The 57671-nt window shown below is 44.6% G+C and carries 50 protein-coding genes and 4 pseudogenes (2 of these 54 cut by a window edge); 51 read left to right on the top strand and 3 right to left on the bottom strand.

Annotated features, from left to right (window positions below; genetic code table 11):
- The 4 genes from ACTQWB_RS12400 to ACTQWB_RS12385 all read left to right on the top strand — a co-directional run.
- Positions 1 to 1108: the 3' portion of a V-type ATP synthase subunit B gene (locus tag ACTQWB_RS12400; RefSeq protein WP_441501930.1), read on the top strand. Its footprint begins 275 nt before the window's first position; 1108 of the gene's 1383 nt are visible here — the last part of the coding sequence; its start codon lies off the left edge, out of view; it ends in the stop codon at positions 1106 to 1108.
- 17 nt (positions 1109 to 1125) lie between these two features.
- Positions 1126 to 1746, top strand: coding sequence for a V-type ATP synthase subunit D (locus ACTQWB_RS12395; protein WP_441501929.1), 621 nt, complete (start codon positions 1126 to 1128; stop codon positions 1744 to 1746).
- 811 nt (positions 1747 to 2557) lie between these two features.
- Positions 2558 to 4573: a hypothetical protein gene (locus ACTQWB_RS12390; protein WP_441501928.1), complete on the top strand. Its 2016-nt coding sequence runs from the start codon at positions 2558 to 2560 to the stop codon at positions 4571 to 4573.
- A gap of 519 nt (positions 4574 to 5092) precedes the next feature.
- Complete coding sequence (locus tag ACTQWB_RS12385) at positions 5093 to 6634, top strand: alanine/glycine:cation symporter family protein (protein WP_441501927.1); 1542 nt, start codon at positions 5093 to 5095, stop codon at positions 6632 to 6634.
- Here the strand turns inward: ACTQWB_RS12385 and ACTQWB_RS12380 are convergent, their stop codons facing one another.
- Positions 6635 to 8380: an ABC transporter ATP-binding protein gene (locus tag ACTQWB_RS12380; RefSeq protein WP_441501926.1), complete on the bottom strand. Its 1746-nt coding sequence runs from the start codon at positions 8378 to 8380 to the stop codon at positions 6635 to 6637.
- Entirely contained in the window at positions 8377 to 10164 is a 1788-nt protein-coding gene (locus tag ACTQWB_RS12375; RefSeq protein WP_441501925.1) for an ABC transporter ATP-binding protein, read from the bottom strand. Before ACTQWB_RS12375 ends, ACTQWB_RS12380 begins: the two co-directional genes overlap by 4 nt.
- Before the next feature lie 609 nt (positions 10165 to 10773).
- On the opposite strand from ACTQWB_RS12375, the gene guaA reads away from it, so the two are divergent.
- Complete coding sequence (gene guaA, locus ACTQWB_RS12370; RefSeq protein ID WP_441501924.1) at positions 10774 to 12351, top strand: glutamine-hydrolyzing GMP synthase; 1578 nt, start codon at positions 10774 to 10776, stop codon at positions 12349 to 12351.
- Between the two features lie 203 nt (positions 12352 to 12554).
- Here the strand turns inward: guaA and ACTQWB_RS12365 are convergent.
- Positions 12555 to 13001 (bottom strand): annotated as a pseudogene (locus ACTQWB_RS12365) (helix-turn-helix domain-containing protein); the annotation flags it as partial.
- Positions 13002 to 13184: 183 nt separating this feature from the next.
- Here ACTQWB_RS12365 and ACTQWB_RS12360 point away from each other — a divergent pair.
- From ACTQWB_RS12360 to ACTQWB_RS12135, 46 genes and pseudogenes are all read left to right on the top strand, one after another.
- Positions 13185 to 13379 (top strand): hypothetical protein, encoded by a 195-nt coding sequence (locus ACTQWB_RS12360; RefSeq protein WP_005611072.1) that lies wholly within the window; start codon positions 13185 to 13187, stop codon positions 13377 to 13379.
- A 2-nt stretch (positions 13380 to 13381) separates the two neighbouring features.
- Positions 13382 to 14497: a site-specific integrase gene (locus tag ACTQWB_RS12355; RefSeq protein WP_055261453.1), complete on the top strand. Its 1116-nt coding sequence runs from the start codon at positions 13382 to 13384 to the stop codon at positions 14495 to 14497.
- A complete protein-coding gene (locus tag ACTQWB_RS12350) occupies positions 14487 to 14807 on the top strand; it encodes a plasmid mobilization protein (protein WP_022092899.1) in 321 nt (106 codons plus the stop codon). Before ACTQWB_RS12355 ends, ACTQWB_RS12350 begins: the two co-directional genes overlap by 11 nt.
- A 124-nt stretch (positions 14808 to 14931) precedes the next feature.
- Positions 14932 to 15999 carry an AAA family ATPase gene (locus tag ACTQWB_RS12345; protein ID WP_022092900.1) on the top strand — a complete coding sequence of 356 codons (1068 nt, stop codon included), beginning with the start codon at positions 14932 to 14934 and terminating at the stop codon, positions 15997 to 15999.
- Between the two features lie 71 nt (positions 16000 to 16070).
- The gene (locus ACTQWB_RS12340) at positions 16071 to 16304 is read left to right on the top strand and encodes a complexin-2 (RefSeq protein ID WP_427786934.1); all 234 of its coding nucleotides are present in this window, start codon (positions 16071 to 16073) and stop codon (positions 16302 to 16304) included.
- A 191-nt stretch (positions 16305 to 16495) separates the two neighbouring features.
- Positions 16496 to 16723 carry a DUF5348 domain-containing protein gene (locus ACTQWB_RS12335; RefSeq protein ID WP_022092901.1) on the top strand — a complete coding sequence of 76 codons (228 nt, stop codon included), beginning with the start codon at positions 16496 to 16498 and terminating at the stop codon, positions 16721 to 16723.
- Positions 16724 to 17014: 291 nt separating this feature from the next.
- Entirely contained in the window at positions 17015 to 18430 is a 1416-nt protein-coding gene (locus tag ACTQWB_RS12330) for a plasmid recombination protein (protein WP_305144651.1), read from the top strand.
- Between the two features lie 4 nt (positions 18431 to 18434).
- Positions 18435 to 18809 carry a TnpV protein gene (locus ACTQWB_RS12325; protein WP_055261448.1) on the top strand — a complete coding sequence of 125 codons (375 nt, stop codon included), beginning with the start codon at positions 18435 to 18437 and terminating at the stop codon, positions 18807 to 18809.
- A 253-nt stretch (positions 18810 to 19062) separates the two neighbouring features.
- Entirely contained in the window at positions 19063 to 19725 is a 663-nt protein-coding gene (locus ACTQWB_RS12320) for a phosphatase PAP2 family protein (protein ID WP_055261446.1), read from the top strand.
- Positions 19726 to 19746: 21 nt separating this feature from the next.
- Complete coding sequence (locus tag ACTQWB_RS12315; protein ID WP_055261444.1) at positions 19747 to 20361, top strand: helix-turn-helix domain-containing protein; 615 nt, start codon at positions 19747 to 19749, stop codon at positions 20359 to 20361.
- Between the two features lie 155 nt (positions 20362 to 20516).
- The gene (locus ACTQWB_RS12310) at positions 20517 to 20765 is read left to right on the top strand and encodes a type II toxin-antitoxin system prevent-host-death family antitoxin (protein WP_055262131.1); all 249 of its coding nucleotides are present in this window, start codon (positions 20517 to 20519) and stop codon (positions 20763 to 20765) included.
- Position 20766: 1 nt separating this feature from the next.
- A complete protein-coding gene (locus ACTQWB_RS12305) occupies positions 20767 to 21066 on the top strand; it encodes a type II toxin-antitoxin system RelE/ParE family toxin (RefSeq protein WP_055262129.1) in 300 nt (99 codons plus the stop codon).
- 501 nt (positions 21067 to 21567) lie between these two features.
- Positions 21568 to 21795: a MarR family transcriptional regulator gene (locus tag ACTQWB_RS12300; RefSeq protein WP_087315811.1), complete on the top strand. Its 228-nt coding sequence runs from the start codon at positions 21568 to 21570 to the stop codon at positions 21793 to 21795.
- Positions 21788 to 22006 carry a hypothetical protein gene (locus ACTQWB_RS12295; RefSeq protein ID WP_087315809.1) on the top strand — a complete coding sequence of 73 codons (219 nt, stop codon included), beginning with the start codon at positions 21788 to 21790 and terminating at the stop codon, positions 22004 to 22006. The genes ACTQWB_RS12300 and ACTQWB_RS12295 overlap by 8 nt, the downstream gene beginning before the upstream one ends.
- The gene (locus ACTQWB_RS12290) at positions 22003 to 22200 is read left to right on the top strand and encodes a DNA-binding protein (protein ID WP_115623697.1); all 198 of its coding nucleotides are present in this window, start codon (positions 22003 to 22005) and stop codon (positions 22198 to 22200) included. Before ACTQWB_RS12295 ends, ACTQWB_RS12290 begins: the two co-directional genes overlap by 4 nt.
- A 2-nt stretch (positions 22201 to 22202) precedes the next feature.
- Entirely contained in the window at positions 22203 to 23285 is a 1083-nt protein-coding gene (locus ACTQWB_RS12285; protein WP_441501923.1) for a tyrosine-type recombinase/integrase, read from the top strand.
- 40 nt (positions 23286 to 23325) lie between these two features.
- Positions 23326 to 23922, top strand: a complete 597-nt coding sequence (locus ACTQWB_RS12280; RefSeq protein ID WP_441501922.1) for a tyrosine-type recombinase/integrase — start codon at positions 23326 to 23328, stop codon at positions 23920 to 23922.
- Entirely contained in the window at positions 23912 to 24295 is a 384-nt protein-coding gene (locus ACTQWB_RS12275) for a plasmid mobilization protein (RefSeq protein ID WP_441501921.1), read from the top strand. The genes ACTQWB_RS12280 and ACTQWB_RS12275 overlap by 11 nt, the downstream gene beginning before the upstream one ends.
- A pseudogene (locus ACTQWB_RS12270) lies at positions 24276 to 24443 on the top strand (ParA family protein); the annotation flags it as partial. The gene ACTQWB_RS12275 and the pseudogene ACTQWB_RS12270, both read left to right, overlap by 20 nt.
- Positions 24440 to 25579 (top strand): annotated as a pseudogene (locus tag ACTQWB_RS12265) (SpaA isopeptide-forming pilin-related protein); the annotation flags it as partial. The pseudogenes ACTQWB_RS12270 and ACTQWB_RS12265, both read left to right, overlap by 4 nt.
- 79 nt (positions 25580 to 25658) lie before the next feature.
- Entirely contained in the window at positions 25659 to 25799 is a 141-nt protein-coding gene (locus ACTQWB_RS12260) for a hypothetical protein (RefSeq protein WP_002585002.1), read from the top strand.
- Positions 25800 to 25805: 6 nt separating this feature from the next.
- A complete protein-coding gene (locus tag ACTQWB_RS12255) occupies positions 25806 to 26894 on the top strand; it encodes a DUF5688 family protein (RefSeq protein ID WP_441501920.1) in 1089 nt (362 codons plus the stop codon).
- Between the two features lie 66 nt (positions 26895 to 26960).
- Positions 26961 to 27257 carry an HrcA family transcriptional regulator gene (locus ACTQWB_RS12250; RefSeq protein ID WP_441501919.1) on the top strand — a complete coding sequence of 99 codons (297 nt, stop codon included), beginning with the start codon at positions 26961 to 26963 and terminating at the stop codon, positions 27255 to 27257.
- Between the two features lie 39 nt (positions 27258 to 27296).
- Positions 27297 to 34052, top strand: coding sequence for a DEAD/DEAH box helicase family protein (locus tag ACTQWB_RS12245; RefSeq protein WP_441501918.1), 6756 nt, complete (start codon positions 27297 to 27299; stop codon positions 34050 to 34052).
- Positions 34033 to 34407 (top strand): TnpV protein, encoded by a 375-nt coding sequence (locus ACTQWB_RS12240; protein ID WP_001140406.1) that lies wholly within the window; start codon positions 34033 to 34035, stop codon positions 34405 to 34407. The genes ACTQWB_RS12245 and ACTQWB_RS12240 overlap by 20 nt, the downstream gene beginning before the upstream one ends.
- Positions 34408 to 34773: 366 nt before the next feature.
- Complete coding sequence (gene tet(O), locus ACTQWB_RS12235) at positions 34774 to 36693, top strand: tetracycline resistance ribosomal protection protein Tet(O) (protein ID WP_195249628.1); 1920 nt, start codon at positions 34774 to 34776, stop codon at positions 36691 to 36693.
- Between the two features lie 50 nt (positions 36694 to 36743).
- Positions 36744 to 37964, top strand: a complete 1221-nt coding sequence (tet(40), locus tag ACTQWB_RS12230; RefSeq protein WP_024407615.1) for a tetracycline efflux MFS transporter Tet(40) — start codon at positions 36744 to 36746, stop codon at positions 37962 to 37964.
- A gap of 599 nt (positions 37965 to 38563) precedes the next feature.
- Positions 38564 to 39073 (top strand): sigma-70 family RNA polymerase sigma factor, encoded by a 510-nt coding sequence (locus tag ACTQWB_RS12225; RefSeq protein WP_105116765.1) that lies wholly within the window; start codon positions 38564 to 38566, stop codon positions 39071 to 39073.
- Positions 39074 to 39167: 94 nt separating this feature from the next.
- Entirely contained in the window at positions 39168 to 39593 is a 426-nt protein-coding gene (locus ACTQWB_RS12220; protein WP_000323895.1) for a sigma-70 family RNA polymerase sigma factor, read from the top strand.
- Between the two features lie 83 nt (positions 39594 to 39676).
- On the top strand, positions 39677 to 40150 hold the full coding sequence (locus ACTQWB_RS12215; RefSeq protein WP_000323521.1) for a sigma factor-like helix-turn-helix DNA-binding protein: 474 nt from the start codon (positions 39677 to 39679) through the stop codon (positions 40148 to 40150).
- Between the two features lie 153 nt (positions 40151 to 40303).
- Complete coding sequence (locus ACTQWB_RS12210; RefSeq protein WP_001170965.1) at positions 40304 to 41335, top strand: AAA family ATPase; 1032 nt, start codon at positions 40304 to 40306, stop codon at positions 41333 to 41335.
- A 518-nt stretch (positions 41336 to 41853) separates the two neighbouring features.
- Complete coding sequence (mobV, locus tag ACTQWB_RS12205) at positions 41854 to 42819, top strand: MobV family relaxase (RefSeq protein WP_001145977.1); 966 nt, start codon at positions 41854 to 41856, stop codon at positions 42817 to 42819.
- A gap of 7 nt (positions 42820 to 42826) precedes the next feature.
- Positions 42827 to 43681, top strand: a complete 855-nt coding sequence (locus ACTQWB_RS12200; protein ID WP_000743701.1) for a ParB/RepB/Spo0J family partition protein — start codon at positions 42827 to 42829, stop codon at positions 43679 to 43681.
- A 76-nt stretch (positions 43682 to 43757) separates the two neighbouring features.
- On the top strand, positions 43758 to 43988 hold the full coding sequence (locus ACTQWB_RS12195; RefSeq protein ID WP_000659121.1) for a YdbC family protein: 231 nt from the start codon (positions 43758 to 43760) through the stop codon (positions 43986 to 43988).
- A gap of 70 nt (positions 43989 to 44058) precedes the next feature.
- The gene (locus ACTQWB_RS12190) at positions 44059 to 44250 is read left to right on the top strand and encodes a hypothetical protein (RefSeq protein WP_000503424.1); all 192 of its coding nucleotides are present in this window, start codon (positions 44059 to 44061) and stop codon (positions 44248 to 44250) included.
- 53 nt (positions 44251 to 44303) lie between these two features.
- The gene (locus ACTQWB_RS12185) at positions 44304 to 46205 is read left to right on the top strand and encodes a recombinase family protein (RefSeq protein WP_441501917.1); all 1902 of its coding nucleotides are present in this window, start codon (positions 44304 to 44306) and stop codon (positions 46203 to 46205) included.
- Positions 46154 to 47173 (top strand): annotated as a pseudogene (locus ACTQWB_RS12180) (helicase); the annotation flags it as partial. The gene ACTQWB_RS12185 and the pseudogene ACTQWB_RS12180, both read left to right, overlap by 52 nt.
- A 174-nt stretch (positions 47174 to 47347) precedes the next feature.
- Entirely contained in the window at positions 47348 to 48262 is a 915-nt protein-coding gene (locus ACTQWB_RS12175) for an ORF6N domain-containing protein (RefSeq protein ID WP_441501915.1), read from the top strand.
- A gap of 37 nt (positions 48263 to 48299) precedes the next feature.
- Positions 48300 to 49034 (top strand): 8-oxo-dGTP diphosphatase, encoded by a 735-nt coding sequence (locus ACTQWB_RS12170; RefSeq protein WP_441501914.1) that lies wholly within the window; start codon positions 48300 to 48302, stop codon positions 49032 to 49034.
- Positions 49035 to 49097: 63 nt separating this feature from the next.
- The gene (gene srtB / locus ACTQWB_RS12165) at positions 49098 to 49862 is read left to right on the top strand and encodes a class B sortase (protein ID WP_441501913.1); all 765 of its coding nucleotides are present in this window, start codon (positions 49098 to 49100) and stop codon (positions 49860 to 49862) included.
- Between the two features lie 13 nt (positions 49863 to 49875).
- Positions 49876 to 53001: a YodL domain-containing protein gene (locus ACTQWB_RS12160; protein ID WP_441501912.1), complete on the top strand. Its 3126-nt coding sequence runs from the start codon at positions 49876 to 49878 to the stop codon at positions 52999 to 53001.
- Positions 53002 to 53617: 616 nt separating this feature from the next.
- Entirely contained in the window at positions 53618 to 54523 is a 906-nt protein-coding gene (locus ACTQWB_RS12155; RefSeq protein WP_441501911.1) for a LysR family transcriptional regulator, read from the top strand.
- A gap of 96 nt (positions 54524 to 54619) precedes the next feature.
- On the top strand, positions 54620 to 54814 hold the full coding sequence (locus ACTQWB_RS12150; RefSeq protein WP_441501965.1) for a hypothetical protein: 195 nt from the start codon (positions 54620 to 54622) through the stop codon (positions 54812 to 54814).
- Positions 54815 to 54931: 117 nt separating this feature from the next.
- The gene (locus ACTQWB_RS12145; RefSeq protein WP_441501910.1) at positions 54932 to 55312 is read left to right on the top strand and encodes a hypothetical protein; all 381 of its coding nucleotides are present in this window, start codon (positions 54932 to 54934) and stop codon (positions 55310 to 55312) included.
- Complete coding sequence (locus ACTQWB_RS12140; RefSeq protein ID WP_441501909.1) at positions 55305 to 56579, top strand: TniB family NTP-binding protein; 1275 nt, start codon at positions 55305 to 55307, stop codon at positions 56577 to 56579. The genes ACTQWB_RS12145 and ACTQWB_RS12140 overlap by 8 nt, the downstream gene beginning before the upstream one ends.
- Positions 56576 to 57671: the 5' portion of a TniQ family protein gene (locus ACTQWB_RS12135; RefSeq protein ID WP_441501908.1), read on the top strand. Its footprint extends 314 nt past the window's final position; the window shows 1096 of its 1410 coding nt (coding positions 1-1096); its start codon is at positions 56576 to 56578; its stop codon lies off the right edge, out of view. Before ACTQWB_RS12140 ends, ACTQWB_RS12135 begins: the two co-directional genes overlap by 4 nt.

The following is a 57671-nucleotide window of genomic DNA, read 5'->3' as shown; positions in this document are numbered from 1 at the left end:
TATCGGACAGCCAATCGATGGTCTTGGAGAGATTACCCCTGAGGTAAGCCTGAACATCAATGGTCTGCCGCTGAACCCGGTTACCCGTGAGTACCCGCGAAACTATATTAATACCGGTATTTCCGCAATTGATGGTCTGACCACACTGATCCGTGGACAGAAGCTTCCGATTTTCTCCGGAAATGGTCTTCCCCATGACAAGCTGGCTGCACAGATCGTGCGTCAGGCTTCTCTGGGTGCTGATTCTGATGAGAATTTCGCTATCGTATTTGCTGCAATGGGTGTTAAATACGATGTCGCAGAGTTCTTCCGCAGAACCTTCGAAGAGAGTGGAGCTTCCGATCACGTTGTTATGTTCCTGAACCTGGCAAATGATCCGACAGTAGAGCGTCTTCTGACTCCGAAGATCGCCCTGACTGCAGCTGAGTATCTTGCTTTTGAAAAGGGTATGCATATCCTGGTTATCCTTACAGATATCACTTCTTTCTGTGAGGCTATGCGTGAGGTTTCTTCCTCTAAAGGTGAGATTCCTTCCCGTAAAGGTTATCCTGGATACCTTTACAGTGAACTTGCTACTTTGTATGAGCGTGCAGGTATTGTGGCTGGCGGTACCGGTTCTGTTACCCAGATCCCGATCCTGACCATGCCAAATGATGATATTACCCATCCGATCCCTGACCTTACCGGTTATATTACTGAGGGTCAGATCGTTCTGGACAGACAGCTTCATGGACAGGGTATTTACCCGCCGATCAATGTTCTGCCGTCTCTTTCCCGTCTGATGAAGGATGGTATCGGTGAAGGCTTTACAAGAGCGGATCACCAGGATGTTGCCAACCAGCTTTTCTCCTGCTATGCGAAGGTGGGAGATGCCAGAGCCCTTGCTTCTGTTATCGGTGAGGATGAGCTTTCACCTCTGGATAAGAAGTATCTGGAATTTGGTAAAGCATTTGAGTCTGAGTTTGTAGGTCAGACAGATACAGAGAACAGAAGTATCATTGATACCCTGAATAAGGGCTGGGAGCTTCTGGGTATGCTTCCGAAGGAAGAACTTGACCGTATTGATACAAAGATCCTGGATCAGTATTATCACGAAACGACCAAATAAAGAGTGAGGTGACGTAAATGGATCCGAATACCTTTCCGACCAAAGGTAATTTAATTCTGGCTAAAAATTCACTTGCTCTTTCCCGTCAGGGTTATGAACTGATGGATAAAAAGCGTAATATTCTGATTCGTGAGATGATGAATCTGGTTGATCAGGCGAAGGATATCCAGGGACAGATCGATGAGACGTTCCGTACTGCGTATGAGGCCCTTCAGAAGGCGAATATGGAGATGGGTATCGCGTTTGTGTATCAGATTTCCCATACGGTGCCGGTGGAGAATTCTATCCGTATCAAGACACGTAGTGTTATGGGTACGGAGATCCCGCTGGTGGAGTATGATAAGTCGGGGAATACGCCCACATATGCTTATTATAGTACGAAGATGTCTCTGGATGAGGCGAAGGCGGCTTTTGAGAAGGTGAAGGAGCTTTCTATCAGGTTGTCTATGATTGAGAATTCGGCGATTCGTCTGGCCAGCAATATTAAGAAGACGCAGAAGAGGGCGAATGCGCTTAAGAATATTACGATTCCGAAGTTTGAGGCTCTTACCAAGGATATTTCGAATGCTTTGGAGGAGAAGGAGCGTGAGGAATTTACACGTTTGAAGGTTATTAAGAGGATGAAGCAGGGTGCTTGAGGCGCCCTGTTTTTTTGTGTGTATAGGGGACGTGAGAGGAAGTGGGGGCCGCCTGGGGGCGGTGGCGAAATGGGGCGTCTGGCTGCGCCGCCTAGTGACATAAACAATTGCAAACTCGCCCTTGGCAGGGCTCAGACAGTGCAATTGTTTATGTCGCTATGCTCGCCAGACGTCCCATTTCGCCAATGCCCCCAGGCGGCCCCCACTTCCTCTCACTGGTTATTGGCGGAGGGGGAAAACAGGACGGCGGCTGCGGGGGGAGGTAGTGGGAGATGGGAAGGGTGTGACGCAGCGCCTGGGCTGGGAGGGGGAAGGGGCAGTGTATTTCGGAAAAGTCGCAGGTGATACTTGGTTTTGAGGATTGTTATTGACGGAGGGGAAACAGGACGGCGGCTGCGGGGGGGGGAGGTAGTGGGAGATGGGGAGGTTGTGACGCAGCGCCTGGGCTGGGAGGGGGAAGGGGCAGTGTATTTCGGAAAAGTCGCAGGTGATACTTGGTTTTGAGGATTGTTATTGACGGAGGGGGAAACAGGACGGCGGCTGCGGGGGGAGGTAGTGGGAGATGGGGAGGTTGTGACGCAGCGCCTGGGCTGGGAGGGGGGAAGGAAAGGAAGGGATTGCGCCTGTGGACGGGAGTTCACAGTTTGTTACGAGGGTGCGCACGGAATGAACACAGTTTTCCCATTAATTGAACACATTTTGTCTGTATATTAGTTGTCATAAGGAACACAACAAAATGACTCGGGCGGAGCGGTAATGAGGGGCTTCGCTGGAGCGTGTGAATATGATTACAGAAAGGATATGAATGGGTATGAAACGTAGATATTTAGCGGTTTTGATGGGGATTATGGTAGCAACGACTTCTGTTCCGGCTATGGTTTATGCGGAGGATAGTAAGGAGGCAGCTGTGGATGAGACAGGGAAAAATGGTGAGGATGCAGAAGTTTCGGATGGGAATGATGCGGATAGTCAGGAGAATGTGGTGCTTGGAGAGGTTAAGTCGGTTTCTGATTCGGGGATTACCATTGCGGTTGGGACTATGAAGGAAATGGGACAGCCTGGAGAGGCACCGGAGAAGCCGGATGGAGATGAAGCGGATGGCGAGAGTGAAGAGAATGGGGCAAATCAGGAGGAAAAAGATGATGGTAATGGTAGTGCGGCGCCTTCTATGTTGGATCTGACCGGTGAGGAGCAGACGATTGCCGTTACTGAGGATACTGTGATCACAAAGCAGTCTGGCGGTATGGGACAACCGGGAGGAGAGGCACCGGAGAAGCCAGATGGAGACAATCAGGATGGGGAAACACCTGAGGAGCCAGAGGGTGACAGCCAGGATGCAGAGGGTACAGAAATCTCACTTTCCGATATTCAGGAGGGCGATATTGTTTCCATTACTTTGGATGAGGATGGAGATGCAGCCACGATTACGGTTATGTCCATAGAAACGGGTGCGCAGGGAGTCCCTGGTGGGGATGGTCAGGGTGCACCAGGACAGAGTGGTCCTGGGGGCCAGTCCCGGGGTGTGGACAGCTATACGGCTGTAAATGAATATACAGAAGATACAACCGTATCAAATGAAACAATTGAGTCAACTGGTACGGATGAGAATGGCGCGTTGATCTCTTCTGGCGCAACTGTTACGCTGGATAATGATACGGTCACAAGAACCTCCGGGGAAAGTACTGGAGGGGATAATTCCAGCTTTTATGGTGTGGGTGCAGCGGTTCTGGCAACAGATGGTACTGCTTATGTGAAAGACGGCAGTGTGACCACAGATGCAGCTGGTGGAGCAGGCCTTTTTGCGTATGGTGACGGAACGGTATATGCTTCAGGTACAACTGTGAAGACAACACAGGATACCTCAGGCGGTATTCATGTGGCTGGTGGTGGAACCTTGTATGGATGGGATCTGAATGTGGAGACGGATGGAGAGTCTTCCGCAGCAATCCGAAGCGACAGAGGCGGTGGAACCATGGTTGTAGATGGTGGAACTTATGTATCGAATGGTGTTGGTTCTCCTGCCATTTACAGTACAGCCGATATTGCAGTCAGCAATGCAAGTCTGACAGCCAACGGTTCAGAAGCAGTCTGCATAGAAGGACTGAATTCCATTCATCTTTATGACTGTAACTTAACGGGAAACATGAGTGATCTGGACCAGAATGACAATACCTGGACGGTAATTCTTTATCAGAGAATGTCTGGGGATTCGGAGGTTGGAAATAGTACCTTCCAGATGGATGGCGGAAGTCTGACATCTGAGAATGGTGGTGTATTTTATACAACCAATACAGAAAGCACCATTACTTTAAATAACGTGGATATTAACTATAACGATGACAACGAATTTTTCCTGCAGTGTACAGGAAATACCAACCAGAGAGGCTGGGGACAGTCTGGAGCTAATGGAGCGGACTGCCATTTTACTGGTATCAGCCAGGATATGCAGGGAAATGTGATATGGGATTCTATCAGTGACCTGGATTTTTATCTTACAGATGGCAGCAGCCTGACAGGTGCTGTTGTGAATGATGAGAGCTATGCTGGTGAAGGTGGAGACGGATATTGCAATGTTTATGTAAGCGCAGATTCCACCTGGACAGTTACTGGAGACAGTACAGTTTCGTCCCTGGAAAATGCGGGAACAATTGTAGATAATGATGGAAAAACGGTAACTATTCAGGGAACTGATGGAACTGTTTATGTAGAAGGTGACAGTGGGTATACCATTACCACTGGTTCCTACAGTGATTCCGTTGATCTGTCAGGTGCAACTTCCATTCAGGATCAGAGTGCTTATACAGTGGAGAAACCTGAGCAATTGTAATCTTTTATAAACTGCGTAAGCATCAAAACGCTGGCTGCGCCGACTGAACGAGGGCAAAATATACTGAAACAACCACATTCTTGTCCGAAAAGGATTTGGATGTGGTTGTTTTTATATGCCACAAAAATATGTATAATCAAAAAAATCCTTCTAAAAAGAAGGAGGGCCGGACCAAAAGGCCCGGCAAGTATGAAAAAGAAAAAGTTGATTGTTAATCTATGTAAAAAAGCTTTCGCTTTATTTGTTTATTAATATACGCGGAATTTGTGATGAATCTGTGAGTAGGAATTGAAAAAAGTATGATTAAAATCTAAAGAACTTCTAAACTAAACACTTTTTGCAATATATTTCCCTAAAAATACAATGGACTATGCCGGAAAAATCTGTATAATAAAAAGAAATAATGCAAAATGCGTACGAAATTGTAAGAAGATGTCCGAAAATTCCAGGAGCGGATGCATTCAGAAATGAGTTTCGGCGCAAAGAAGCATGATCAAATGAAAAAGGGGAGGTATGAGTATGCAGGGTGTTTTTGAGGCAATTAACGGTGTATTTGGGTTTATAGGTCCGTTATCGGATCTGTTGTGGGATTTTCCTACCAATTTTGAGTGGTACCGGAATATTCCGATTCTGGGAAATATCTCACTGGCGATCATTGTGTTGTTGGGATCTGGTATTTTTTTCACTATTAAGCTGGGCTTCATCCAGGTGACGCATTTTAAAAAGGGAATCTGCCTTCTTACAGAGAAACGTTCTGTTAAGACGGGAATTACTCCACTGGCAGCATTCCTGCTAAGTGCAGCCATGCGAGTTGGACCGGGAAATATTATCGGTGTAACTGGTGCTATTGCAGTTGGTGGACCCGGAGCGCTTTTCTGGATGTGGATTTCCGCATTTTTTGGAATGGCAGTGGCCTATATGGAGGCTGTTCTGGCGCAGATTTTTAAAGAGAAAAAAGACAATGAGTTCGTTGGTGGACTTCCGTTTTATGGAAGAAAATTACTTGGAAATAGTGTAGGAATTGGTATATTTTTATCCGTTCTGTACATTCTTTATGCGCTGTGCTGTCTGCCAGCCCAGGGCTTTAATGTGGTTTCTTCTGTTGGAAGAATGGCAGAAATCCTTACCGGAAAAACAATTGCAGTGGACTCACTTTTTTACTATATAGCAGGTGCTGCGATTATAATTCTTACAGCAGTTATTGCATTTGGCGGTATTAAAAAAGTATCAAAATGGACAGATATGATGGTGCCTGTGATGGCGGTACTTTATATTCTGGTTGTATTAGTGCTGATCATTTTGAATGTTGGACAGATTCCATATTTCTTTACTTCTGTATTTGGTGGAGCATTTAAACCGCAGGCATTTTTCGGCGGTGCGATGGGAACGGTTCTTGCACAGGGTGTAAAGCGTGGATTGATGTCAAACGAGGCTGGACAGGGAACGATCACCATGTCAGCGGCAGCAGCAGATGCGAACCATCCCTGTGAGCAGGGAATCCTTGCGTCTCTTGGCGTTTTTCTGGATACCATCGTAATCTGTACACTTACCGGTTTTGTTGTGGTTATGGCACACTGTTGGACTGGAGAAGGTGCCCAGGCATGGGCGGCACTTGATAAACTGCCGAAATTTACAGAGTCTATCGCCGCACTTACACCTGGTACATCTATGAATGCCATTATGACATTTCTGGTAACATTATGTTTTGGACTGTTTGCATTTACCTGCCTTCTCGGCATGATCAGCTTCTCCGAAATCGCAGCAAACCGTATCCGTAAAGACAAGGTATGCATCAATATCGTACGCTGTATCGCATTGTTTGTGGCTGCATTCGGAATCCTGTGCAACCTTGCAGGACTGGAGCTTGGAAACCTGTGGGCATTCTCTGATCTGGGAAATATCCTGATCGTGTACTTCAACGTTCCTATTGTTTTCGTAGGGGCAAAATGTGTGTTCAAGGCAACGAAGCATTATAAGAAAAATGACGGAACACCATTTGACTCCAGTGTAGTTGGAAGAAATGACTGCGTATACTGGGATGAAAAGAAGAAAGAAAAATAATTACGCATTCTTGTACTTCCAGTTTTCAGCCTGAAGCTGCAGATCAATCATATGCTTGTAGATTCCGTTCTGCATTTTTAATTCTTCCGGGGTGCCGTTTTCTGCGACAACACCGTCTTTCAATACGATGATCTGGTCGACACCATCGACGGTCCGCATTCTGTGGGCAATGATCAAAACGGTTTTATTTTTGATCAGTTTGGACAGGGATTCCTGGATCAGGGATTCGTTATCAACATCCAGGGAGGCTGTGGCTTCATCCATGAGAATGATCGGTGCATCTTTCAAAAAGGCTCTGGCAATGGAAATTCTCTGGCGCTCGCCGCCGGAGAGCTCAGAGCCATTTTCTCCGATCATGCTGTCCCATTTATCTGGCATTTTTTCCACAAAATCGTCACAGTGGGCCAGTCGGGCAGCCGTCATAACCTCCTCATCTGTGGCATCCTTTTTGCCAATCCGGATATTTTCCATAATCGTATTATTAAACAAAGTTACATCCTGAAAAACGATGGAATACAGGGAAAGAAGGGTCTCGGGATCAATATCGGAAACATCCATTTGTCCTACTGTGATGTGTCCTTTATCAGCATCCCAGAAGCGGGCGGCCAGTCTGGAAATTGTTGTTTTGCCTCCTCCGGAAGGACCGATAAGAGCAGTAACTTCCCCTTGTTTCGCGGTAAAGGTGACATTTTTCAGAACCTGTTCGCCGTCTTCGTAGGAGAAAGCAACGTGGTCAAAATGAATGTCATAGCCCTTGTTGTCCATAGAGGATTTACCAGTCTGCTCTTTGTAGCTAAGGATCTCATCCATACGTTTACACTGTGTATCAGTGGAGATAACTGCGGAAAGATTCTGCAGGGCTACCTGGAAAGGATCATACATTCTGGAGACGACCAGCAGATACATGAAAAAGGTGAGGGCGTCGATTTTTCCTTTTGTAAAGAGGATACCACCGGTAGGACCTACAGTTCCGATGCCTAGTTTCAGGATCATCTGGGCAGAGCAGACAAATAATGCATTAATAAATTCTGTTGTGACGGCATGTTTTTCTACTGCCTGGATTTTTTTATTCAGGCCTGACATGTAAGTGGCTGTTGCGTTATAGGATTTCAGATCCCGCATGGTTTCCAGGCCTTCCTGGATTCCATCCATGCAATCCAGCTTATATTTCATGGCAGCAGCATTTAGCCTGCGGGAAATTGGTCTTGCAGCAAATACCACAAAAAAGGCAACGGGCATAACCCATATGGCGGCGATTGTCATAGGGACATTGAAGAAAAACAGGCTGATCACCACCAGTGTGGTGGAAATCATGGAACCGATCAGTTCAGGAATAAAATGGGAGGAAGCAGTCTCCAGCCAGGCGCAGTCACCCATGATCGTATTGGTAAGGTCAGAAAGATCCTTTTTTCCGAAGAAAGACAGCGGGATTTTGCGAAGCTTTTCGGCAAGAGTACGTCTTCTTACGCCGCTTTCCACGTAGGTGGAGAGAAACGTGGAAGTGTATTGAAAATAAGTGGTAAGGATAATGCAAAAAAGGATGGCGAGAATTCCTCCGATATAAAGGGGAAATCTGGAACGGTCAAAAGAGCCGCTTAAAATATCCTCGGATAGCAGATAAAGAAGTCCAACCGGGAACATAAAGGTAAGATTGGAAAGGGTTACGGCTATGATCGCCTTTATCATATCGTGTGCACCCTGCTCAGAAAGGGCGTATTTATGCTTTACTTTTTCAATGAGATTCATAATGCACTACCTACCTTCCAGTTTACTGATTTGTTGTATTCTTCCCACATGTGGGCATAAACACCATGGTTTTTAAGAAGCTGGTCATGGCGCCCGTCTTCTGCGATTTTTCCGTTTTCCAATACATAAATATGGTCTGCATTTGTGATGGTGGAAAGTCTGTGGGCGATCATGATCACGGTTTTATCTTTGGAAAGATTGTCAAAAGCAGCCTGTACTTTCTGCTCGTTATCCGGATCTGCGAAGGCAGTTGCCTCGTCCAGGATCAGCACAGGAGCGTTCTTCAGAAACGCCCTTGCAATGGAAAGGCGCTGGGCTTCGCCGCCAGATACATAGATGCCTTTTGCACCGATCATGGTATGGATTCCTTCCGGAAATTTTTCGATAATATACATGCACTGGGCGTCTTTTAATGCTTTCATAACTTCGGCTTCAGAGGCATCAGGCTTACCAATCCGAACGTTATCTAAAATAGACATTTTTAACAGCTTACTGTCCTGGAAAACATAGGAAATCTGATTCATCAGCTCTCTGCTGGTGATATCTTTTACGTTTACGTTACCGATTTTTATGCTGCCTTCCTTTACATCCCAGAACCTGGCAATCAGAGAAGCAAGGGTGGTTTTTCCCCCTCCTGAGGGGCCTACAAATGCAATGTGCTCGCCTGGTTTTACGTTTAGGGAAATATGATCGATGGCATTTCTGGAAGCTCCTTCATAGGTAAAGGTAATGTTATCAATTGTAATGGAGCTATCTGCGGGAACCTGTCCATCTGTGGTCTCGGGAAGGGGCTCTTTTTCCATCAGTTGCCTCATGCGCATAAGGGCATCTTTTACCTGAAGCTGAGCCTCACCTGCGTAGGCAAGTTTCATTAAAGTGGTGGTAAGAACCGGTGTGATGATAATGTAAAAGAAGAGATTCAGGCCAAAATCTGGTGTGATCTCACTGCCACTGAGAAGGTATGCTGCAACAATAATAAAGGCAAAAGTAGAGTTGACAGCTGTAGTGAAACCAATCATTGGTTTCATCATTTTTTTTGTATAATCAATGGTCCATTTCTCATAGTCGTCAATGGCCGCTTTGAAGCGTTTGAATGAGAAAATGGACTGTCCGAATGTTTTTACAACTGGAATTCCACGTACATATTCCACTGCTTCTGCAGACATGGTTTCCAGGGAATTCTGGTATTCTTTCATGCTTTTTTCCATTTCTTTTCCCATCATGGACCCCATGAAAAGGAAGCCAAGGGCAGCTGGAATCAGGCAGATCAGACCAAGTCTCCAGTCAAAAACAAACATCATAATAAGCAATCCCACAGGTGTGGCAGCGGAAACTGCTTTGTCAGGAAGATTGTGGGCCAGACAGGTCTCTGTGGCAGCACTGGAATCAGTAACGATCTTGCGGATTTTTCCGCTTCCTTCAATTTCTATGTAGCCAAGAGGCAGCGTCATAATGTGTTCCATCATAATGGTCCGCATGGAAGCCTGTACGCGGAAAGCACAAATGTGGGAGCACATAAGGGCTGCGATGTACAGGAGCATGCCAAGAAGGGCAAAGCCAACCGCATGCCAGCCATAGGAGGAGATTCCCTGTGCCTGGGAAAAATCCAGCTTTACCCGGAGTACTTCCTGCATGATCTGCCAGATATAATAAAATGGCACAAGGGCGATCAAGGCGCTGATTCCTGCAAAAATCACGGAAAGGATGCTTAGATACTTGTAGCTGCCTGCAAAAACAAATAGCTGCTTTAGCAGGCCTGGTTGTTTTTCATTTTTCTTTTCCATTTGCTTCTCCTTTTGAAATGATACAAAATACGTAACTGTTCAGAGCCAACCTCCAAAATGCTTCGCATTTCGTCGGTGTGGCGTATCCGCCAAATGGATTTATGTGTAAAAGTGTTCATTCATGCAAGCATGATTCACACTTTTACACATAAATCCGCTTGGCTCTGAACAGTTACCAAAATACATTTGTGCACGGGTATTTGTGCCGCTGTGAATTATGACTGCGTGTTAGAAAAGACTAACATGTAGCATAATTGAATCATAACATAATGGGGCTTTTTCGCAAGAGTATTAATGGATAAAATTTATCAACAAATATAGCGCGCATGTGTCGGGAAAATTATTCCTGCAATCTGTCTGTATTATCTTACTGGAGATTTCGGAGAAAGTTTTTTGTGCACATTCTGGGAGAGAACATATTGGAAGAAAGGCGTTATTACAGCAGAAATGGGGTTCTTGTATCTGAAAATATTCAAGAGGGAAGAAATTAGCCGTTGTAAAAGTTGGCCGGCTCATTTATAATGGAAAGAAGATTCCAGATTTCTGTGCATTGCGGTGCTGTGTGCAGGAAACGAAAGAGAGTTTATAGGGAAAAACAGGAGGAAAACCTTGAAGAAAGAATTAGTTATTGTCATTGATTTTGGTGGTCAGTACAATCAGCTGGTTGCAAGACGTGTCAGAGAATGTAACGTATACTGCGAAATCTATTCTTATAAGACCGATCTTGAGAAGATCAAAGCCATGAATCCCAAGGGAATTATTCTTACTGGTGGACCGAACAGCTGTTATGAGGCTGATTCACCTACTTATCAGAAGGAATTGTTTGAGCTTGGTATTCCGGTACTGGGACTTTGCTATGGTGCGCAGCTTATGATGCATGTCCTCGGCGGTAAGGTTGAGAAAGCAGATGTCAGCGAGTATGGTAAGACAGAGGTTCTGATCGATAAGAAGGATTCTAAGATCTTTAAAAACGTATCCGAAAAAACAATCTGCTGGATGAGTCACACTGACTACATTTCCCAGGTTGCACCTGGATTTGAGATTGCTGCACATACAGCAGATTGTCCGGTTGCTGTTGCACAGAATGAAGAGAAGAAGCTGTATGCGATCCAGTTCCATCCGGAGGTACTGCACACAGTAGAAGGAAAGACCATGCTGTCCAATTTCGTACTTGGCGTATGCGAATGTGCCGGGGACTGGAAGATGGATGCTTTTGTTGAGCATACGATTAAAGAGATCCGCGAGAAAGTAGGAGACGGTAAAGTTCTTCTGGCTCTGTCCGGTGGTGTTGATTCTTCCGTGGCAGCAGGACTTCTTTCCAGAGCAATCGGAAAGCAGCTGACCTGTGTATTTGTAGATCATGGCCTTCTCCGTAAGGATGAAGGAGACGAGGTTGAGGGTGTATTTGGCCCGAATGGACAGTTTGACCTGAATTTCATCCGTGTCAATGCACAGCAGAGATATTACGATAAGCTTGCCGGAGTTACCGAGCCGGAAGCCAAGCGTAAGATCATCGGTGAGGAATTTATCCGTATTTTCGAAGAAGAAGCGAAGAAAATCGGAGCTGTGGATTTCCTGGCACAGGGAACTATTTATCCTGACGTAGTAGAGAGTGGACTGGGCGGAGAATCCGCTGTGATCAAATCCCACCACAATGTAGGCGGTCTTCCTGATTTCGTGGATTTCAAAGAGATCATTGAGCCGCTTCGCGATCTTTTCAAAGACGAAGTCCGTAAAGCAGGCCTTGAGCTTGGAATTCCGGAGAAATTGGTATTCCGTCAGCCATTCCCTGGCCCGGGACTTGGAATCCGTATCATCGGAGAGGTTACCGCAGAGAAGGTCAGAATTGTGCAGGATGCAGATTTCATCTACCGTGAAGAAATCGACAAAGCCGTAGAAGCTTACAAAGCCGAAAACGGCAAAGAGCCGTCCTGGATGCCGAACCAGTACTTCGCAGCCCTTACCAACATGCGAAGCGTTGGTGTAATGGGCGATTTCAGAACATATGACTACGCCGTAGCACTTCGTGCTGTAAAGACCATTGACTTCATGACAGCGGAAGCATCTGAAGTACCGTATGAGGTACTGAACAGAGTGATGAACCGTATCATCAATGAGGTCAAGGGGGTTAACAGGGTATTTTATGATCTGACTAGTAAGCCACCGGGAACGATTGAGTTTGAATAATGAAAAAATTCTGGAAACCCTTATAAACAGGGCATTTCCGGGCACAAGAAGTTCTATTTGATAACAAAATGATAACACCGGATATTTAGGTAGTATTTATCAGCAATCCGGTGGTTGTCAGGTAATATGTGTGAAACCAACAAAAAAGGTCTTACTGAATTGAGTGAAATCAATTTGGTAAGGCCTTTTTTCGTTGGTTTTTATGTTGTTTTTTTCGGGTAATTGTACCGCCACTGGTCATATTCTTCTTTGGTGATCTCCCCGGATTTTAGTTTTTCTGCCTGTTCCTGCCATGCGTAGAACATATCAAACATAGAAAGGTAGGTGGTTCCTTTGGACTTATCCAGCCGGAGACAGAGTTCTCCGTCAATTTCTCCAATATGAAGTCCGTAAAGGTCTTCTAATGTAAATAAGGTGTGCATCAGCCCAACATAACTGTCAATGTCCGGTACAGCGAGTGCATGAGGGGAGACCTCAAAAATGTCAGCCAGTGCATTCAGATAGTTTTCCTTTGGACTGCGAGAGCCTTTTTCGTACTGTGCAATGCGGACATCAGCCTGTGATTCGCTGAATCCCAGCTGTTGACCTAAATATTTCTGCGTGAATCCACGCAGAAGTCGAAAATGATGAATTCTTTCTCCTATTGCCATGCTCATATCTCCTGTCTTTTACTTGATAAATTGAGTATAGCATATATGTATAGTACAGACAAGGAGAAACCATACAAAAAAGTATAGAATTTTTGTTTTGAAACACTTGACCAATACAAAAAAGTATAGTATCATACGGACTATACAGAAATGTATAGTGAGAAACGAAGGAGGGATTTTACAATGAGTAAAATGTTTATGAATGTAAAAGAGGTCATGGAAGTTCTGGAAGTATCGGAATCCTACGCTTATAAGCTGATGAAAAGGCTGAACAGGGAATTACAGGCGATGGGATGCCAGACAATTGCAGGAAAAGTTGACCGGAAGTATTTTTACGAACAGTTCTACGGAACGAGATCAAACGATGGGAGGAATTAAGAATGGCAATTTACAAGACTGAAAGCAATAACACATGGTACGTTATGGTACGGTATCAGGACTGGACCGGCGAACGTAAGCAGAAATGCAAAAGAGGATTTGCAACAAAAAGAGAAGCTGCACAGTGGGAGCAGCAGTTCATACTCCAGAAGAAAGCCAGTATGGATATGGAACTGGAGAGCTTCTGCAAATTATATGAGGAAGATGTGAGACCAAGGCTGAAAAAGAGTACCTGGCTTACAAAGGAAAATATTATCAAGTCCAAGATTTTACCCTATCTGGGAAAAAGAAAGGTGTCAGAAATCACCGCAAAGGATGTTTTGGACTGGCATAATGAGCTTCGCAAATTGACAAGCAGGAAAGGAAAACCTTTATCCCCTACTTATCTGAAAACAATCCATGGACAGTTGAGTACGATTTTCAACCATGCGATCAAGTTTTATGATCTTAGCATGAATCCGGCAAGGAAAGCTGGCACAATCGGCTCAGAAGAAAGCAAGGAAATGCTCTTCTGGACAAAGGCAGAGTATAAACAGTTTTCAGAAGAAATGATGGATAAACCACTTTCCTACTATGCGTTCCAGTTATTGTACTGGTGCGGAATCAGATCCGGGGAGCTTTTGGCTTTAACTCCTGCGGATTTCGATTTCCAGAAGAGAACGTTGCGGATCAACAAATCCTATCAGCGTTTAAAGGGAGAAGATGTGATCAGCACTCCGAAAACAAAGAACAGTGTCCGTACTGTAACTATGCCAAAGTTCTTATGTGACGAAATGCAGGATTGTTTGAAGTTATATTACAGCCTGCAGCCGGATGACCGTATTTTCCCTGTAACTAAGTATTATCTGAACCATGAAATGGAAAGAGGATGCAAAGCAAGCGGTGTGAAAAAAATCCGGGTGCATGATCTCAGACACAGCCATGTCTCTTTGCTGATTAACATGGGCTATACAGCACTGGCAATCGGAAAAAGGGTTGGTCATTCAGCAGAAAAGATCACTTACCGATATGCGCATCTGTTCCCGTCCGTACAGCAGGATATGGCAGACCAGTTGGATGCAGAAAACATGAATGAAGAACCAAATGATAGGGAAGGAGGACTTGCGTATGTCAGCTAAATGTTTGGATAGACAGGGGCGTTGGAGAAATAAAACGGTAGCTTTTCGGGTATCACCGGAGGAGGATGAACTTCTGGAAACAGCGGTTAAATTGTCCGGTCTGACTAAACAGGATTATATTATCCGAAGATTGCAGGAAAAAGAGGTTGTAGTGACAGGAAATCCGAGAGTGTATAAGGCGTTGAAAAATGAACTGGCAAAGGTTCTGAATGAACTGAAACGTTTGAAAAAGGGTGATGATGTGCCGGAGGATTTACTGGAAGTAATCCGGCTGATCACAGTGACGATGGATGGCATGAAGGAAGAATAGAAAATGCCTTTAAGTGTCGGCAAACACCTAAAGGCAGAGATTTGGTAGAATACTCACCAAAAACTTTCTACGAGTATTCTATCAAAATCTCCACTTCCTTTCAACGGGAAAATAAGGAGGAACGATGGAAACGAACAGAGTAGAGACAAAGAAAACAGAAATAAAAAGGACGGAGTCGGATCTGAAGCTGATAAATATGGAATCAGTGGAAGTAGAGCAGATTGAATGGCTGTTCTATCCGTTTATTCCTTTTGGAAAAGTAACGATTATTCAGGGAGATCCGGGAGAAGGAAAGACTACGATGGTACTTCAGATTATTGCGAAGTTGACCAAAGGCGAAAAAATTCTTCCAGAGCAACAACAGGCAACAGACGAGAAGGATAGAGCAGAAAAGAACGTTGACTCTGATGCGAATCCAGTGGAAAGCCCGATAGAACCTGTGAATGTTATTTATCAGACTGCAGAAGATGGATTGGGCGATACTATCAAGCCTCGACTTCTTGCAGCTGGTGCAGATTGTTCCAGAGTGATGGTAATTGATGATAACGATCGGGCATTGACCATGATGGATGCCAGATTGGAAGAAGCTATCATACAGACAAAAGCCCGTCTGGTAGTTTTAGATCCAATACAGGGATTTCTTGGAGCAGAGGTGGATATGCACCGGGCAAATGAAATCCGTCCGTTAATGAAGCGTGTGGCAGTGCTTGCAGAGAAATACCACTGTGCAATCATTCTGATCGGGCATATGAACAAAAACAGTAACGGAAAATCTTCTTACCGTGGATTGGGTTCGATTGATTTTCAGGCGGCAGCCAGAAGTGTGCTGATTGTTGGGCGGATTAAAGATGAACCGGAAATCCGTGTGGTATGCCATGTGAAAAGTTCCCTTGCACCGGAAGGGAAATCAATTGCATTCCGATTAGATAAGGATACTGGATTCGAGTGGATCGGGGAATACGACATTAGTGCGGATGATCTGCTCAGTGGTGACAGCAGAGGTCAGAAAAGCCGGAAGGCAAAGGAGTTTCTGTTGGAAATATTGGCTGATGGTGGCATGGCACAGAAAAAGATTGAAGAAGAAGCGGAAAAACGAGGAATTAAGAAGAAAACCCTACGGAACGCAAAACTGGAACTGGAGATTGATTCGGTGAAACGTGGAAATCAATGGTTCTGGATGCTTCCAGAATAAAAGGAAGATGGCAAGATGACTATTTCTTAAGAACAGGGCATCTTGCCACCTTGAAAGGAGACAACATGGAAATAAAAAATGTACAGATACCATTTGCCTTGTTTAGACAGCTGGTTTCCTATCATTTGATGGAAGATCAAAGCTGTTCGGAGGAAATTTGCAAAGGGCTTATGGAGAAAGTGGAGCGTATGGCAAACCGGCAGTTATATACACAGTCGAAAACTGCTCCGACAGAGGAAGAACGGGAAAAGTCCCGTCAGGAATATCTGGACAGGCGGGGAATACCGGAAAGCTTTCGATGGTAACAGTTCTTGTTGTCTGTCCTATGACAGGAGCGTGTCACGCACCTGTAGATAGCAGACAAGGAGAAAGCTGGTAAGATGCAAGACGGAAGGTTGTGGATAAAACGACAGTGCGTTGGTGGTTTGATGGCTGTGAAGGATGCCCTGAAACGGGGCTCCCTATGGAAAACGATAAATGAAGGGAGAGTGACACAATGAGAGAAGGAAGATTAGGTTATAACAGCAATAACGGAAGATACGGTTTATTATCATCAGATTTATGGATTGACACAGGATTTCACTGCGGAGAAGGGCTGGAAGTGCTGGTTGACGATCAGTGGGTCAAGACCAGAATGGAAATGAATCCGGCAAGGGAATGGTATCTGGTGGGGACACCATACTGCGGAGATTTGGAATATGTCCGGGCGAGAATAACGGGATAAGTCAGTCATACAAGTAACGCAGGAGTAAACCGACCAACGGGAGGAATAGGTCTTCGCTCCGATTCGGTCGGTGCATAACAGACGTCCCCGGACGTCTTGCCCCCGGCAGGGCGCAAGGGGACTTTTGATGGACGGTACGGCTGTCGAAAGTGCTTTTGCGTTACTTTTGACAAAAGTAACAAAACCGCCGTATCCGGCGAAGAGTTCTTTTTATCGCCATAACTGGCGAAGATACAAATTTATGTGCCATGTCTGGCACTGGTTTCAGAAGGGGAGGTGAGAAGCATGACCATGAAAAGAACAATTAGCGGTATGATCGGAGCTGGTTCTCTGGCTCATAACAGAAGGGATTTCATAGCAGAAAATGTAGATCCGGACAGAGTACACTTGAATATTTGTTACCAGAATGAAAATCTGAAAGATGTTTATAAAGAGTTGTTTGATGATTCTGTGGAGCGATACAATGTGGGGAAAAGAAAAGACCGTCAGATTACAAATTATTATGAAAAAATCCGGCAGGGAAAACAGGAAAAACTATTCCATGAGGTCATTTTCCAGATTGGAAATTGTGAAGACATGGCTGTAGGGACAGTAGAAGGAGAACTGGCAGTGAAGGTGTTGAATGAATATATGCAGGATTTTCAGAAAAGGAATCCAACTCTCCGGGTATTTTGCTGTTATCTTCATCAGGATGAAGCTACACCACATCTGCATATTGATTTTGTTCCCTATGTGACTGGTTGGAAAGGAAAAGGGATGGATATCAGAGTTTCACTGAAGCAGGCATTAAAAAGTTTGGGATTTCAAGGTGGAAATAAACATGACACAGAATTAAATCAGTGGATAAACCACGAAAAAGAAGTGCTGGCAGATATTGCAAAGCAGTATGGGATTGAATGGGAACAGAAAGGTACCCATGAGGAACATCTGGATGTTTATAATTTCAAGAAAAAAGAACGAAAGAAGGAAGTTCAGGCTCTGGAGCAGGAAAAAGAGTATCTGACAGCAGAGAATGAGGGACTGACTGCACAGATTGCAGAATCCAAGGCAGATATTCAGCTTTTGAAAGAAGATAAGGAACAGGCGGTCAGGGATAAAGAAGCTGCAGAAAAGCGGGCAGAGAAAGCAGAAATAGAATTAAAAAGCCTAGAAGAACGTCGGGAGCAGTTACAGCCGATCATAGATAATGTCAGTAAGGAAATAAAAGAATATGGGACGGTTAAAACGCTTCTACCGGAAGCAGGAGCATTGGAACGTGCAGGAACCTATCGGGATAAAAAAGTTAAACCATTATTTATTCAAATGAAGAATAAGATTGCTGCAATGGCTGCCCAGGTAAAAGAACTTACGAAAGAAGTGGAGAAATGGAAAAATAAATACCAGAAGACAAAACAGGCATATAACAGTGTTCAGAAAGAGTTGGATGATATGCGTAAAGACAATCAGAAATTATTAGAAGAAAAGAATATGTTGCAAAGTGTTTCTGATAGATATGATCGTGTTGTGCGTGTCATGGGAATAGACACTGTGGAGGCTGCGGTACTGCAGGATATTCATAATCAGAAAGCACTGGAAGAAAAACGACGGATGGAACAAATGCCAAAAGGAAGCATTTACGAAAGATTAGCATGGGGTGCGAAAAAGAGCGAGATGGAGAATCAGCAGCGTAAGAAAAATAAAACAAAGAACAGAGGAATGGAGATATAAGCGCATGAAAAAACACATTTATGATGAAAAGAACGGATTAAGCTATACCTTGCATGGAGATTACTATTTGCCGGGTCTGGTGCTGAATGAGGAAGAACCGACATATGGGAAATATGGAATGTTGCGGAAACAATATCTGAAAGAGTATAGACCAGCAAGATATCAGTGCCTGTTATTGACTGGAAAGCTGACTGAACATCTGAATCAGATTGATCGGGATGCAAGAGAGCAGGTCGAAATGTTAATGAAGCAGATGGCAGAAGAACAGAGTGTGACAGAAACATTGAAGATACGGGATCAGATGAAGTGGGTCGGGTTGATGAATAATATCAGAACAAGTGCTGAAAAAATTGTACTGAAAGAGATCGTTTATATATAAGTTAAGAGGGCTGCCGAAAGGCGACTCTTTGTAAATGTAAGAGTGGAATTTCAGAATAGAACATGATAGAATGCTAAAAGATAAATCCGGATTTGCAGGGATAGATAATCAGAAGGAAATACTGAAAAAACAAGCATTTACGGGTATGATACGAATCGTATCACGTATGTGACCGAGCGATTCTATCATCATTTTATGTTTTTTGATAAGGTGAATGTGTCGAAAAGACAAACCCATATAGAAAGGACGTAGAATGATGAAAAAGAACGGAATGAAGAATTTACTATTTGGAGGAATATTCATTGCAACTTTTGTATTATGGACAGTTTTGATCCAGATGGTAGATGTGCAGCCTCATGGTCAAAACGGAACGAATATTGGATTTGCAACACTCAATTGCTGGTTTCACCGCTTCACAGGCGTACACATGATGATTTATTCGATTACTGATTGGATGGGGCTGGTGCCTGTCGTAGTATGCCTGATCTTTGCAGGTGTGGGACTAGTTCAGTTGATTAAGAAAAGAAGTCTTTTCAAGGTGGATCCGGATATCATTATTCTGGGTATTTATTATATTGTCGTGATCCTGGCATATATATTTTTTGAGATGATTCCAATCAATTACAGACCTATTTTAATTAACGGAGTAATGGAGGCATCTTATCCATCATCAACTACACTATTGGTATTGTGTGTGATGCCGACTTTGATCGAACAGACTCAGCGCAGGCTGTCAAGCATTGCAGTCAAAAAAGTGATAACGATTGTAACAATCGCTTTTTCGGCATTCATGGTTATTGGCAGATTGATTTCGGGAGTACATTGGCTCACGGATATTGTAGGTGGCGTATTGTTAAGCATTGGATTATTTTCTATTTATCAGGGAGCGGTTATACTGTCAATAAAGAATAAATAAAACGAGCAAGGGGTGGAGGTTTTGGAATTTCATGAAAAACTTCAGGAATTAAGAAAAAGCCGGGGAATGACACAAGAAGAACTGGCTGCGGCATTATTTGTATCTAGAACTGCAATTTCAAAATGGGAATCCGGAAGAGGATATCCGAGCATAGATTCATTAAAGGAAATATCTCGATATTTTTCTGTGTCGATTGATGATCTGTTATCTGGAGAACAGTTGATTTTGATTGCAGAAAAAGAAAACAAATCAAATCTCAATAGTGTATGTGACTTATTATGGGGATTTGTTGACTTGCTTTCTTTGATGCTTATTTTTCTTCCGCTGTATCCCAAGCCGGTCAATGGTTATATCTATTCGGTAAATCTTTTTGAGTATGTAGATAATAATAAATGGATTATTACCATTTATTGGATAATGTTCATCACTTTAACGATTATCGGGATTGTGAAAATATTGATGGTCTATTTCAAATTTGAAAAAGGCAAAAAGGTGATTACTGCATTGTCTATAGGATGCAGTGTTATCGATGTTTTGTTTTTGGCAATGATGAAAGAACCATATGCAATAATAGTTGCTTTTCTGCTATTACTGATCAAAAGTGGTCTCCTTTATAAACAAGCCAAGGCAGGCTGATCAGGTATTGTCCCCTACAACTTCAAGTTTGTCGAATTAAAAAATAGGAATAGTTATAATAGAAAGCTGTAAAAATTCACGTTGAATTTTACAGCTTTTTGTGTATAATATAAGTAGCAGAAACAATATAAAATCAAGGAAGGAGCTGAAAGAATATGGCAAGTATTTTACCAGTATCTGATTTGAGAAATTATAACGAAGTCCTGAAGAACTGCCATAAAGGCGAGCCTGTATATCTTACCAAGAATGGTAGAGGACGTTTTGTGGTTATGGATTTTGAAGATTATGAACGTGATCGTGCGGAAAAGAAGCTTTTAATGAAGCTGCAGGAAGCCGAAGAAGCAGTGAAAGACGGCGAGGGATGGCTGGAGTTAGATGAACTGAAGGCACTTGTGGGGGAATAAGATGTTAAAATTACGGATTAACCCGATTGTTGCAAAGGACCTGAAGAATATCCGGGATTACATCGCTGAAGATAGTGAAGAATATGCCGCAAAGACTATAAAGGAAATTTATGGTAAATTTGAGAATCTCCAGATGTTTCCGGGAATGGGTTCAGACCTTTCAAAGCGAGTCAGCTTTCGGACAGACTATAAATATGCGATATGGGAAGATTATGTGATTATCTACAAGGTAAGCAACGAGTATGTAGAAATTTATCGTGTCATCAATCGGTATCAGGATATTACAAGAATTTTTGATTGATAACAGAAATATGATAACAAATTGATAACACCGTTCAGTACAGTCCGTGGACTAAGGATAGTGGAACACATATAAAACCAGATAGAACCATAACGCCTATACAAAATTGTATAGTGACAAAAACTCATTTGCGAGTTTGAATAGAAGTCGAATCCTCGGAAAAGCCTGTATTTATAGGCTTTCCCGGGGATTTATTTTTGTCTCTGGAGTGCAAATGGAGTTAAAAATTATTTTTTTTACTAGCCGGATTTCTTGAATAGACAAGGTTTTCCGGAATATCATTGCATTTCCAGAAGAGAATATCGGGATATTTTTATAGAACAGTTTGTTTTGATGAAGTAGTTTTCATCAGGGCAGGCTGTTTTTTTATTGCTTTTGAATTGGTAAGAAATTTTACCTGTGGAAAATTTGCAAAATTTCGGAAAAATGTGTCCGAAAATCCTCCCGCCAGTCCGGTGTACATGAAGGGAAATCTTTCAGAACACAAAGGAGGTACTGATTATGCAGAACAAATTATTTTTAAAGGCAGCAGATGTATGTGAACTTTTGGAGGTATCTACAACCTCTGCTTATGAGATCATTGCAAATTTGAACAGCGAACTGGAGAAGAAAGGGTATCTGGTTCTTAAGGGCAAGGTTCCGACCAAGTATTTTGTGGAACGTTTTTACGGGATTGAGGATGTCTGCCAGATCCCACAGGAGAAGGGAGTGGAATGGTTCCATGCGTAAAAGAAAGATGTATCTGTCAGTGGAAGACGTGGCGGAAGTATTTGATATCTCGGTTTCTTTTGCTTACAGGGTAGTGGAGCGGATGAACGCAGACCTGGCAAGTAAAAATTATTATGTAATTTTAGGGCGGGTGCCCACTCGTTATGTTGAGGACAAGATTTATGGTCTGGAACATGTAGAACAGTATTTATCGGAGGAAAAAGCAATATGAGTATGACACAGGAAAAAATGTATATGAACGTAGATGATGTTTGTGCAGTGTTGGGAGTATCAAAAGCCTTTGCATATAAAATCATGAAAGGCTACAACGAGGAACTGAAAGAAAGAGGATTTCTGGTCATTCCTGGAAAGATATCAACAAAATTTCTTGCCGAGAAGATTTATGGCATGAAGGTGGAGGAATAGCAATGGGAGTATATAAAGAAGGAAAAAATTGGAAAGTACAGGTATATTACAGGGACTGGCAGGGAAACCGGAAGAGAAAACAGAAACGTGGTTTTCGGACAAAGGGAGAAGCAAAAGAGAGGGAAAGGGATTTCCTTCAGCAGCAGACGCAGAGCGTTGACATCGAGTTTGGTAATTTCCTTGAGCTCTATTACAAAGATATGGAAGTCCGGTTGCGTGAAAATACCATGTACACAAAACGTTATATTATCGATCTGAAAATCAAGCCATATTTTGAGCATAAGGTTTTAAGTGAGATTACAGTTGCAGATATCAGAAACTGGCAGAACGAGTTGTTAAAGCAGAATTATTCAGAGACATATCTGAAAACAATCAACTGCCAGCTGGGAGCAATTTTTAATTATGCTGTGCGGTATTACAACCTGAAAGATAACCCTTGCAGGAAAGCAGGCAGTATCGGGAAAAGCAAAGGAGAACCGAAGGATTTTTGGATGCAGGATGAATTTGAGGCTTTTCTTGAAACAGTAGATGATAAACCGGAGGCGAAGATGGCATTTCAGTTTCTGTACTGGACGGGGATGAGAATCGGGGAGCTTTTGGCATTAACTTATAATGATATCAATCTTGAGGAAAAAACGGTTTCTATCAATAAATCTTATCAGAGATTAAAAGGAAAAGATGTAATTACCAGACCTAAGACTCCTAAAAGTATCAGGGTAATTACACTTCCGGATTTTCTTGTTGAGGAATTTCAGGAGTACTGCAGTCATCTGTACGGAATTATGAAGCACGAAAGGCTGTTCCGTTTTACAAAATCATATATGGAACATTGTATGGTCAACGGAATTGAAAAATCGGGAGTAAAGAGAATTCGCTTGCACGATCTCAGGCATTCCCATGCGAGTATGCTGGTGGATATGGGCGTTGCTCCGCTGGAGATTGCGGAACGTCTGGGACATGAAAAGGTAGAAACAACATTAAATACCTATTCCCACCTGTATCCTTCGACCCAGAGCAAATTGGCAGGGCTGCTTGATATGAAATACAAAGATAAGGAAAGCAAAGGAGATGATGTAAATGCATAGAGGAAACATGAGAAAACTGCTTGCGGAAGAAACATGGACAATGGAAGAATATGAGAAGTTTATTTCTGTTTTTGATGTAAGGACGGAAGAAGGAATGGCGTTTGAAATGCTGTATTGGACAGGAATACGAGTTGGTGAATTGCTCGGATTATTGTATCAGGACGTGAATATTGACAGCGGTATTATCAATATCAATAAATCATTTCAGGTCGTTGCAGGCGAAGGGAAGTTTGTTAATACCAAAACCGTTGCCAGTAACAGAATGATTACAATGCCGGAATTTCTGGTAAATGAGTTGAATGAGTACATCCACAGTCATGTGAATCAGAGTCCAGATAAGAGACTGTTTTGTTTTACTGACAAAAGACTGGCATATCATTTGAATCATGGAATTGAGCAAACTGGGGTTAAAAAAATTCAGCTTTATCGGATAAGGCAAAGTCATGAAAAAATGCTTGAGGCAATAGGTGTACCGTCATATGAGCGATGGGAAAGACTTGGTACATTGCGCATGAATTGGCAGTACGCAGAAGCATATGGCAATCATGTGCCTGAAAAACGTGTTGCAGTGAAGTTACTGAATGAAATACATACTGAGCAGAAAATGAAAAAGGAGGTACTTAAAAATGGAAAATGACAGACATGGAAAACACAATAAACCGACGATTGCATTCCGGGTTACACCTTATGAACAGCAGGTCATCAATGAAAGGGTAAAGGTAAGTGGCATGAAAAAACAGGATTATATTGTCCGCTCCTGTATCTATAATCATGTTTGTGTGGTGGGAAAACGGGAGAATCTGGAAATTCTCAGATCAGAGGCTCGTGAAATGTACACCGTCCTTGAAGAAGTGTCCAAAGACATAAAAAAGGACAGCCCTGACTTATCAGAGCAGGGGATGGAAAGCATGACGGAAAGATTTCTTGCATTTTTAGATGCAATGATGTGGATGTTGAAAGGATCAAAATATTTGTGGGAGGAAAAAGACAATGAAAGAAACAGTAAGTAATGACTGCAAGGTAATGGCTTTATGTTCGCAAAAAGGCGGTGTGGGTAAAACCACCAGTTGTGTAAATCTGGCAGTGGGACTGGCCAGAGAGGGAAAGCGTGTTTTAGTAGTTGACAATGATCCGCAGGGAAGCATGACGGCAACTATTATGTGAAAGAGCTGTATGCCCCGGATGGTTTTGTGACCACCAATGAGGAACAGGATTTCACCTTTGAATACGCCGGTGCGGACCAGGCAGAGGCAAGCTATGATTTTACCTTTGAAAATGAGGCAACAACCGTGGAGCTGACAAAATCCGACCTGACAACAGGGGATGAACTCCCGGGTGCCCACCTGAAAGTGACTGATGAGGACGGAAATGTTGTGGATGAATGGGTATCTGCAGAAGAAGCCCATGTGATCAAAGAACTGGTAGTTGGCAAGACCTACACCATGACAGAAACCAAACCTGCAGATGGATATGTTACCGCAGAAAGCATCGAATTTACCATCGAGAATACTGCGGAAATCCAGAAGCATGAGATGAAGGACGATGTGACAAAGGTACAGATCAGCAAGACGGATATCACCGGAGACCAGGAGATCCCGGGTGCGAAGCTGACGATCCTGGATGAAAATGACCAGGTAATGGAAAGCTGGACTTCTACAGAGGAGCCGCATTATGTGGAGAAGCTGCCGATTGGCAGATACACACTCAGAGAGGAACAGGCGCCGAAAGGATTTATCCTGACAGCCGATGTCTCCTTTGAGGTGAAAGATACCGGTGAGATCCAGACCGTTGTTATGAAGGATGATACCGCAAAAGGTAAAGTGATCCTGAATAAAACAGATAAGGAAACCGGAGAGCCGTTAAAAGGCGTGGAATTTGAACTCCGTGACAGCAAAGGAAAGGTGCTGGAGACCTTAAAGACGGATGCTGCCGGTCATGCGGAAAGCAGCCTTTATGAGATCGCTGATTACAAAGACGGTAAATTTGCCGGTGAAAAGAAATATTATCTGGTGGAAACCAAGACGCTGGATGGATACACACTGGATGAAACTGAGCATGAAGTGGTATTTGCCTACAAAGATGACAGCACACCGATTGTGGAAGTGACCTTTGACCTGACAAATGACAAGCCGGAAGTTCCACAGACAACGGAAGGCACACCGGGAACACCGTCAGCCGGTAATCCAAAGACCGGGGATGAGACAAATCTCTGGCTTCCGGTGGTACTGCTGGCAGTATCTGTAAGCGGCATAGCCGGACTTCTGGCAGCCAGAAGAAAGAGAAAAAGAAAATAGTAACCTTATATGAGCAGGGAGCCTTAATTCAGGGCTCCCTTTTATCATAGCAAAAATCAGGAAAGGACAGGTAAAGAATATGAAGAAAACAATGAACACAGTGCAGGCAGGGAGAGAAATGCAGGAGAGATCATTCAAGAGAATGATGGCATACCAGAAAAAAGCAGAGCAGGCAGTCAACAAAAAGAGAATGAACCAGCACATGATCAGAAGGGGGTAATTGTGTATGATGAACAGAAAAGATTTTTTTGAATATGTAAAAGACAATGTGAAGGACTATCTTCCGGAAAAATATGCGGATGCCAATATCCATCTGCAGGAAGTGGTAAAGAAAAACGGACTGACACTGACGGCGGTGGTCATTCCCGCAAAAGACAGCAATATTACACCGAATGTATATCTGGATTCCTTTTACCAGGAATACCGGAATGGGAAAAATCCGGATGCCTGTGTAGGGGATGTGGCAGACCTCTGGATTGAACAGATGGATACAGATCTGAATGTTGATGTGAATGGCATGATGGATTACGGGAATGTCAGGGATAAACTGCAGATCAGGGTGTGCGACCCGGATAAAAACAAAGAATGGCTGGAAGATAAGGCTGTGACCATGCATGGGGATTTCGCTGCTTATTACACGGTCAACCTGTCGGAAAATAAAGACGGCATTGCTTCGGTTTCCGTGACCAAAGCACTTTTAGAGGCATGGAAGATTGATGTCCAGACTCTCCATCAGGATGCGATGGCATCAGATAAGAACCGTGGGCCGGCTTTATACTCAATAAATGATCTGATGGAGTCCTCTATTATGGGAGAAAAACCCCAGAATCTGTTGAACGGAGACAGAAGGGCAGAGGAATTTTTCATGCCCATGTTTTGCCTGACGAACGAAACGAAAATGAATGCTGCATCCCTGATCCTGCATGAGGATATCCGAAAACAGATCGGGGAGTTTATGAAGGGCGATTTTTATATCCTGCCTTCCTCCATCCATGAAACACTTCTGTTGCCGGATAATGGGGATTTCGATGTGAAAGCCCTGAATGCCATGGTAAAAGAAGTCAATGCAACAGAAGTAGCACTGGAAGATATTCTTTCGGATAAAGTGCAGTTCTGTGATGGCAGAACAGCCGTGATGGAAAATGCGGAGAAACGGGAAGCACGTCTGGAAAAAGAAAAGGCGGCTGCGGCAGAAAAGCCGGCAGAGAAAACCGGGCTTCATGGAAAGCTGGAAAAGGCGAAGGAAGAGATGAAAACCGGGGATATCCTGGGAAAGCCACAGGGTAAAACGAGAGATACGGCTATGGTAATGTAACAATAATAAGCAGAGTCATAAGGGGACTTCCATTGTGGAGGTTCCCTTATATGAAGGAGGATGTATATGTCAGAATGGTGCTTATATGGTGATGATAAAAGAGAAAAATTTGAAAGGCGGTTAGAACCGGATAGCCTTGAAGGCGAGCTAATCCGGTATAAGGAAGTTTTTGGCGAAGAATTTGGTATCAAAGAACTTCTGACTATTCAGGATTTAAGAGTAAAGGCATTGATAGCGGAGGCAATCAACAATGTACCGGAATTTTTACTGGATCAGATTGGAAAAGCCAGGAACAGTTATGAGTTTCCTTCCCTTGTAAAGGAACTTGGACGTATTGCAGATGTTATGGAGGGAGAAGCGTGATAAGGCTATATGACTTGAAGGAGAGGGGGATGAACAGATATGGCAAATAAATTATATGCCATGGAACAGCTGACGGAAGAAGTCGCAAAGGACATCGCAGCAAAGCCGGAAGAGTGGATGCGTTTTCTGGATACCGCATCCCGGCTATATAAATACACCTTTGATGAACAGCTCCTGATCTTTGCCCAGAGACCGGAAGCAACGGCCGTGGCATCCATGGAGGTGTGGAATAAGCGGATGTACCGATGGATCAGGAAAGGGTCAAAAGGAATTGCCCTGATTGATTATACATCCGGCCCGAAAAACCGCCTGCGGTATGTGTTTGATATTTCGGATACTTATAAGGTGCGGAATCTGGGGAAAGACCCGGCTTTGTGGGTGCTGCTGCAGGATGACCGTTCCTTTGCGGCAGATTATCTGCAGAGAGCGTATGGATTGGACGAAGGAGATGGCGGGCTTGCCGGAACCCTGTATCAGGCAGCACAGGAAAGTGTACGGGAGTGGCTTCCGGATGCGTTTGATGAACTGAAACAGGATGTGCAGGGGACATTTCTGGAAGAACTGGATGAGCAGAACCAGGAAGTGGAGTTTAGGGACCTTATGACGGACAGTGTATGGTATGTCCTGTTAAAACGGTGCGGGATGGATACGGAAGCATACCTGTCTGCGGACAGCCTGCGGCACATCACGGATTTTAATGATCTCCGTGTACTTGGGCACCTTGGCACAGCGGTCAATGAAATCTGCCGACCGATTCTGATGCAGCTTGGACGGTATGTCCTTGTGGATCTGGAAAATGACCGGAAAACAGTTGCAAAAGAATCAGAAGTGGTCTGTAATGAATTTAACACGTTAATTCGTAAAAGTGAAGAAATTACACCAGAGACAGAGATAGAAGAAAACAAGGAGGAAACAGAGCATGAGAGAGATCACTTACAGCAGGAACGGGGATTATCTGATCCCGGATATCAAACTGGAGGAGACCAGAGGAACCATCGGGAAGTACGGGATGATGCGGAAGGAATATCTGAGGAACCACAAGAAAGCCAGGTTCAGAATACTGGCACTGCAGAACAGGCTGGACAGCCATCTGATGGAAGTGGACAGCGAAGCCAGACAGAAAGTGGAAGACCTGACCATGCAGCTTCTGGAGAAAGACCCGGCACCGGAGAAATCAGCCGACAGCATGGCATGGACCCGTCACATGAACCGGATCCGGGCACAGGCAGAGGAACTGGTGGTTCAGGAGATTATATACAATTAAGCCTGTTCCCCACAGAGGAAGAACAGTTTGGAGAGATCAGGAAAGCGGCAGCTGCACTCACACAGCCAGCCGCTTTTTTTGTTTCGGATGAGATCGTGGATGATGTACTTCGTACCGGAAGCGGTCGGAAGAATACGTTATTCCATATCACTGCAAAACTTGTGGAAGGAATTGACCATGAGGAACTGAGAAGTTTTCTTATCCAGGAATATGGTACCGGCGGGAAAGGGTTTGAGTTTTCCGGCCAGAAATTCAGCATCTGGTATGACGGGGACGGGATGCGTTTCCGACGAGGGGAATCCGCAAGACGAGGTTATGACCGTATGCTTACCTGGGAAGAAGCGGCAAACCGCATTCAGGATATGTATGATGCGGGGACGTATGTTTCCAACGTGATTATGCAAAATTCCATTAAGGTGGAATGTGATGAACTTTCCAGCCAGCTGGCACTCCATTTCCGGGATACCGGGGCTATCAGGGGAATATACAGCCATACAGAAACGACCGAAAGGTTCCGTGCAGGTCTGGATGACCGGGAGCAGACAATGGAGTATTACCAGATGCTTGTGGAACTGGAACGGGATATGGAACGTCATCCGGAAAACTATATGAGGTACCAGATCCGGAATAATCCGATATACAAGCAGAGGGTCTATGACCTTGGAAGGACGCTCGATTGGAGTCGGCAGGAAGAAACCGTAACACCGCCGGAAATAGCTTTTATTACGCAGGATGAGATTGATTCTGTTTTACGAAGAGGTGGAAATGTAGCTGGCGGAAGGAACCGTATCTATGAATTTTTCATGGAACATCACGATGAAAAAGAAGCAGCTGACTTTTTAAAACATGAGTACGGAGACGGAGGATGTACGCCGGGCATCCAGGGAAGCAATCTTTCCGATGAGTGGCATGACGCAAAAGGAATCCGTTTGAGCAAAGGGCAGATTTCCAACCCGAGTCTGAGAACACTTATCAAGTGGAAACAGGCAGCTTCCAGGACAAGACAGCTGATCCGGATGGATGATTTTCTGTCACCGGAAGAACTGGAAAAGTATGAAGAACGGCAGGAAGCACAGCGTCTTGCTGATATGGAGGAAGTAAAGCAGTCACTGGGAACGGAGGAGGTTCCTGAAGAGATTGAGGAAGTTCATGAGGAAGTTCCTGCGGAAGAAAATGTGGAAGATAAGCCGGAAGAAAGCGGGCAGCCATTAAGGGCAGAAGACGTGCAGAACCTGGTATTAGTAAACCGCCAGTATTCCTCTGTGAGCAGGACAACGGAGTATGACTTTACCTGTGAGATACGTGGGGAGCAGGATATCCTGCATTATACGGTGGAATACCACGATGACGGGGAAGGGTTTACCATCCATACGGAAAAAGATGATATCTGGGAGCGGCTGTCCGAACCGGAACTGGAACGGCTGGAGATGGTACTGAAACGGGAAGCCCTTTATTTTCAGTACCATGAGGATATTGAAAATGCATCGAACCTGGAAGAACTCCAGGAAGTCAGCTACAGTATCATGGAAAATGAATCCATCTATTTCCGTCAAATATCGGAACGTGTCTGGAATGAGTATGGGGAAAGGGAACGTGTATTATCTGCGGAGATACCGGCAGTCAATTTTCATATCACGGATGACCAGCTGGGCTATGGAACAGCAAAGGAAAAATTCAGAGCCAATGTGATGGCAATCCGGGTTTTGAAAAAATGTGAAAGCGAGAACCGTTATGAATCACCAGAGGAGCAGGATATCCTGTCAAACTATGTGGGCTGGGGAGGCTTGCCGGATGCCTTTGATGAAAGCAAAGCCTCCTGGAGTGATGAGTATCAGGAACTGAAAGATCTGCTTACCAAAGAAGAATATGCGGCGGCAAGGGAATCCACGTTGAATGCCCATTATACCCAGCCTGTCATCATCGAGAGCATGTACCAGGTGCTTCAGAATCTGGGATTTGAAAAGGGAAACATCCTGGAACCGTCCATGGGTGTAGGAAACTTTTTTGGAATGCTTCCGGACAAGTTACAGCAGTCCCGGCTTTACGGAGTGGAACTAGACAGCATCAGCGGAAGGATCGCAAAACTGCTTTATCCGAACGCAGATATTCAGATCAAAGGATTTGAAAAGACCGATTATCCCAATGACTTTTTTGATGTGGCAATCGGAAATGTCCCTTTTGGTTCCTATAAAGTGAATGACCGCCAGTATGACAAGTATCATTTTATGATCCACGACTATTTCCTTGCAAAGACCATTGACCAGTTACGACCGGGTGGCGTGGCTGCCATGATCACAACCAAGGGAACCATGGATAAAGCATCGCCGGAGGTAAGGAAGTATCTTGCAGAGAGGGCAGAGCTTCTCGGTGCGATCCGTCTTCCGAACAATGCATTTAAAGCGAATGCAGGAACCGAAGTCAGTGCAGACATCCTGTTTTTCCAGAAGAGGGAGAGCATTTCCATGGAAGAGCCGGAATGGGTTGCTCTTAGAGAGGATGGGAATGGGATTACCATAAACCAGTATTTTATTACCCACCCGAAAATGGTACTTGGAACGATGGCAGAGGTGTCCGGACCATATGGCATGGAGACTTCCTGCCTTCCACTGGAAGGTGCAAGCCTGGCGGAACAGCTGGAAGATGCCGCAGCGAAAATCCATGGAACAATGGTTCCGGCAGTAACGGCAGAAACAGAACTGGATGAGATCATGGAGAGCATTCCTGCGGATCCGGCTGTCCGGAACTACAGCTTTACTGTGGTGGATGACCAGATCTACTACCGGGTAAATTCCCTGATGAATCCGGTGAAGCTGCCGGCAGCCACGGCGGAACGTGTGAAAGGTATGGTTGAGATCCGTGAGGTAGTCCGGGACTTGATCGCCCTGCAGATGGAGGAAAATGCAACAGATGAGGCGATACAGGAGCTTCAGGTCAAACTGAATCAGGTCTATGATGCCTATACGGAAAAATACGGGGTCATCGGAAGCAATGCAAACAAACGGGCATTCTCCGATGATTCTTCTTATTGTCTGCTCTGTTCGTTGGAGGATCTTAATGAAGACGGTACGTTGAAACGGAAAGCGGATATGTTCACCAAGCGGACGATTAAGAAAGCAGTGGCTGTGACCAGTGTGGAAACTGCGGCGGAAGCCCTGACGATTTCCCTGAATGAAAAAGCAAGGGTTGACCTTCCTTATATGGCAGGGCTGACAGGTAAGCCGGAAGAGAAAGTTGCAGAAGAACTGACCGGTGTAATCTTTCGGGATCCGGTCAATGGCCAGTGGGAGACTGCGGATGAATATTTATCCGGTAATGTCCGGGAAAAATTGAAAACAGCAAGAATCTTTGCGGAAAACCATCCGGAATTTACCAGCAATGTACATGCTTTGGAACAGGTGCAGCCGGTAGACCTGGATGCGTCAGAGATTGAAGTCCGTATTGGAGCCACATGGATCGCCCCGGAAATATACCGGGATTTTATGGAAGAACTATTTGATACTCCGGGTTATCTGGTTGGAAGGGTAATTGATATCCGGTATTCGGAAGCCAGCGGTGCATGGAATATCAGTGGTAAAAATGCAGACAGTGACCGGAATGTGCTGACCACGGCAACGTATGGCACCAGCCGGATCAATGCCTATAAGATTCTGGAAGAAACCCTGAATTTAAAAGATGTACGGATCTATGACACAAAGATTGATGCAGAGGGAAATGAAATCCGTGTCTTGAATAAAAAAGAAACGATGCTGGCAACCCAGAAACAGGATGCAATCAAGGAAGCATTTAAGGACTGGATCTTCAGGGACCAGGAACGGAGGGAAAAGCTGTGCAGAATCTATAATGAACGCTTCAATTCCATCCGTCCCAGGGAATACGATGGCAGCCATCTGACCTTTCCGGGAATGAATCCGGAAATAGAGCTTCGCCCGCACCAGAAAAATGCCGTTGCCCATCAGCTTTATGGGGACAATGTCCTGCTTGCCCATGTAGTGGGAAGCGGAAAGACCTATGAGATGGTAGCCGCAGCTATGGAGAGCAAACGTCTTGGCATTGCCCAGAAAAGCCTTTTTGTAGTTCCAAACCACCTGACGGAGCAGTGGGGAGCCGAATTTTTACAGCTTTATCCGGGAGCCAATATCCTTGTGGCAACGAAGAAAGATTTTGAACCGGCAAACCGTAAAAAGTTCTGTGCCAGAATCGCAATGGGCAGCTACGATGCTGTGATCATCGGGCATTCCCAGTTTGAGAGGATTCCTTTATCGGAAGAGCGTCAGAAAAAGGTCATAGAAGAGCAGATCTCAGAACTGGAAGCAGGGATTCAGCAGGCAAAGCTGGAGTCTGATGGCAGCCGTTTTACGGTAAAACAGCTGGAAAAGACCAAAAAAAGTCTCAGGAGACGTCTGGAAAAGATGGAGAACAAAGAGAAAAAGGATGATGTGGTCACGTTTGAGGAACTGGGGGTAGACCGTCTGTATGTGGATGAAGCCCACTATTACAAAAATGCGTTCCTTTACACAAAAATGAGGAATGTGGCAGGCATCGCCCAGAATGAAGCCCAGAAATCGGCGGATATGTTCAACAAATGCCAGTATCTGGATGAGATCACCGGCGGGAAAGGCATTACTTTCGCAACGGGCACACCGGTCAGCAACAGCATGACAGAGCTTTATACCATGCAGCGTTACCTGCAATATGGCAAACTGAACCAGATGGGACTGGGACATTTTGATTCCTGGGCGTCCACCTTTGGTGAGGTTGTGACCAGTATTGAACTGGCTCCGGAAGGTACCGGATACCGGGCAAAATCCAGGTTTGCCAGATTTTACAATATCCCGGAACTTATGAGTATGTTTAAGGAGATTGCCGATATTAAAACGGCGGACCAGCTGGAACTTCCGGTGCCGGAAGCAGAATATGAAACGGTGGTACTAAAACCATCCGAGCATCAGAAAGAGATCGTGGAAAGCCTAGGGGAACGTGCAGAGGTGATCCGGGATGGTGGTGTGGATTCCTCTGTTGACAATATGCTGAAAGTGACAAATGATGGAAGGAAGCTGGCACTTGATCAGCGTCTTGTGAATCCATTGCTCCCGGATGATGAGAACAGTAAAATCTGTGCCTGTGTGGAGAAGAGTTTTGCAATCTGGAAAGAGACCGCACCAAAACGGTCAGCCCAACTCATTTTTTGCGACCTCAGCACACCGAAAGGGGATGGAATCTTTAATGTTTATGATGACCTGAAAAAGAAACTCATGGCAAAAGGAGTACCGGAAGCAGAGATCGCTTTTATCCATGATGCCAACACGGAAGTGAAGAAAACGGATTTATTCAATAAAGTAAAAGCCGGGCAGGTTCGCTTTTTGTTGGGTTCCACCGCTAAAATGGGTGCAGGTACTAACGTGCAGGATCGTCTGATTGCACTGCATCATCTGGATGTAGGTTGGAAGCCTTCTGATGTAGGACGGATTTTGCGGACATTCAAAATAAAAAAGAATGTGGAGGTAACAGACAATGGCAAAGACAATTTTTGAGGAAATGGGCGGCAAATACGAAAGGCAAGGCGATTATTTAATACCGTGCTTAACTGTACCCGCCGAAGAAGAACAGCCGATAGGCATCTGGGGACAGCGGCATTTGGATTATCTGAAGCATCACTGCAAAGTTACATACACCAATCTTCTTACAAGCGGCAGACTTAACGCTTACCTTGCCGACATTGACAGACAGGCACAGGAACGCTTTGAAAGGCTCATAGAGGGTATGAAACAGGCACAGGGCATAACGGAACAGCTAAAGGCAGAAAACGCCTTAGAATGGACAGGATGCCTCAATAACATAAGGGCTTGTGCGAGGGAGATTGTGGAAAAGGAAATTATTTTTGCATAAACAGATGATTAGTGGCAGGGGGAAATCCTGCCGCTTTTTCTGCTTTAGTTTGTCAGCTTGACAAATAAAGGGTTAAGGAATATAATTAGATTCAGTATTATACAAGGAGTTAATAAATATGCGGCAAGGTATTCTTAAATAAACTGTCAATTTGATAGTGGGAACAAAAAGTAGCAGTCCCGTTTCACTTTTAATATGGGGCTTAGTTTTTTGTACCCAGTTTAAGAATACTTTTATCATGTAATTTTATATGCCCGAAAACATATAAGTGTTTTGGGGCTATTGGAGTTATTTACCCAGTGATAGGAGTATTTATCACTGGGTATTTTTATGCCCTTTTTTGGGTGTTGATAGGAGGAAAATCACATGAAAATAATTAACTTAGGCATTCTGGCTCACGTTGACGCAGGAAAGACAACATTAACGGAAAGTTTATTATATACCAGTGGTGCAATTGCAGAACCAGGGAGCGTAGATGAAGGCACAACAAGGACAGATACAATGAATTTGGAGCGTCAAAGGGGAATCACTATCCAGACAGCAGTGACATCTTTTCAGTGGGAGGATGTAAAAGTCAACATTATAGATACGCCAGGCCATATGGATTTTTTGGCGGAAGTATACCGTTCTTTATCCGTTTTAGACGGAGCAGTATTATTAGTTTCTGCAAAGGATGGCATACAGGCACAGACCCGTATACTGTTTCATGCACTACAGACAATGAAGATTCCGACAATCTTTTTCATCAATAAAATTGACCAAGAGGGGATTGATTTGCCAATGGTATATCGGGAAATGAAAGCAAAGCTTTCTTCGGAAATTATAGTGAAGCAAAAGGTTGGGCAGCATCCCCATATAAATGTAACGGACAATGACGATATGGAACAGTGGGATGCGGTAATTATGGGAAACGATGAACTATTAGAGAAATATATGTCAGGGAAACCGTTTAAAATGTCAGAACTGGAACAGGAAGAAAACAGGAGATTCCAAAACGGAACGTTATTTCCCGTTTATCACGGAAGCGCTAAAAACAATCTGGGGATTCGGCAGCTTATAGAAGTGATTGCCAGTAAATTTTATTCATCAACGCCTGAAGGTCAATCTGAATTATGCGGGCAGGTTTTTAAGATTGAATATTCAGAGAAAAGGCGGCGTTTTGTTTATGTGCGTATATATAGCGGAACATTGCATTTGAGGGATGTTATTAGAATATCTGAAAAAGAGAAAATAAAAATCACAGAGATGTGTGTTCCGACAAACGGTGAATTATATCCATCCGATACAGCCTGCTCTGGTGATATTGTAATTTTACCAAATGATGTTTTGCAGCTAAACAGTATTTTGGGGAACGAAATGCTGTTGCCGCAGAGAAAATTTATTGAAAATCCTCTCCCTATGCTCCAAACAACGATTGCAGTAAAGAAACCTGAACAGCGGGAAATATTGCTTGGGGCACTTACAGAAATTTCAGATGGCGACCCTCTTTTAAAATATTATGTGGATACTACAACGCATGAGATTATACTTTCTTTTTTGGGGAATGTGCAGATGGAAGTCATTTGTGCCATCCTTGAGGAAAAATATCATGTGGAGGCAGAAATAAAAGAGCCTACTGTTATATATATGGAAAGACCGCTTAGAAAAGCAGAATATACCATCCACATAGAAGTCCCGCCAAATCCTTTCTGGGCTTCTGTCGGGTTGTCCATAGAGCCGCTCCCTATTGGAAGCGGAGTGCAGTATGAAAGCAGAGTTTCACTTGGATATTTAAATCAATCGTTCCAAAATGCGGTTATGGAGGGGGTTCTTTATGGCTGCGAGCAGGGGCTGTATGGATGGAAAGTGACAGACTGTAAAATCTGTTTTGAATATGGATTGTATTATAGTCCTGTAAGTACCCCCGCAGACTTTCGGCTGCTTTCCCCTATCGTATTGGAGCAGGCTTTAAAAAAAGCAGGGACAGAACTATTAGAGCCATATCTCCACTTTGAAATTTATGCACCGCAGGAATATCTCTCACGGGCGTATCATGATGCTCCAAGGTATTGTGCAGATATTGTAAGTACTCAGATAAAGAATGACGAGGTCATTCTGAAAGGAGAAATCCCTGCTAGATGTATTCAAGAATACAGGAACGATTTAACTTATTTCACAAATGGGCAGGGAGTCTGCTTGACAGAGTTAAAAGGATACCAGCCAGCTATTGGTAAATTTATTTGCCAACCCCGCCGCCCGAATAGCCGTATAGATAAGGTTCGGCATATGTTCCACAAGTTAGCTTAACAGCTTGCAAAAGTCATATAAAATGAGATTTGAAAGGAGAATGTAACTTCATGTTTGCTAAAAATTCAAAGGCATATTCTGTCTACCTGCTGTTCCGATTTGTCTGTTCCCTGGCGGTTTCTATGTCCACAGTGCTTTCCATCGTGTACCACCTGGAGGTGGTGCAGCTGGATGCTTTCCAGCTTGTCCTGGTAGGGACGGTTCTGGAGACCTCCTGCTTTCTGTTCGAGATACCCACCGGTGTGGTGGCGGATTTGTATAGCCGTCGGCGCTCGGTGCTGATTGGAATGTTCCTCTACGGCCTGGGCTTTCTGATGGAGGGTGCGCTACCGTGGTTCGCGCCGGTTCTGCTGGCCCAGGTTGTCTGGGGTTGCGGTGATACCTTCATCACCGGCGCTCTGGAGGCGTGGATTGCCTCGGAGGAAGAGGACAAACCCATAGACAAGGTGTTCCTGCGGGGCAGTCAAATGGGGCAAATCGGCGGCGTTCTGGGCGTGGTGCTGGGCACACTGCTGGGAAACATAAACCTGCAAATGCCTGTCATCTTGGGGGGCAGTTTGTGCTTGTTGTTGGGGCTGGTGATGGTTCGCATCATGCCAGAAACCAACTTCTCCCCTGCTATTGAGGAACGGCAGGGCTTGCTTAAAGACTTTGTCTGCCTGTTCAAGCTCAACCTGGGCTTTGTGAAAGGCGCACCTGTGTTGCTGGCGCTCTTAGCAATCACACTATGCGGGGGACTTGCCAGTGAAGGCTTTGACCGGCTCTCCACCGCTCATTTTCTGGATGACACGGTAATACCCGTTATCGGGCCGCTGAACAGCGTCACTTGGTTCGGTGTTATCAGTCTTATCGGCAACGGCTTAGGTATTCTGGCTTCTCAGTTGCTCATCGCCCGCATGGAGAAAAAAGGGACTGTCAGCCGAACCAGTGTGGTCATGTCCACCAGCGCCGGGTATATCCTGTGCCTGGTTCTCTTCGCGGTGGGGCGGAGCTTTTGGTTCATGTTGTTGGTGTTCCTGCTGGCGGGGCTTATGCGCACCATCAAGGAGCCTGTGCTGGCCGCCTGGATGAACGACCATGTGGATGAGAAAATGCGCGCCACAGTCTTTTCCACCAGCGGACAGCTGGACTCTTTCGGGCAGATCATCGGCGGGCCTATTGTGGGGCTGGTAGCCCAGCAGGTGTCCATACCCTGGGGGCTGGTCTGTACCGCTTTCCTGCTGTTGCCCGCGCTGTTCTTAGTGCCGGTGGCGGGAAAGAAGCGGGATTGATATGGCATAGTTAAGTTTACTGACGAGCGGGAGATTACTTCCGCTCGTCTTCATTTAGTAGCGCAAAATTTGAGGACTCTTTATTTCCTTATTCGGTATAGCGGAGGCGGCTGTCAATTCGACATAATTTTCTTGTGATACTTTACCGTACATGAGCATTTGTTTCGTATTTGAAAGAACAAACTCACCAAATAAAAAAAACGATATTCGGGTGGGTTATTTTGTTATACCCTAAATTACCCTCTGAATTTGTTTTTAAATTTGGAGGGATTTTTTTATGTCCTTTTTTCGGGCAGTTATCTATCTGCTCATACGAAGCAAAATTTATCAATACATAGCATATCAGAGAACGGCAGGAAACCAGTTAAAAAAATTTCTGCCAGTGCAACGGTACTTCTCACCTTGAAAGTAGAAGTACAATCTCCATACAATAGAATTACTATTTCCTATAACCGTAAAGGTCACAGAGCCTTTGCGGTTTTTCTTTTGTCGATTTTTGTTGGAAAGTGCCGTAGGGCTGTTTCTGATATGCGGTGTCGTTCTCCGCCTCTCCATCTGGATTTTTTACATTTCAAAAATTCAGATGGGAGGTATTTATGGTGAAATATGCACCAAGAAAGGTATATATCAGAGAAAGTGGCGGCTATGTGGAATTATCCTACACGGAGTTCTGCCGTTGCAGGGAATCCGACCAGACCTATATGGACAAGCTGTTTATCCCCATTCAAGGCTGTCTGCTTGAAGTCGTGAGGGAGCAATACACAGACTTCTACCGTGACAAGGAACGGTGGCGTTATCTGCAAAAATTAGATACAAAGAATAGACTGCTATCTCTCGACGGATTTACGGACAGCGAGGGGAATCCTCTGGACTTTATCACTGATGAAGCGGTGGACATTGCAGAAACCGTTGTCAATGCGGTCATGGTGGACAGGCTGAAAGCCGCCCTGCCTTTGCTGTCGGATAGTGAACAGGAGCTGATACAGGCAATCTTTTTTGACGGACTTTCCGAGCGTGAAGTCGGGGCGAGGTTGGGCATAACCCAGAGCGTTGTAAACAAACGCAAAGCCAGAATCCTAATAAAACTAAGAAAGATAATAGAAAATTAAAATTTAAGGCGTTCAGCCCCCTTGTTTTTTCCTTTGGGAAGATGAGGGGGCTTTTCTCTGCCCTCTCAATCAATTCTGATTGGAGGAAGTAAGAATGGCATACAACCACGGACGGGAGGACAGGAAATGGCGTATCTGGAAAGAAGCGGAGGAAAAGCTGCTGCGTGAGTGCGGCGTTGATGAAGCGACCATTGAGCAGATACGCATGGCGGACAGGGCAGACTTCAATTCCAACAGGCGGTTTTACCGATGGACGAATGACGTTGCGGAATATCTTGAGGACATGGCAGGCAGGGAGCGGCAGGCGGAAGTGGGTACGGTTGCGGAGTTACTGGAAGAGATTGAGAGCGAAAATCTCTATCAAGTATTAGTCACGGTGGACGGGCGTACCTTGAAAATCGTCCTGCTGAAAATGCAGGGGTATTCCACAAAGGAGATTGCCCCGCTTGTGCATTTGACGACTGGTGCCATCTATGCGAGGTTAGACCATCTGCGGAAGAAGCTTCGGAAAATTTTGTAAGCGTCTAATACATCCCATTATTCTGCGGGCTACTGGGTGGGGAGTGGAATCTCCCCGCTTATTTTTGGCAGGAGGAAAACGGGATGGCATATAAAGCTAAGGCGTACACGCTTCGGGAGGAATCCACGGAAAGCGGTATAAGGTATTTTATCAGTTTTAAGGACGGGCAGGGGGAACACCACGAACTGGAAGTATCCGAGCAGTTATTCTTTGAATTTCGGCAGATGGAACGCAGGAACAGGAATCTTCTCCAATGGGACGAGCGGCACAGGGAGTTTTCGGAAGTATGGGACGAAACGCTGAACAGGCGGGCGTTAAAGCTGCCTAAGAGCATTGAGGAACAAATGATTGAAGCAGAACGGGCGGAACTGCTCTGTAAGGCGGTTGACAGACTGCCAGAGATACAAAGGCGACGTTTCCTGCTCTACTACGAGTATGAGTTCAATTTTTACCAAATCGCCGCTATGGAGCATTGCACCGCTTCTGCAATACAGAAATCCGTTGCTGTTGCAAAGAAGAAAGTAAAAGCGGAAATGAGGAAATATCTCCAACCATGACCGACACCGCCCGAAAAAGAAATCTGTTTTTTATTTGTGTGGGATTGGCGGTATTACATACTCTCACTTTTTTCGTGGGAGTAAATCTATTTTTAAGGAGGTCAACGCCTATGTGCAACAAAAACAAGATAACTGCCCGAAAGGAGGAAACCCATGCAGAAGTTACAGACAGTCAACGCCGAAACGCTCCTTTATGAGCCGCTTGAGAAGCCGTCCTTTGTGGTGGACAGCCTTATCCCCACAGGCTTGTCGCTGTTCTGCGGCTCACAGAAGATAGGCAAGAGCTGGCTCATGCTGAAGCTGTGCTTATGCGTGTCGCAGGGAATCCCCTTATGGGACATGACGACAATGGAGGGCGATGTGCTTTACCTCTGCCTTGAGGACACGTTCTGCCGCATACAGGACAGGCTGTTCCGTTTGACGGACGAAGCGAGCGGGCGGCTTCATTTTGCCGTGGCAAGCTGCAAGCTGTCAGACGGTCTTATCGTGCAGCTTGAGGATTATCTGAAAGACTATCCAGACAGCAGGCTCATTGTCATTGATACCTTGCAGAAAGTCCGTACAGCTTCAAAAGACAACGCCTATGCAAGCGACTATGGGGACATCTCCCTAATCAAAGATTTTGCCGACAGGCACTCTCTGGCGGTCATTGTCGTACACCACATCCGAAAGCAGAATGACAGCGATGTGTTCAACAAGGTGTCTGGGACGACAGGCTTAACGGGGAGTGCGGACGCTACCTTTGTTCTGGAAAAGGAGAAACGGGCATCTGACACCGCCAAGCTGTATGTAACGGGCAGGGACACGCCCTATCAGGAATACACGCTCCGTTTCCGTGATTGCAGTTGGGAACTTGTGGAGAGGAAAACGCAGGAGCAGCTTGCGAAAGAAACGATACCAGATGTCCTTTTTCGGTTGGTGGATTTTATGAGGGATAAGGAAGAATGGGCAGGCACGGCAACGGAGCTGTTAGCCGCTATGGGGGAAACGGAAACCATACCCACGGTGATTACGAAATGGCTGAATGAATATCACACCACATTTTTAAGCGAGAACCGTATCTGCTACCAGTACAGCCGCAGGAAAGACGGCAGGCAGATTGCCCTTGCAAGGAGGGCGGGTGACAGCGGTGACGGCGGTGACAGCGATATTGGGATACCCCCTGTTACTGTCATTGACGCTTAAAGCCATGTAAAGTTGGCGGCTCTGCCCTGCGGGTGACAGCGGTGACGGCAGTGACAGTGATTTTAGGATACCCTGCCGCTGTCATCCCTACGGGAGAACACCCCGCAAACGCAAAATGCAGGCGTGGGATTCACCCGCCCTTTTCGGGCGTGTAAAATCACCCCTGCGGTCAGAAAAATCTCTCCGATTTTTCCGACTGCGTTTACAGGGTGTAACACACTACACTTTGCCCTGCAAAGAGCCGTGTGCCAGACGTTCCCTCTGGACTCCCTTATGGCAGGTCTTACGCCCTGCTATCCTACGCCTTGCGGCTTCGGATAAAAGAACGGCGGCATGACGGTTACAGCTCTTGCGAGGGAGTATCCCAAAAACACCGTCACCATCGTCATGACCGTCATGCAGGGGATAAGGGTGACAGTTACGGCAATCGGCAGGGGGCATCCCAAAACTGCCGTCACCACCGTCACCGCTGTCACCCAAAGGGCAGTTACCCGCCGAAGAAAGGAAGATGATGGATTATGCCCTATGCAATCCTGCGTTTCCAGAAACGCAAAGCGGGCGGCGTTGCGGCTTGCGAACGCCACAACGAGCGGAAGAAAGAAGCCTACAAAAGCAACCCAGATATCGACATGGAACGCTCTAAAAATAACTATCATCTTGTCGCACCGCCAAAGTACACCTATAAGAAAGAGATTAACCGAAAGGTAGCCGAAGCAGGGTGCAGGACAAGGAAAGACAGCGTGATGATGGTGGAAACGCTCATCACGGCTTCACCAGAATTTATGAACCAGTTACCGCCCGAAGAACAGAAAGCGTATTTTACGATGGCTCTGGATTTCATTTCGGAGCGTGTCGGGGAGCAGAATATCCTCTCCGCAGTCGTCCACATGGACGAGAGAACGCCCCATATGCACCTCTGCTTTGTGCCGATTACACCAGACAATAAGCTGTCCGCCAAAACAATTTTAGGCAATCAAAAGAGCCTGTCGGAGTGGCAGACCGCCTACCATGAGCGGATGTCCTCACGTTGGAATCAGCTTGAGAGAGGTCAATCTTCGATGGAAACCAAGCGGAAACACGTCCCCACATGGCTCTATAAGTTGGGCGGCAGGCTTGATAAGCAGTATGGGGAAATCGTGTCTGCCCTGTCCGACATCAACGCCTTTAACGCAGGGAAAAAGCGTGACAAGGCTCTGGAACTGGTTGCCGCATGGCTGCCCGAAGTGGAGAAATTCTCTAAGGAAATCGGCAGACAGCAGGCGTATATCGACAGCTTAAAGGAGCAAATCGGGCAGGAAGCCGACTATGCAGGGCGTATGCGTGATGAAAAGTACGAGCAGGAATTAAAGGTGCAGAAAGCCAACCAGAGGATATTTGAATTGCAGAGAACCAACGAGCAGATGGGGCGGCTGCTCTCAAAGATACCGCCAGAAGTGTTGGAAGAATTACAGAGAACAGGCAGAAACAAATCAAGAGAAAGGTAAAAAGTGAATGAAGAAACAGGATTTTAAGGTGTTAAAGACCAAAGATTTATACCCGTTTCCCGACAATCCGTTTCATGTTGTGGAGGATGAAACGCTGTCAGAGTTAGCGGAAAGCATCAAGGAATTTGGCATTGTCACGCCGATAATCACACGCCCGAAAGAGGACGGGAACGGTTATGAAGTGATTGCGGGGCAGCGGCGTGTCCGTGCGTCCGAACTTGCAGGTATAAATACCGTGCCTGCATTTGTCCTGCCCTTAGACCGTGACCGAGCCATCATCACCCTTGTAGACAGTAATTTACAGCGTGAAAATATCCTGCCATCGGAGCGGGCGTTTGCCTACAGGATGAAATCCGAAGCCATGAAGCGGCAGGGTTTCCGCACAGACTTAACCTCGTCACAAGTTGTGACGAAGTTGCGGACGGACGACAAAGTGGCACAGGGCTTCGGCGTGGGCAGGATGACCGTCCAGCGTTTTATCCGCCTGACGGAACTGATACCGCCGATTTTGCAGATGGTGGACGAGGGGAAAATCGCCCTCACACCTGCGGTGGAACTGTCCTTTTTGAAGAAAGACGAGCAGGAAAATCTCTTTGCCACGATGGAGAGCGAAGAAGCAACGCCCTCACTCTCACAGGCACAGCGGATGAAAAGCATGAGCCAGAGCGGGCAGCTTGACATGGATATGATATTTTCCATTATGACGGAGGAAAAGGGAAACCAGAAAGAAACCTTGAAAATCAACACAAGCAAACTGAAAAAATACTTTCCGAAGGACACAACGCCGAAGCAGATGGAGGAAACCATCATCCGACTTCTGGAACGTGAGTTGCAGAGAAAACGGAGCAGGGACAGCCGCTAACCTTCTTTTTTCGGGAAGTAAATGCAGGAATTTGGAACAGAAGAAAGACAGAATTTTAAGGAGAATGAGGTAAGGAATGAAAGAAATCCAGTATGAGATTGTAAAGGAAATCGCCGTATTGTCTGCGAGTGACAGCGGCTACACAAAGGAAATCAATCTTATTTCATGGAACGGGAGAGAGCCGAAATATGACATCCGCAGCTTTTCCCCGAACCGTGAGAAGTGCGGAAAGGGTATCACGTTGAACGCTGATGAAGCAGCGGCACTCCTTGAAGCATTACAGAAAGAAGTAAACAGCGGGGATTGATGGTATCTGATTGACAGGGCGGGGCGTTTCCAGACGTTCTCCTGCCCTGTCTGGAAAGGAAGATTTAAGTATGGGCGAGGATAGGAAAACAACTGGAAGAAGAAAGCGTATTGTGCCAAAAGGGCAAGTACAAATGATTATCAGTCGAGAATATATCGGCACACAGACCGTTGCAGAAGCGTTTGTCCCGATTATCTCCGAGGATATTCGGAAGAAGATTGCCGAGGGCGACACCTTCGACAATGAGGGGCTGTCCGCTTAGAATGTACGCAATGGAACATGAAAACGTTAGGACAGATATGGAGGTTTTACAGTATGGCAGGAATAAGAACGGAGAACAAGATTTATGAAGTCGGCATTTACTGCCGCTTATCAAAGGACGATGGCACGGATAACGAGAGTGCGAGCATTGCGACACAAAAATCCATCCTCACGGATTATGTGAAAAGGCAGGGATGGCATTTAGCAAAAACGTATGTTGACGATGGCTACTCTGGAACAAATTTCCAAAGACCAAGTTTCCAGAATATGATTAAGGACATTGAAAACGGGCTGATAAACTGCGTGATTACAAAAGATTTATCCCGTCTGGGGAGGAACTATCTTGATTGTGGGTTATATCTGGAAGTCTTTTTCCCAGAGCATAACGTGAGGTATATAGCGGTCAATGACGGCGTGGACACCTTAAACAAATCCGCTATGGACATCACGCCTTTCCGCAACATCCTAAACGAAATGTATTCTGCCGATGTGTCAGTCAAGATAAAATCGGCGTACCGTGCGAGGTTTCAGCAGGGGAAATTCATGGGAACAACAGCCCCTTATGGCTATGTCAAAGACCCTGCCGACCACAACCATCTGCTGATAGATGACAAAGTTGCCCATGTGGTAAGGGAGATATTCGACCTTGCGTTAGCGGGCAACGGCATCGCCAAAATCCGCAAGCACATCAACAAACAGCATATCCTACGCCCTGCCGCTTATGCGGTGGAGCAAGGGGCAACAGGCTATGAGCGGTACTTTGAGGATAACGAGGAAAACCGTTATATTTGGAGCGAGAACAGCGTGAGGGGCATTTTAAGAAGCCCGATATATGCGGGCAACCTTGCAGGCTACAAGCGGATTGCAGCCAACATGAAAAGCAAGAAACGCCCCTCTAAGCTGCCCGAAGAATGGGAAGTGATACCAGACACCCATGAGGGGATAGTCACGCAGGAGGAATTTGACACCGTACAGCAGCTTATGACGAGCCGCAGGCGGGAGCAGAACGCAGGGGGATTTGAGAATATCTTTTCGGGCGTTATCAAGTGTGCGGACTGCGGCTATGCGATGCGGGCGGCGAGTGCCAACAGGAGGAAACGCCCCGACATCATCGACTGCGTACAATACACCTGCAATAATTATGGCAGATATGGCAATGTTATGTGTACCGCACACAGCATTGAAGCGAGGGACTTATTCAATGCCGTCCTTGCCGACATCAACCGCTTTGCGGATATGGCGGTCAATGATGAAAAGGCGGTCAGAGCCATAGAAAGGCGGCTCACGGAAACAGACCAGAGCAGGGCGAAATCATTAGAGAAAGAAAAGAAGAAGCTGAACAAACGCCTTGCGGAGCTTGACAGGCTGTTTTCCTCTCTCTATGAGGACAAGGTAATGGAGCGTATCACGGAGCGGAATTTTGAGATGATGTCGGGGAAATACCAGAAAGAGCAGCTTGAAATTGAAGCACGGCTGAAAGAGGTAACGGAAACGCTCAATGACAGCTATGAGAAATCGCAGGGCGTGAGGGACTTTCTATCCCTAATCCGCAACTATCAGGGGCTGAAAGAGTTGGACGCAACCATCATAAACGCACTCATAGACAAGATACTTGTTTCGGAACGTGAGAAACTTGCGGACGGGACAGTAAGGCAGGAAATCAAGATTTACTATAAATTCATCGGCTTTGTCGGTGAATTACATATCACACCCACAAAGCGGTGGACGGCGTTAAAGCCTAAAAATTGTACGGTGTGCGGTGTTGAATACGTCCCCAGCTCTGGAATATCAAAGTATTGTCCCGCTTGTGCTAAGAGGATACAGAGGGAGAAATCAAACGAGAGCAAACGCAGGAGTAGGGAGAGGAACCGAAGGGCATGTATTGAACTGTCCGCAAAAAATGACCGACTGACCTGGAACAAAGGGAAGGGCGTATCATCCGTCAGGGTAATATGAACAAGAAAGTGCATATCTATCGCTATGTGACGGAAGGAACCTTCGACAGTTACATGTGGCAGCTGATTGAAAGCAAGCAGAAATTCATTTCCCAGATCATGACCAGCAAATCCCCGGTGCGAAGCTGCGAGGATGTGGACGATACGGCGTTGTCCTATGCGGAGGTAAAAGCCCTGGCAACGGGGAATCCGGCGATCAAGGAAAAAATGGCACTGGATGTGGAAGTATCGAAGCTGAAGCTGCTGAAAGCGAATTTTGTGAGCAATCATTACCGGCTGGAAGATGATATTTCAAAGAATTTCCCGCAGCAGATAGCAGTCCTTAAGGAAAATATCGAAGGATACAAATCAGATCTGGAACAGTATCAGGCAAATAAGATCACGGATCCGGAGAGATTTGTGATGGAAGTCGGCGGCACTGCTTTTTATGAAAAAAAGGAAGCAGGAGCAGCCCTCCTTGCTGTCTGCCAGTCCATGAAACAGGCGGATGCCATGATTAATGTCGGACAGTATCAAGGATTTTCCATCCGCTTAAAGTTTGATTCCTGGAACAAGGAATTTATCCTTTCCCTGAAAAATGAAAATGTATATCGTGTCAGCCTTGGTTCCGATGAAAACGGTAATATCATCAGGATCAATAACGCATTGGAGGCAATCCCGCAAAAACTGGCAGAAGCAGAACGTAAGCTTGAGACAGTGCAGGGACAGATGAAAAATGCGATGGAAGAGGTGAAAAAACCGTTCCCGAAAGAGGAAGAACTGAACCAGAAACTGGAGCGTCTGTCGGAACTGAATGCATTGCTGAACATGGATGAAAAGGAAACTGTGATGGAAGGGGAAGCAGAGCAGGATGAGCCTGGAAAAGAAAAACGTTCTATTCATGAAAAAATCAGTGCATATAAAAAGAGTACTCAACTGGAAAATACTGAAGACAGAATCGGGATATCAAGCGAGATTTGTATTGGCTAAATAATGGTATGCAAGAGAATGAAAATAATGTAAAATAAAGGCAGGTTTTGAAAATTTATAAAAATGAATGTATCAGCTTGAAGTGCCAAACTTGCATTTCAAGTTGAGTAAGGAGATTATATGGCTGATCAAATGACAAATGAAGTGATAGACCAGGGAACTGCGGAAGCACAGATGGTAGAAGTTGTACAGCCTGCTATTGAAAAACTAATTTATGTCATCCGTGACAAACAGGTTATGATAGATAGTGATCTTGCAATGCTTTATCATGTGGAGACCAAGCGGTTGAATGAGGCTGTAAAAAGAAATATCGCCCGGTTTCCAGAAGAATTCCGGTTTCAACTGACAGAAAAAGAAACAGAGAGTTTGAGGTCGCAAATTGCGACCTCAATGAAAAGTAACGGGGACAATGAGAAAAAAGGCGGAAGAAGATATCTGCCATATGCCTTTACAGAGCAGGGAATTGCTATGCTTTCTGCAGTACTCAGAAGTGACGTAGCCATTCAGGTCAGTATTAATATCATGAATGCTTTTGTAGAGATGAGGCGTTTTATTGCCAATAATGCTCTGCTTTTTGAGCGTATCAGTACTGTTGAATTAAAACAGTTGGAATACCAGAAAAAAACTGATGAAAAGCTTGAGCAGATATTTGAGTACATAGCTGATCATGAGGAGTCAAATCAAAAGGTATTTTTTGATGGGCAAATATATGATGCTTTCAGCTTGATTGTAAGTCTGATTCAAAAAGCAGAAAAAGAAATTACTTTAATTGACGGCTATGTCGATGTAGGAACGCTGAACCTGCTTTCAAAGAAAAAAGATAATGTAAACGTTACAGTATATACGTTAAAAAGAACAAAATTGTCAAAAACGGATGTTGATAATTTTAATATGCAGTATCCAACATTGGATGTGAAATATACGAACGTATTTCATGACCGCTTTTTAATCCTTGATAGAAAAACGGCGTATCATATAGGAGCGTCGCTAAAAGATGCTGGAAAGAAGTGCTTTGGCATTAACCGGATTGAAGATGCCGGTATTATAAGGGATATTTTGCAGAGGTTGGAGTTAGAAACGGAAGAATAGAAGGGAGATGGTACCATTGTCCCGGAAGAACCATAAAATGATTGATGGCAAACTTCTTCAGACGGATAAGAAGTATTCTCATCTGAAATTGAAACAAAAGGAAAGAATAGCTGAATGGATGTATCTGGAGACAAAAGCATATTATGAGAAGAATTATACATTTCCCGGGGATAAGCAAATCGGGGACGTTATCTCAAAAGTATATGAGCGGATCACCGATGCAGACATATGGGTTCCTTATGGAGAAGTTGTGAAGCATTATAAGAAAAAGAGGGCTGATATTAACAAACGTGTGAGACGGTCCCTTAACCAGCATGAGGAAAAGAAAACGGAAACAGTCTGCTTCATGAATCTATGTATGGTGCAGGATGGAAAAGGAAATGTACTTGCACTGGACAAAGTAAATGACAGTTATACCGGAACAACGTTTCCGGGTGGACATGTGGAAAAAGGGGAGATTTTTACAGATGCTGTCATCCGTGAAGTTTACGAAGAGACGGGACTTACGATTGAAAACCCCCTGTTCTGTGGCGTATATCATTGGAATAAATCGGGTACGCATTATGTGATTTTCCTGTATAAAGCAGATCAATATTCAGGAATATTACATAGCTCTGAGGAAGGAAAAGTTTACTGGATCCCGATGGATGAGTTTAAAGAAAAGGAACTTGCTACTGGGATGGAATACGTTTTGCAGATGATGGAATCTGCACAGATGAATGAGTGCTATATGCGTCTGGAAGATGGAAAATATGTAGGAACTTTATATTAAGTTATGGCGTTTGCCGGCAGTGAAATACCTGCCGGTTTTTTCATGCCCGGAAGGAGGTGCTATGTGAGGAAAACAGAAAAAGTAATGTTGATTGTGTTTCTGGTAATTTCGTTGATATGTGGGAAATTCCTCTTGGATTACTGGAAAGATTCTTATGACAACAGACAGAATTACCGGCAGGTGGAAGAGATAGCGTTTCCGGAAAAGGATACTGAGGATGATGGATCAGAATCCAATGAGGATAATCCAACGACAGAGATAGATGACTTTGATTATCAGTCATTGCTGGATGAAAATTCAGACTGCATCGGGTGGCTAAAGATTGAGGGGACCGATATCAGTTATCCAGTCGTGCAGGGAGAAGATAATGGGTTTTATCTCCACCACGATTTCCAAAAGAATTATGCCATCTGTGGAACACTGATGTTGGACTGCCGGAATGATGTTGAAGCCAGGCAGGAACATTTGATTATTTATGGTCACCAAATGAAAGATGGAAGCATGTTCAAGCAATTGAATGGATATAAAAAAGAAGAGTTTTATCATGAGCATAAGGAGATTACGCTATATCTGGAAAACCAGAAATACCAGTATGAAGTGGCTGCTGTATATGTGACAAATGTGGCACAAAGCGGTGGTTATTATGATTATTTACACAAAGAAACACGAAAACAGCAGATGGATTATTTACAGAAAATGGCAGCTTATCAGCTTTATCCGACGTGTGTTACCGTCAGGGAGGATGATGAGCTGCTTTCTTTATCTACCTGTGAATATACCAGCACAAATGGCAGGCTGATTGTCCTTGCAAGAAGAATTGGACGGTAGGAGGAAAATGAATATGGCAATGAATAGGAATATGACAATTGCAGAAAAAGAAGTCCGGGATTATGCCAAAAGACAGATGAAACGGGCAGAACAGCGGGAAAACATTTTATTTACAGAGGAACAGAAAGAACAGGTTCTGGAATATGCGGCTATGACCGGGGATAATTATGAGATCAGGAAAATGGTCAGAGACCTTGCAGACGCTGTCCGTTCCTCGGATGAAGAGAAGGCGGATGAAATCTTATGGGAAGCCAGAGATATAATTGATGCTTTTCCGGATCGTTCCGTAGGTATGGCAGAGCTAAAGGAATATGGCTATACTGCAGATGATATGTTCCCTCTTCGTCAGGAGATGGCACTGGAGCTTCATCGTGTTGGGGAAAAGGTGTACTGCCTGCAGTCAAATGGCTCACATGGGGACTATGCCAGCAGGAAAATAATACTGGAACATGAAGGTCTCTATGGAATTGAAAAAGAGGCATGGCAGCGTATGCAGGAGCAGGAGGACGAAATAGATTTTGAGGAAGCTGGATTATATCAGCCCCTAATGACAGATCTTGATAGAGATGAAGCATTAAAGATGTTTGATGCGGGGGAGACAGTATTTCTGATTACCACTTATCCAAGACCGATTGCAGTGCGGGAACGGATGGAGATTGAAAGAGGACCGGAGCGTTATCAAATGGAGAGAGAGGATGTGGTACGGATCAGGACGTTGGAAAAACGGATGCAGGAGTATCCACAGGTAAAGTCACTGAAAGAGGCGAAACTTCTTCTGGGGACAGAAAACAGATATGGAATATACCAGATCATAGACGGCAGTCCCGGCAGAGAATATGAATTTATGGATCTGAATTTCATTGAAAGGCATGGGTATCAGGTGAAAAAAGAGGACTATGAGTTAATCTATTCCGATAAAATGCTTTATGGCGACACGTTAGATTCTCTGTATGAGAAATTCAATATTGCCCATCCGGCGGATTATACCGGGCATTCCTTATCGGTAAGCGATATTGTAGTCCTCAATGAAAACGGGAAAGTAAAAGCCTATTTTGTAGACAGTATCAGTTTCCGTGAATTGCCGGATTTCCTGCAATTGGAGCCGGAACTGAACCGAGAGGAAGTGGCTTACCGGATCGGGGATCAATACTTTTCTATTCAGGTGGCAACGGAAGGATATGATTATTCCTTTTATGATAAGGAGTATAAACTCATGGACGGAGGCATTTTAGATGATCCTGATATTTCTATGAGACAGGCTATTCAGGATGTTTTAGAGAATGAAGGACTGGAGCAGTTAGAACGGATACCGGTAGATTATGATGAACTGCAGGAAAAAGCGGAAGAAGTAGAGGCAGAGATCCTTCAGGAAGCAAGAAGTCAGGGAAAGCGGGTGCCGGTGATTTCGGATCATACGGAAGCGGAAGCCGGATTAAATGGAATGAGTCGGTCAGAAATTGAAGAGACCGTATGGGCGATTGCACAGGCAGAGATTATGGAAAATGACCTGGATGCCAGAATACAGGCTGTGCGTGTGTACGGAAGCCGTACAAGGGATGGACTATATAAACAGGATTCTGATGTGGATGTGGTAATCGCTTATGAGGGACCTGTACGTGAGGATGATTTGTTTTCTGCATTGAATGAAGCAGGGTATAAGGTCGGAAATATGAGAGTGGATATGAACCCGATCAGAACGGACAAAACTGGCACATTGGAAGAATTTCTTGAAAAATCAGACCGGTATCTGGATGAAAAAACGGAGCAGATGAAAGCCAGAGGGGAGTACAAGCCATTGGCGAAAGTAGAAGAGCTGGAGGAGGCAAACTACAATATGATCGATAATGTCCTGAACAATATGCCTCCGAAGAAAGAGCCGTATCTGGAATACTATGCTGCGGAATGTGATGAATACCATAGCCTTGGAAGATTATATAAGAGTACCAATCTGGATGAGATTCTTGCAAAATACCGGGAAATCATTGATGACCCAACGTTAAGTTACTATGGAAACGGCATGGGCATTATTTACCGTGACCCGAATGATACTTTTTATGATGAGGCGGAGGTATCTCTGGTCAGCAGGAAATCTATCCGGGGAGACAGCCTGGATGATGTGGCATTTCTGGCAGCACTTCCAATGGTACATGAAGCACTGGAAAAGATTGTAGAAGCATTTCCGGATTTTCGGTATTATCCTCCGAAGGAATTGGATGTTCATTATTATCCGGAGAAAATGAATGCGGATGAACTGGCTGCAGCACTGGATCAATTAGCGGAAGACTTTGACCATTATGATTATCATGATAACTTTAGCCCGGAGGAAGATATGGTGGAAACTGTCGCATTGGAATTAAGATGTGGTTATGCCCATAAGTACATTCCATTTTTGAAAGATATTGTTGATGAGGAATGCGAAGAGTCTCCACGGGCAGAAGAACTTCTGGAGAAACTGAAAGCCTATCAGCCTGAGATACCGGAGACAGCAGTACCGGTTGTCCGCATCAATTTCTGTGAGGATAAGGAAATGAACATTTCCGGTTATCAGAAGCTAGGAAGCCTGGATGAAATAACAGCCAAAATGGATGAAGAACTAGCTTCACACGCAGATCCAAAGACTGGAATGCCGGAGAAAACTGTACAGATGTACTTTACAATTTACTACCCGGATCGTGACCAGATGCAGGAACTAAAAGGGAAAATCAATATCGGAGATGGAAACGGCGGTATTGTGAGCCAGTTGAAGAACCAGAATGAAATGAAGCTGCATGATGAAAGCTGGCTGAATTACCAGAAGGGTAAGGGCGAAGAATCCTTTCAGGCATATATGGCGGATCTTACGGATATGCAGGAGCATGTGCTGCCGTATTTGCAGAGTTTCTGCAGTTTGGAAGAAAAAGCACCTGAACGAGTAGAAGGAGCAGTTCAATTATCGGTGGATGGAGAAAAGAAGTTGGCTGAAAGAGCAGTATCTGATAAGGGCGCCCTAAAACAGGGCTCCCTTGTAGAGAGCAAAAAAACAATGGAGAAAAAGGAAAAGAAATCTATTCATGAGCGGTTGAAAATCAATAAGGAGATTATTGTGAAACAGCAGGGAAAAGATAGCAAAGAGAAAGGGGTTGAGATTGCTAAAGAATGATCGGATAAGGTTAAAAATAGATGATAGCGATTGGATAAGAAGAATTATTCATCGCTATCATTTTCAAAACAATATGCATTTAGTTCTGGATAATCAAGAAATTCTGCTAATCTGATGATTGTGCCGAAGTTCTTTTTCCATCTTTGGTCTTGCCATGGTATTTCTTTCCCGTGGCACGAACTGTCACGCTGCGACTAATTTATTAGGAGCCAACCTGCACATATGGGAATATGTGTCAATCGAGGGTATGGGGGTGCTGGATGTCCTGTGGACATCCGTTTAGCACGGATCAAGGCGGAGCGCAGACCGAAATCCCAATCAAGATTGCCGAGTGACAAAAATGAACGAAAGTGAGTTTTGAGTTACTCAGGCGAATCTTGCTCTGAAAATGTTGTCCTATAATATAAGCCGTTTATTAAATTAAGAATAAAAAGTATGACATTATTGTTTATAAAAGAAAATAATATATTTGAGTATTTTTTGAAAATAAAACTTCTCAATTAGGAACACAATCTAAGTCACTTTAAGTTGAATTTTAACTAAACATTGCTCAATAGGCATAAATGTATTATAATATGCGTAATAAAGCATGACTAAAGGAGGGAGGAGTTCACATATGGAAATCAGAGTTCTCCGTTATTTTTTGACGGTAGCCAGAGAAGAAAGTATTACAAAAGCTTCAGAGGTTTTGCATATCACACAGCCAACACTTTCCCGCCAGCTTGCGCAGATGGAGGAAGAAATCGGTGTAAAACTCTTTGACAGAGGAACCCGTAAAATTAAATTAACCAATGAGGGGATTCTGCTTCGGCGTCGTGCAGAAGAAATTTTACAGCTTGTTGATAAGACGGAAAAAGAATTGGTGGAACAGGAGGAACAGGTGGAAGGCAAGATTTCCATTGGGTGTGGAGAAATAGCTTCTGTTCAGTTACTTCCGGAGTTGTTCAGAAATTTTCATCAGAAATATCCCCGTGTTACTTTTGACATTTTTACAGCAAATGCAGATTTGGTGAAAGAACAGATGGATAAAGGACTTCTGGATCTGGGGCTGCTTTTGGAGCCGATTGATATTGAAAAATATGAATACATACGTATGAATATGAAGGAAAGATGGGTAGTCCTGATGCCGCCGAATGATACACTTGCAGAAAAAGACTTTATTACCGCAAGTGATTTAGCAGAATTGCCTGTAATTCTTCCGAGGCGAATACAGGTACAGAGTGAGCTGGCAAGTTGGTTTGGGGATTATTACAAAAATTTGAATGTCCTGATTACCAATAATTTCAGTACCAATGCCACTGTCATGGTAAATCAGGGGCTGGCATACTCGTTAGTTATCGAAGGATCGATTCCTTTTTTAGATGCCTCAAAAGTAATCAGTCGACCACTGTATCCGGAGCTTCAGGCAACAAGTGTACTGGCATGGAAGAGAGGCCAGCCATTCAGTCTTGCGTCTACAAAATTTATTGAAGTTATAAAATGCTTTTTAGGCATGAGTCAGACATATAATCCAGATATTTGATATACTTTAACCGTATGAATATAATGTAAGTGTAGGAAAGAAGCAAAATGCTTCCTAACTACACTTACTTTTTTTTGAGAGGAGTATCGTTGTTTGATGAGACCGGATTTTTATACTCTGTCTAAAGCAGGATTTAGCAAGGAAGAACTCAAAAGAATTTCAGAGTGTGAAGATAGAGAGTGGCAAATACAAATGCTGAGAAAGTATCGATTTAAATTGCTGGATGAGATACATGAGAAGCAGCAATCCCTTGATGAAATTGATTATATGATTAGCAAAATGAAAGAATGAGGTGACCTATGCTTTATATGAGCTGGGAAAGGTCAGTTCCGGGAGTGAATATATGGAAGCGATTACCGGAAAAATGACAATTTCTGCGACAGAAGAATAGGAGGTAAAGTCGATGGAATGCGTTATCATGCTGACGGATATACAGAGAAATATTTGAATGGAGGAAATGCAATGGTGGCATATAATCCGGATGATGTCAGTCAGATATGGGCGTTGGAAAATGGGGAATATCGGGTTTTCGACCTGATAGAAAGCCGTTTCCGTGGGAAAAGCCTTGAGGATGTGGAGAATCTGAAAGCAGACTGCCGGGAGATGATAAAAAATGCTGCAGGGGAGAATTTGCAGGCAAAGATAGACCTGGCAGAGCATATCCGGGGCATTGCGGGAAATGTATTACACTCCGGGGACACGAAGGTGAAAGATATCCGGAGGACGAGGAAAAAGGAACAGAGAAAAGTACATGTGGATTTCCTAAAAGGCGGTGCAGTCAATGAATGATTTAAGGAATATTATGCCGGAGATGAAAAGCGGAACGGCACTGATAGAGGCGATGCAGGAATATCCTGCATATGACCGGGATATCCGGGAGAAAAGCAGTACAGAACGTCTGATGGCATTGTCAGATATTTATGATGTCTATGTCCCCTCCCGGATGTCGGTAGAAATCTATCATAAATTATATCTCGGCCTTCTGCGTTCCTTGCAGAAGAAGGGGACTTTGCAGGCCGTTTGCCAGCAGAATGAAAACGCGAAAGGGGTTAGAAGTGAAAAATATTGCGGAATTATTGGCGGTTCGGATTCTTTTACTATCATTGGGGCATCTGGGATTGGAAAAAGTTCTGCCGTGTTCCGGTCTATTGCTCTAATAAGACAGAAAGAGATATTGGAAATGGAAGAACCTTATTGCAGGATTGTTCCCTGTGTGGTCGTCCAGTGCCCATTTGATTCTTCTGTAAAGGGATTGCTTCTGGAAATCCTCCGGAAAGTAGATGAAATTCTGGACAGTAAATACTACATGAACGCAGTCCGGGCACGTGCGACAACAGATATGCTGATTGGGAGTGTCAGCCAGGTGGCATTGAACCATATCGGCCTGCTAGTGGTGGACGAGATTCAAAATGTGGTAAACAGCAGGAATGGAAAAGCACTTGTGGGGATGCTGACACAGTTGATAAATAATTCCGGAATCAGCATTTGTATGGTGGGAACACCGGAAAGTATCCCGTTTTTTGAACAGGCCATGCAACTTGCAAGGCGGTCACTGGGAGTGCAGTACGGAAAGATGGAATTTGGAGCGGAGTTCTGCGGTATCTGCCGTTTGCTGTTTGAGTATCAGTATACAAGACAGAGGATGGAACTGACGGATGCAGTTATTGAGTGGCTGTATGAACATTCCGGCGGTAATATCTCCATATTGATAGCCCTTGTCCATGATGCACAGGAAATTTCTATCCTGTCAGGAAAAGATGTGTTGGATATGGGAGCGTTCCATGAGGCTTATGAAAAACGTCTGGCAATGCTGCATGATTATATGGAACCGTCTATCAGAAGGAACAAGCAATGCTCGGGACGGGGAAAGAGAAAATCCTTGCCAGATAATACAGGAAAAGCATGCTTATCGGAGGACCGAACGGAAACAGTCTGTGAAAAGAAGGGCAGTGATGGAATGAGCCTCGCTGAACTGGCTTCGGAGGCAAAAGACAGTCACAGTGATATTGTGCAATTGGTTCAGAGATATTTTACGGTGGAGGAGGTGCCGGTATGATTTCTTTTTTCCCGAAAGCATACCCAGGAGAATTGATATACAGTCAATTGGCCCGGTATTATGTAAAATCCGGGTATCTATCCCTGGCATATGCGATTGAAGATTTGTATGTACATAAATATACAACACCGGATATCGAGTTTATAAATGAAATGAAGCCGGAAGCGGTGTCTTTGCTTACGAGGCAGAAGGATATGGAAACATTGATTCAGCAACATACGATGTTTGGTTCTTATGGGAGATTTCTGCCAAAGGAGAAGAAGATTAAGGCGTTTGAGGCGCTGGCCAGGATGCAGGGGAATTTTAATAATCTGCTGTCTATGCCGAAGAATCAGAGAGGTGTCGGAAGGTTCCTGCGATATTGCCCTGTATGCGCTCACGAAGACAGGAGGCAATATGGGGAAACATACTGGCATAGAATCCACCAGATTCGCGGGATGGACGTCTGCCCGGAGCATCACTGCAGACTGGTGGAAACCAGAGTGTCCATGGATAGAAAGGCATCACCAAGTCTGACAGATGCGGAATCTCTGGTTGATAAGACTGCAGATATTATCCCATGTGAAGATGAAAGGGAGATTGCATTGTCAAAATATATGCTGAAAGTATTCCGGGAAAAGATGGATTTTCAGGGGACTATATCGGCAGGTGAGTTCCTTCGTTCCAAATTGGAAAAATATCACCGGTCAGATTCCGGTGCAAGTCTGGATTTGGAAGAATTGTATCATGATTATCAGGCATTCTACAAAGAACAACACCTGATGACATTGGTGCAGATACAAAAGATTTTGTATGGCAAGAGATGGGATTTCCATGACATCTGCCAGATGGCAATGTTTGAGGGGATATCTCCGTTGGAATTGTCAAAAATACCAGAGAGTGCAGTTGAGAATGTGAGAAAACCGATTTTTACACAGGTGTCTAAGGAACTCCAGGTGGACTATGAGACTGTCAGGAAGGTTGGGGAGGCAGTATTGAATAAGTACGAAAGCAGCCGGGTGAGAAGGAAGACAGGAGTAAGGGAACTGGCATGGGAAAAGATGGATACGGAACTGCTCCCGGCGGTGAGAAAAACAATAGCGGAACTGTGGG

The sequence above is a fragment of the Blautia sp. HCP3S3_H10_2 genome, assembly GCF_052122375.1.
In the GTDB taxonomy this organism is placed as follows: Bacteria; Bacillota; Clostridia; order Lachnospirales; family Lachnospiraceae; genus Blautia_A.
The sequence above is the reverse complement of the archived record's forward strand: the minus strand, read 5'-3'. Positions and strand labels throughout refer to the sequence as shown.

Coding starts and splice junctions, on each gene's coding strand:
- ACTQWB_RS12395 (WP_441501929.1), top strand. CDS start 1,126: ATGGATCCGAATACCTTTCCGACCAAAGGTAATTTAATTCTGGCTAAA.
- ACTQWB_RS12390 (WP_441501928.1), top strand. CDS start 2,558: ATGAAACGTAGATATTTAGCGGTTTTGATGGGGATTATGGTAGCAACG.
- ACTQWB_RS12385 (WP_441501927.1), top strand. CDS start 5,093: ATGCAGGGTGTTTTTGAGGCAATTAACGGTGTATTTGGGTTTATAGGT.
- ACTQWB_RS12380 (WP_441501926.1), bottom strand. CDS start 8,380: ATGAATCTCATTGAAAAAGTAAAGCATAAATACGCCCTTTCTGAGCAG.
- ACTQWB_RS12375 (WP_441501925.1), bottom strand. CDS start 10,164: ATGGAAAAGAAAAATGAAAAACAACCAGGCCTGCTAAAGCAGCTATTT.
- ACTQWB_RS12360 (WP_005611072.1), top strand. CDS start 13,185: ATGAGTAAAATGTTTATGAATGTAAAAGAGGTCATGGAAGTTCTGGAA.
- ACTQWB_RS12355 (WP_055261453.1), top strand. CDS start 13,382: ATGGCAATTTACAAGACTGAAAGCAATAACACATGGTACGTTATGGTA.
- ACTQWB_RS12350 (WP_022092899.1), top strand. CDS start 14,487: ATGTCAGCTAAATGTTTGGATAGACAGGGGCGTTGGAGAAATAAAACG.
- ACTQWB_RS12345 (WP_022092900.1), top strand. CDS start 14,932: ATGGAAACGAACAGAGTAGAGACAAAGAAAACAGAAATAAAAAGGACG.
- ACTQWB_RS12335 (WP_022092901.1), top strand. CDS start 16,496: ATGAGAGAAGGAAGATTAGGTTATAACAGCAATAACGGAAGATACGGT.
- ACTQWB_RS12330 (WP_305144651.1), top strand. CDS start 17,015: ATGAAAAGAACAATTAGCGGTATGATCGGAGCTGGTTCTCTGGCTCAT.
- ACTQWB_RS12325 (WP_055261448.1), top strand. CDS start 18,435: ATGAAAAAACACATTTATGATGAAAAGAACGGATTAAGCTATACCTTG.
- ACTQWB_RS12320 (WP_055261446.1), top strand. CDS start 19,063: ATGATGAAAAAGAACGGAATGAAGAATTTACTATTTGGAGGAATATTC.
- ACTQWB_RS12310 (WP_055262131.1), top strand. CDS start 20,517: ATGGCAAGTATTTTACCAGTATCTGATTTGAGAAATTATAACGAAGTC.
- ACTQWB_RS12305 (WP_055262129.1), top strand. CDS start 20,767: ATGTTAAAATTACGGATTAACCCGATTGTTGCAAAGGACCTGAAGAAT.
- ACTQWB_RS12300 (WP_087315811.1), top strand. CDS start 21,568: ATGCAGAACAAATTATTTTTAAAGGCAGCAGATGTATGTGAACTTTTG.
- ACTQWB_RS12295 (WP_087315809.1), top strand. CDS start 21,788: ATGCGTAAAAGAAAGATGTATCTGTCAGTGGAAGACGTGGCGGAAGTA.
- ACTQWB_RS12290 (WP_115623697.1), top strand. CDS start 22,003: ATGAGTATGACACAGGAAAAAATGTATATGAACGTAGATGATGTTTGT.
- ACTQWB_RS12285 (WP_441501923.1), top strand. CDS start 22,203: ATGGGAGTATATAAAGAAGGAAAAAATTGGAAAGTACAGGTATATTAC.
- ACTQWB_RS12280 (WP_441501922.1), top strand. CDS start 23,326: ATGGAAGAATATGAGAAGTTTATTTCTGTTTTTGATGTAAGGACGGAA.
- ACTQWB_RS12275 (WP_441501921.1), top strand. CDS start 23,912: ATGGAAAATGACAGACATGGAAAACACAATAAACCGACGATTGCATTC.
- ACTQWB_RS12260 (WP_002585002.1), top strand. CDS start 25,659: ATGAAGAAAACAATGAACACAGTGCAGGCAGGGAGAGAAATGCAGGAG.
- ACTQWB_RS12255 (WP_441501920.1), top strand. CDS start 25,806: ATGATGAACAGAAAAGATTTTTTTGAATATGTAAAAGACAATGTGAAG.
- ACTQWB_RS12250 (WP_441501919.1), top strand. CDS start 26,961: ATGTCAGAATGGTGCTTATATGGTGATGATAAAAGAGAAAAATTTGAA.
- ACTQWB_RS12245 (WP_441501918.1), top strand. CDS start 27,297: ATGGCAAATAAATTATATGCCATGGAACAGCTGACGGAAGAAGTCGCA.
- ACTQWB_RS12240 (WP_001140406.1), top strand. CDS start 34,033: ATGGCAAAGACAATTTTTGAGGAAATGGGCGGCAAATACGAAAGGCAA.
- ACTQWB_RS12220 (WP_000323895.1), top strand. CDS start 39,168: ATGGCATACAACCACGGACGGGAGGACAGGAAATGGCGTATCTGGAAA.
- ACTQWB_RS12215 (WP_000323521.1), top strand. CDS start 39,677: ATGGCATATAAAGCTAAGGCGTACACGCTTCGGGAGGAATCCACGGAA.
- ACTQWB_RS12210 (WP_001170965.1), top strand. CDS start 40,304: ATGCAGAAGTTACAGACAGTCAACGCCGAAACGCTCCTTTATGAGCCG.
- mobV (WP_001145977.1), top strand. CDS start 41,854: ATGCCCTATGCAATCCTGCGTTTCCAGAAACGCAAAGCGGGCGGCGTT.
- ACTQWB_RS12200 (WP_000743701.1), top strand. CDS start 42,827: ATGAAGAAACAGGATTTTAAGGTGTTAAAGACCAAAGATTTATACCCG.
- ACTQWB_RS12195 (WP_000659121.1), top strand. CDS start 43,758: ATGAAAGAAATCCAGTATGAGATTGTAAAGGAAATCGCCGTATTGTCT.
- ACTQWB_RS12190 (WP_000503424.1), top strand. CDS start 44,059: ATGGGCGAGGATAGGAAAACAACTGGAAGAAGAAAGCGTATTGTGCCA.
- ACTQWB_RS12185 (WP_441501917.1), top strand. CDS start 44,304: ATGGCAGGAATAAGAACGGAGAACAAGATTTATGAAGTCGGCATTTAC.
- ACTQWB_RS12175 (WP_441501915.1), top strand. CDS start 47,348: ATGGTAGAAGTTGTACAGCCTGCTATTGAAAAACTAATTTATGTCATC.
- ACTQWB_RS12170 (WP_441501914.1), top strand. CDS start 48,300: ATGATTGATGGCAAACTTCTTCAGACGGATAAGAAGTATTCTCATCTG.
- ACTQWB_RS12160 (WP_441501912.1), top strand. CDS start 49,876: ATGGCAATGAATAGGAATATGACAATTGCAGAAAAAGAAGTCCGGGAT.
- ACTQWB_RS12155 (WP_441501911.1), top strand. CDS start 53,618: ATGGAAATCAGAGTTCTCCGTTATTTTTTGACGGTAGCCAGAGAAGAA.
- ACTQWB_RS12150 (WP_441501965.1), top strand. CDS start 54,620: ATGAGACCGGATTTTTATACTCTGTCTAAAGCAGGATTTAGCAAGGAA.
- ACTQWB_RS12145 (WP_441501910.1), top strand. CDS start 54,932: ATGCGTTATCATGCTGACGGATATACAGAGAAATATTTGAATGGAGGA.
- ACTQWB_RS12140 (WP_441501909.1), top strand. CDS start 55,305: ATGAATGATTTAAGGAATATTATGCCGGAGATGAAAAGCGGAACGGCA.